The sequence below is a fragment of the uncultured Serinicoccus sp. genome (assembly GCF_947487915.1).
Classification (GTDB): domain Bacteria; phylum Actinomycetota; class Actinomycetes; order Actinomycetales; family Dermatophilaceae; genus Ornithinicoccus.
Genome location: NZ_CANKYH010000013.1, coordinates 1 through 56,847, shown reverse-complemented (window position 1 = coordinate 56,847; position 56,847 = coordinate 1). Strand labels below are relative to the sequence as shown.

Sequence of the window (56,847 nt, the reverse complement as noted above, 5' to 3'; positions counted from 1 at the left end):
GGTCGCGGTCGCGCTCGTCGGGCGCGTGCACCCGCACCTGCACCCCGTCCGCGGAGACCTCCGGCTGCCCCTCCTGCATCGGCACGACGACGAGGTCCAGGGACCGGCGCCTCGCCTCGACGACCGCGGCCTCCTCGGCGGCCCGTCCCTCCGGCGTGGTCGTCCACGCGAGCACTACGGTCATGGCGCTTCCCGTCCTGTTGCTTGTCAGGTGACGTTGCGTCAGTGATAGTAGTCGCTGACCACGGCGAAGGAGCACGATGAGCGAGGACGCGGCACGCGCGGGCCGACCACGAGGGGCGATGGTCGTGTATGCCGTCGTCGCGGTCCTGGTCATCGGGTGGGCGTTCGCCCTCTCGGCCCGGTCGGCGCAGCATGGCTCGGACCTGCGCTCCACGCTGACCCTCATCGCCCCGGCGGGGGCCGGCGGGGGGTGGGACACCTTCACCCGGGAGCAGCAGGCCGCGATGCGGGCCAACGGGATCGTCAACAACGCCACCGTCCTCAACATCCCCGGCGCCGGCGGGACCATCGGGCTCGGGAAGTTCTCCACGCTGGAGGGCGAGGCCACCAACCTGCTCACCACCGGCACCGTCATGAGCGGCGCCATCGCGCTCAACGACTCCCCCGTCGCCATGACCGACGTGCGGCCGCTGGCCCGGGTGAGCGAGGAGTACGACATCATCGTCGTCCCCGCGGACTCGCCCTACCAGGACATCGAGGACCTCATCGCCGACTGGGAGCAGGACCCGGGGGCCTTCCCCTTCACCGGCGGGTCCGCGGGTGGGCTGGACCACCTCATCGTCGCGGACTTGGCCATCCGGGCCGGGATCGACCCCACGCAGATCACCTACATCCCCCAGTCCGGTGGGGGTGAGGCCATCCAGGTGATCTCCTCGGGCGACGCCCGGGCTGCGGTGTCGGGCTACAACGAGTTCGCCGACCAGATCGAGGCGGGCCGGATGCGCGGCCTCGCGATCGTCTCCCCCGAGCGGGTCGAGGGCATCGACCTGCCCACCCTCATCGAGCAGGGCTACGACGTCTCGATGACCAACTGGCGCGGCTTCCTCGCCCCGGCCGGCATCACCGACGAGGAGTTCGCCGAGCTGGAGGCGATCGTCACCGAGACGGCCCAGAGCGAGGAGTGGCAGGAGGCCATGGAGCGCAACCGGTGGTCCGACGTCTTCCTCACCGGGCCCGACCTCATCGACTTCATCGAGGAGGACACGCGCCAGAACGAGGCGCTGGTCGAGGAGCTGGGGCTGTGACCGACGCGGGTTTCTGGCACGGACGATCGGGGCTCGTCGTGCCGGCCCTCCTGGCCGCCTTCACGACCTACCTGCTCGTCGGGGTGCAGACGATGGACGTGCCCGAGGGGACCGACTTCCCCGGGCCGCGCTTCTTCCCCCTCATCCTCATCGTCCTGGGCTACCTCCTCTCGGCACTGCTCGTGCTGCACTACCTGCGCCACCCGGAGCCGGTCGACACGGGGGACCAGGACGGCGGGCAGTGGCGCACCTTCAGCGACTGGCGGGCGGTCGCCTGGTGCGTCGGCGGCTTCCTCGTCTTCGCCCTGACCATCGAGCTGCTGGGCTGGATCCTGGCGGCCGCCGTCCTCTTCTGGTGCGTGGCCCGCGGGATCGGCTCGACGCGCCCGCTCTTCGACGCCTCCCTGGCCCTGTTCGTCGCCTCGGTGGTCTACCTGGCCTTCGCCCAGGGGCTGGGCCTCAACCTGCCGGCCGGCATCCTCGGGGGGTTCTGACATGGAGTCCCTGTCGCTGCTCATGGAGGGCTTCGCCGGTGCCCTCACCCCGATGAACCTGCTCTGGGTCGTCGTCGGATGTCTGCTCGGGACCGCCGTCGGTGTCATGCCCGGGCTCGGCAGCTCCATGGCCGTCGCCCTGCTGCTGCCGATGACCTTCGCCCTGGAGCCGACCGCGGCCTTCATCATGTTCGCCGGCGTCTACTTCGGCGGCTTGTTCGGCGACTCCACCATGGCCATCCTCATGAACACCCCGGGCCAGGCCTCGGCCATCGCCTCGACCTTCGAGGGCCACCGCATGGCCAAGGACGGGAGAGCCCCGCAGGCCCTCGCGACGGCTGCCCTCGGAGCCTTCCTCGGCGGGTTCAGCGCCGCCGTCGTGGTCGTCTTCCTCGCCCCCTCGCTCGCCGACTTCGCGGCGACCTTCGGGTTCGCTGAGTACTTCGCCCTGGCGGTCTTCGCCTTCGTGGCGACCTCCTCCATCGTCGGCGACTCCGTGGTCAAGGGGGTGTCCGCCCTCGTGGTGGGTCTCGGGATCGCGACGATCGGCATGGACCCGATCTCGGCCACCGAGCGCGGCACCCTCGGGGTGCCCGAGCTCTTCGACGGCGTCTCCCTGGTGACCGTCACGGTCGCCGTGCTGGCGCTCGGCGAGGTGTTCCACATCGCCTCCCGGGTCCGCCGGGACCCCAAGACGGTGGCGATGAAGGCCGGCGGCCGGGCCTGGCTCTCGCGCGCGGAGTTCCGCGAGGCGGGGCCGGCGTGGGCCCGGGGCACGGCGATCGGCCTGCCCTTCGGCATCATCCCGGTGGGTGGCTCGGAGGTGCCCACCTTCATGGCCTACGACCTGGAGCGCCGGATCGACCGCAAGCGGCCCCGGCCGATGTTCGGCAAGGGCGCGATCCGCGGCCTGGCCGCTCCCGAGGCGGCGGGCAACGCCACCACGGGCACCGCCATGGGGGCGCTGCTGGCCCTGGGGCTGCCGGTCTCGGCCACGGCGGCCATCATGCTCGCCGCCTTCCAGCAGTACGGCCTGCAGCCCGGTCCGCTGCTCTTCGACCGGGCCCCGGACCTCGTGTGGTCGTTGCTGGCGAGCTTCTTCGTGGCGCTCGTCGTGCTGCTCATCATCAACCTGCCGTTCGCGCAGCTCTGGGCCAAGCTGCTGCTCATCCCCGCGCCCTACCTCTACGGCGGCATCACCGTGTTCTGCGGCCTCGGGGTGTATGCCCTCTCCGCCGCGCAGTTCGACCTCTACCTGCTGCTGCTCATCGGGGTCGTCGGCTTCGTCATGCGCCGCTACGACGTGCCGCTGGCGCCGCTCATGATCGGCATCGTGCTCGGCCCGCTCGCCGAGAGCTCGCTGCGCGAGGCGCTGCTGTCCTCCGACGGCGACTACACGGTGCTGGTCAGCAGCTGGATCACCTGGCTGCTCTACGGCATCCTCGCGCTCGTCCTCGTCGTCACCGTGCGGGCGAAACTCCGCGCACGTCGGGGCGCCGACGTCTGAGCGGGTCTACTCTGAGCACCACCACCGCCGAGGAGGCACCATGACCGAGGACCTGCCGATCCTGACCCTCCTGCCGCCGATCATCGCGATCGCGCTGGTCATCGCGACCAAGAAGGTCCTGCTCAGCCTGGGCGCCGGCGTCCTGGCCAGCGCCCTGCTCGTCGCGAACTTCAACCCGCTGGAGACCCTGCGCCTCGTGGGCACCGGCTTCGCCGGCATCTTCTGGGAGGAGGGCGCGGTCAACACCTACTACGTCTACATCCTGCTCTTCACGCTGGCGCTGGGCGTCATCGCCTCGCTCATCCTCATGTCCGGCGGCAGCCAGGCGTTCTCCGACTGGGCGATCCAGCGGATCCGCACCCGGCGGGGAGCCCAGGGCCTGGCGGCCGGCCTGGGCATCGCCATCTTCATCGACGACTACTTCAACGCCCTGGCCGTCGGGCAGGTGGCGCGCCCGGTCACCGACCGGCACCACGTCGCCCGCGCCAAGCTGGCCTACCTCATCGACTCCACCTCGGCCCCGGTCGCGGTGCTCGTGCCCTTCTCCAGCTGGGGCGCGAGCATCATCGGCATCATGGCCCCCCTCGTCGCGGCGTCGGCGCTCACGGTGAGCGACGTCGGCGCCTTCGTCGGGGCGGCCGGCATGAACTACTACGCCATCACGGCGGTGCTGCTGGTCTGGGTCGTCGTGATCTTCGGCATCGACTTCGGCCCGATGCGCGGCCAGGAGCGCCGGGCCATCACCGAGGGCGAGACCTACGACGCCAGCGAGGAGATCCCCGGGGAGATCGCCGAGGACCTGCCCGTCCACTCCCCCGGTCACAAGCGGGCCCTGGTCATCCCGTTCCTGCTGCTCGTCGTCGGGGTCCTGGGCGGGATCGTCTGGACCGGCTACCGCGGCACCGTCACCGCCGAGGACTACGAGGCGGGGAGCGGTGTCGGCGTCCTCGACATCATGGCCTCGACCGACGTCACCCAGGCCCTCATCTACGGCGCGGTGCTGGGGCTGGCCTCGGCGTTCTACTACTACGTCCGCTACACCACCTCCAACCCCAAGTTCTCCCCGAGCACGCTGGGGCGCGGGGTCGTCAGCGGCCTCCAGTCGATGCTCCCGGCGGTCTACATCCTGCTGCTGGCGTGGGTCCTCGGGGGCCTCATCAGCGAGCTGGGCACCGGGGAGTACCTCGGTGGCCTCGTCGAGAGCGCGAACATGTCACCGCAGTGGCTGGTGCCCGTCATGTTCGTGCTGGCCGGTGCCATGGCCTTCTCGACCGGCACCTCCTGGGGCTCCTTCGGCATCCTGCTGCCGATCGCCGGCGACATCATGAACAACGTCAGCGGGGGCGACGAGCTGCTGCTCGCCGCCTTCGGCGCGGTGCTCGCCGGGGCAGTGTGGGGCGACCACTGCTCGCCCATCAGCGACACGACGATCCTGTCCAGCACCGGCGCCAGCTGCAACGTCATCACCCACGTCACCACCCAGCTGCCGTACGCCATCTCGGGTGCCGTCATCGCGCTGCTCGGATACGTCGCCTTCGCCGCGACGGGCAGCGGCTGGCTCGGCTTCGGCGTCCTCCTGGTGGGCGTCGTCGCCTTCGCCCTGCTCGGCAAGACGGTGCTGCAGCGGCTCGAGGACGAGATCCCCGAGGAGGAGCAGGCCAGCCGGGCCGGCACCTGAGCCGCCCGGGGCGACCCGCTCAGTCGATCTGCAGCTCGCCCATCGCGTCCCAGCCCTCGCCGTCGACCTGACGCGAGAGGATCCGCGGGGTGGCGGTGAGGTGCGGGCGCATCGCTTCGATGCCCTCGGTGAAGTGCGGGCTCTCGACGTGGGCGGCGGCCCCGTCGTCGGTGAAGCCTTCCACGAGGACGAACTCGTGCGGGTCCTCCAGGCTGCGGGACCACTCGAAGAAGAGGTTGCCCTCCTCGGATCGCACGGCGGCGGTGTAGTCGGAGACGATCTGGGGCCACTGGGACGCGGACTCGGCCTTGACGGGGAACTTCACGACGATGAGGTACATCCGCCCAGGCTCACCCTCCGGCCCGGCGAGGTCAAGTCGGCGAAAACCCGTTGCCGTCGGGCGCCCGGGGCGTCATGCTCGCGGTGAGGCGCACGACACCGGTCGCGCTCCCGTGCGAGGAAGGAAGGACGACCATGGCCCGCTCGAGCACCGCCACGACCCGCCCCTCCCTTCGCACCAGGAGTGCCAGTGCAGCCTTCCTCCCCCACGGGTGACCTCGACCCGTTCTTCACCTTCGACTACACCCCGCTCGAGAGTCTCGAGCACCTCACCGACGACCAGCGGCTGACGACCTACTGGGACGTCGAGGCCGGCTACCGCGGCCCGGCCCCCGTCCCGGCGTGGGTGGTCCAGGACTCCGGAGCCGTCGACACCGAGCTCGGCGTCCTCAAGACCGGCAAGGAGGCCGACGTCTTCCTGCTCGAGCGCGCCACCACCGAGGTCGACAGCAGCGAGGCCGACAGCACGCACGTGGCGTGCCTCCTCGCCGCCAAGAGGTACCGCAACACCGACCACCGCACCTTCCACCGCAGCACGGTGTATGCCGAGGGCCGCGGTGTACGCCGGTCGCGCGACCAGCGCGCCCTCGCCCGGGGCAGCCGCTACGGCCGACAGATCGCGGCAGTGCGCTGGGCGGAGGCCGAGTGGCAGGCGATGTGTCGGGCCTGGGAGCACGGCATACCCGTCCCCTATCCCGTCTCCCTGGCCGGGACCGAGCTGCTCATGGAGTTCGTGGGTGAGCCGACGGGCCTCGCCGCCCCCCGGCTGGCCCAGGCGCAGGCCGACCGGTCGCTCCTGCGGCACCTGTGGGAGCAGGTCCGCACGGTCGTGCTGCAGCTGGCCGAGCAGGGATGGGCCCACGGCGACCTGTCGGCCTACAACCTCCTCGTGCACCACGAGGCGGTGACCGTCATCGACCTGCCCCAGGTCGTCGATGTCGTGGCGAACCCCCAGGGCCCGGCGCTCCTGCACCGCGACTGCCGCAACGTCGCCACGTGGTTCACCGGCCACGGGGTCGACGCCGACGGCGAGGCGCTCTTCGCCGAGGCCCTCTCGCTCGCGCTCTGACGCACCGGACGTGCGGTCGGACCGCTGGCCGTGTACTACTGAGCTGTGTCCTCGCGGCGGTGCCGCACCATCGTCCAGGAGTTGATGCCCCCGGTGCGCTGGTAGTCGAGCTCGTCGAGGGCCACCGACGCCAGCGCCAGGCCCCGACCACCTTCGGCCAGGTCGTCCTCCGGCATCGCCCACCGGCCGTCGGCCAGCTGGTCCTCCGCGAGCGCGTACTCCTGACCGTCGTCGGACAGGACCGCGGCCAGACGGTCCGGCAGCACCGCGAGGGTGAAGGTCCACGCGACGGTGCCCTGCGGACGTCCGTGCTCCACGACGTTGCCGGCGATCTCGATGACCGCGGTCTCGAAGAGCATGAGGTCGGTCGACGCCACACCCTGGTGCTCCTCGGCGACCTGCTGGAGCAGGTCGTGCAGCTGGTCCAGGCTCTCCGGCACGGACAGCCCTTCCAGGGTGTAGTCACCACTCACGGCTGGCGTCCTCGACCGTGGGGAAGGGACGCAGCACGCGGTTCAGGCTGGTGAGCGTCAGCACGGTCATGACCTGCTCGGAGACGGCGGCCAGCCGCAGGTCACCCCCGGCCTGACGAGCCGTCTTCAGACCACCGACCAGGGCACCCAGGCCCGAGGAGTCCACGAAGGTGGTCTCCCCCAGGTCGACGACGATCTGCGGCGACCCCTCGGCGACGGCCCGGGCGAGCACCTCGCGCAGCTGGGGGGCGGCGGTCATGTTCAGCCTGGGCGGGCCGGTCACCACGGCGCGGCGGCCCTCGGTCCGGACCTCGATGATGCTCACGTGATCTGCTCCTTGCTGTCGGCGGAAAGGTCCAGGCTGTCCTCGTCGACGCGGTCGACGGGACGATAGAGGGCGGCCTCGAAGATGACGCTGAGGATGAGCAGGTCGTAGGCCACCCAGAGGACGTTGACCCCGGTGCCGATCTCGCTGCTCGCCGCACCGGTCCACAGGCGCACCAGACCGGCGATGACCGCCACGGCCAGCACGGTGCAGGCGAGCAGCTGGGGCCAGACGAGCCGGAGGGGGAAGCGGCTGAGCCCCTGCTGCCGGGTCTTGGGGGTCACGACGAAGCCGAGCGGGCGCCTGCCGAACACATTGGCCGCGGCCGTGACGCAGGCACGGATCCACAACGGGAAGAGCGCCAGGCTGTACTGGTGGCCGCGCCAGGTCTTCACGCCGTAGCCGACCACCATGAACAGGATCTGGTTGGCCAGGAAGTAGGGCACGAAGCGCAGGAGGAAGTCCAGCCCGAAGGCCTGGACGGGGAGGACGCCGAAGCACAGGTAGAAGACCGGTGCCGCCATGAAGACGACGGCGGCGAAGCCGGACAGGTAGCTCCACATGGTGGCGAAGTACATGAGCCGCTGACCGGCGGACAGCCCCTTCTGCACCAGCGGGTTCTCCCGCAGCAGCACCTGCAGGGTGCCCTGGGCCCAGCGCAGCCGCTGCTGGAGCATGGTGCCGAGATCCTCCGGCGCGAGGCCGGTGGCGAGGATCTCGTGGTGGTAGACCGAGCGCCACCCCTGGGTGTGCAGCCGCATGCACGTCGCCATGTCCTCGGTCACCGAGACGGTGGCCATCGGCATCATCGGCTGGGCCTCGTCGGCGCGGTCCACGTCGACGGCCCGCAGGAGCTGGCGCACCGACTCGATCGCGGCCAGCGGTGACAGCTCGCGCTCGCTCAGCAGGGTCAGGGCCTCGTCGTCGACGAGCAGCACCCCCGTCTCCTCGTCCACGTCGATCGCGGGGGGCAGCTCGGCCAGGTCGGCCCTGATCTGCTCCAGGTCGCTCTCGACCAGTCCGCGGGCCGCCCGGTCCGCGGCGCTCTGGAAGCTGTAGGTGACGTCGCCCACCGGTTCACCGCGCCGCAGCGCCACCGACGCCTGCTGAGCCGCCGCCCGCAGCTCTTCCACCGCCCCGACCGCGGCCGGACCATGCTGGCGCGCCGAGCGCGCGGCTCTGGCGAGGATCCGGCGCGAGGCGCCGAGGGCGTCGCGCACGCCCTCCTCGACCTCACGGACATACCCCACGATGCCGAGCTGCATCAGGGCCTCGCGGCGCAGGACGGCGTTGGAGCCGCAGAAGAACGCGGCGTTCCAGCCGTCCTTGCCCTGCTGGATCGGGCCGTAGAACAGCGGGGCCTGGCTGCCCAAGGGGTCGGAGTCGGTGACGTTGGTGAACCACTGCGGGGTCTGCACCAGCGCGACCTCGGGGTCGCGGAACCAGCCGAGGGTGCGGTCCAGGATCTCCGGCGCCGGGATCTGGTCGGCGTCCAGGATGAGGAGGAACTCGCCCTCGGTGAGGAAGAGCGCGTTGTTGAGGTTGCCGGCCTTCGCGTGCCGCGGCCGGTCGGCCCAGTCCTCGGTCCGGGTGAGGTAGCCCACGCCGAGGCGTTCGGCCGCCCGGCGCATGTCGGGGCGGTCGCCGTCGTCGAGGATCCAGGTCTGGTGCGGGTGCCGGATGCGCACGGCCGCCCGGGCGGTGGCCACCACCATCTCCACGGGCTCGTTGTAGGTGGTGATGAGCACGTCGACGGTGGCGTCCTCGGGTGGCTCGGGGGCGTCGCCGCGCCGCTTCATCCGCCACACGGTGAGACCGAACAGGTAGGAGTCGATGAGGGCGTAGGTCTCCGCCAGGACGAGCGGCACCGCGATCCACCAGTTCTCCCACCGGACGGAGTAGAGCCAGCGCCAGCCGACGTAGGACGTGCCGAGCACCAGCGTCAGCACCACCAGCACGCGCACGAGGAGCTGGCGGCCCATCAGGCCTCCCTCCGGACGACGAGGGCGGTGACGTCGTCGGTCACCACGTGGTGGGCCGCCCGCGCCAGGATCTCGTCGACGAGCTCCTGCGCGGTGGCGCACATGCCGGACAGCTGGCGCCCGGAGTCGACGGCGTCCCAGGGCTCGTCGAACAGGTCGAGGATGCCGTCGCTGACCACCGCCAGGGTCTCCCCCGGGGCCAGCACGTCCTGGTGGGTCTGCCAGGTGTCGTCGTCGAGGGTCCCGATCGGCAGGTCCTCGGAGCTGAGCAGGCGCGCGGTGGACGCGGTCGCGTCGATGATGACTGCCAGCCCGTGGCCGGCGTCGACGTAGTCCAGCGCGCCGGTCTCGGGTGTCAGCCGCGCCGCGAACATCGTCACGAAGCTGCCGGTCTCGTCAAGATCCTCGGCCATGCTGGCGGCGAGCCGCCCGAAGGACTCGGTGAGCGGGTTGAACCGTGAGGTGCCGCGGAGCACCGCGCGGACCCCTGCCGCGAGGATGGCGGCGGTCAGGCCCTTGCCCATGACGTCGGCCAGGACGACCTGGAACCCGTCGGGCAGCTGCTGCCAGTCGTAGAAGTCCCCGCTCACCGAGCGCGCCGCGGCTGCGCCCCCGGCGACGTCGTAGCCCTCGAGCCCGAGAGGGCGCCGGGGCACGAGACGGCGCTGGACCTGCTCGGCCTCGAGCCGGTCGTCGGAGCGCACGAGCTCCTCCTCCACCCAGGTCGCCAGGTCGCCCAGCAGCCGCTGCTCCGTCACGCTGAAACCGCGCGGCTCGCCGCTGGCCAGGCACAACGAGCCGATCGCCTGACCCCCCGGCGCGCGCAGCGGGTGCCCGGCGTAGAAGCGGACGTGCGGGTCCCCTGCCACGAGTGCGGTCTGTCGGAACCTCGCGTCCAGCCTGGCGTCGGGCACGACGAGGGTGTCCGACTGCTGGATGGTATGCGCGCAGAACGAGTCCTCGAGGGGCACCGAGCCGCACTCCATCCCCAGCGCCGCGATGGTGTGCTGGGCGTGCGCGTCGAGCAGGTTGACCGCCACCACCGGCACGTCGAAGAGCTGCTGCGCCAGCCGCACCACCCGGTCGAAGCGACCCTCGGGTGGGGCGTCGAGGACCTCGAGGCGTTCCAGCGCCTCGACCCGGCCCTCATCGGTCACCAGTGTCGAACCCTCCGCATCCACGCGCTGACCTGTCCTTTCCGCGTTCCCGACGACGCGCCTTCACCCTAGCCGGTAACCACCGCCGGCAGCGCGACGAACCCGGATGGGCCCGCGGACCGTCGACGGATCCACCACCCGACCCTGCTGGACGATCTCGACCTCCCCCGCCGCCACGAGCCGGCGCGCGGCCCGGCGCGAGGGCTCCATGAGGTCCCGCCAGTCCTGCCCGTCGTGCGCCCGGGCCACCAGGCGTGCCGCCTCCGAGGGGCAGATGCTCGCCCCGCCGGCCCGCCGGCCCAGCAGGGTCCGGATCGCGGCCTCGAGCTCGTGGTCCACCTCGCCCACCCCCCGGCGACGGCAGGCCGCCGAGCAGTAGCGCACCTGGTCCCAGTCCCGCTCCCACTTCTTGCGCCAGGTGATCGTCCGGCCGCAGGCCAGGCAGGTCTTGTCCGCGTGGCGGGCCTCGCGGCTCATCGCAGCCCGCTGCGGGAGAAGCCCTGGACGAACCAGCGCTGAGCCAGGAGGAAGACCAGCACCATCGGTGCGACGGTGATGAGGGCGAAGGCCATCGTCGCCCCGTAGTCCGGGCCGAACTGGCCCTGCAGGAAGAGCAGCCCCACCGGCAGGGTGTAGAGCGCGTTCTCCCGCAGGGCGATGAGCGGCCAGGCGAAGTCGTTCCACACCTGCAGCATGCTCATGAAGAACAGCACCGCGATGAGCGGCCGCGAGAGCGGCAGCACGATGCGCCAGAAGATCTGCAGGTGCGTCGCGCCGTCGATGCGGGCCGCCTCGATGAGCTCGCGCGGGATGGTGAGGATGAACTGCCGGGCCAGGAAGACCCCGAAGGCGGAGGCCGCCGTGGGCAGGATCACCGCCCAGTAGCTCCCGTAGAGGCCGAGGTCGGTGACGAGCCGGAACAGCCCGACCATGATGACCTGCACCGGCAGCATCAGCGTGGACAGCGCGACCAGCAGCAGGACCCCCGAGCCCGGGAAGCGCAGGTGGGCGAAGGCATACCCGGCGAGCAGGTTGACCAGCACGATGATGACCGAGGTCACCAGGGCGATCGCCACCGAGTTGCCGAACCAGGTGAGCACCGGGAAGGAGTCGAAGACGCGCCGGAAGTTGTCCAGGGTGGCCTGCTCGGGCCACAGCCGCAGCCCTCCCCCGGACAGCGAGGACCGGGTGGAGAAGGCGACGACGACCATCCAGTAGAGCGGGAACAGGATGACCGCCGCGGCGACCAGGGCTCCCAGCAGACGCAGCCCCGCGGCACTCCGGCGGCGGGTGACATGAGTGCTCACTCGGTCTCCTCCCGTCGACGCTGCGCGCGCCACCGCAGGACGGTCACCACCAGGGTGACGGCGAGCAGCACCACGCCGATGGCCGCGGCATACCCCTGGTCGCGGGTGACGAACCCGGTGTCGTAGGCGTAGGTGACCAGCACGGTCGTGGCCCGCTCCGGGCCTCCGCCGGTCATGACGAAGACGATGTCGAAGACCTGGAAGGAGTAGATGATGTTGAGGATGACCAGGAAGAACGACTGGTTGCTCAGCTGCGGGACGGTGACGTGTCGCAGCCGCTGCCAGGCGTTGGCGCCGTCCAGCCGCGCCGCCTCGTAGAGCTCGGTCGCCACCCCCTGCAGCCCCGCCAGGTAGATGAGCATGTTGAAGCCCACCCGCCACCACATCGTCATGATGACGACGGAGGCGAACGCGGCCGGACCGTGCGTCTGCCAGTCGACCTGCGGCAGCCCCAGGGCGCGGGCCACCTCGGTGAGGAAGCCGCTGTTCTCGTCGAAGATGAGGACGCCCATGAGCGCGGTCGCCACCCCGGAGATCGCCATGGGCAGGATGAGCACCGACCGCAGGGCGCCGCGCGCCGGGAGCGCGGAGTCCAGCAGCAGGGCCAGCCCGAGGCCGATCGCCATCGCGGCCGGGGTCACCAGCACCGTGTACAGCGCCGTGTTGAGGGTGGCCCGCCAGAAGACGGGGTCCTGCGCGAGGCGCCGGTAGTTGTCCAGGCCGACGAAGGTGCCCTCGCCGAAGCCGTTGGTCTCCTGCAGGCTGATGACCATCGCGCCACCCAGCGGCAGCAGCACGAAGACCCCGAGCAGCAGCAGCGTGGGCGCGGCGAAGGCGTACCCTGCCCACGCCTCGCGGACGCGCGCCGTCACTGCGTCGCAGCCTCGATGCCGTCGGAGAGCGTGGCGAGGGTCGTCTCCACGTCGGCGTCGCCGAGGAAGCTCGCCTCCAGGCCGTCCTGGAGCACCGTGATGATCGAGGACATGTCGGGCGAGGCGACCTGCCCCGAGTCCTGCGGCAGCACCGCGCTGGACTGCTGCAGGAAGACCTGCGACAGCTCGGGCCGCACCTCGAACTCGATGCCCTCCTCCACCAGGTCGGCCCGGGTGGGCAGCAGGGAGGAGCCGGCGCAGAACTCGCGCATCTGCTCGGCCTCGGTGACGAACTCCAGGAACCGGGCGACCAGCTCGGGCTGCTCGGTCTGGGCGGTGGCCACCAGGGCGTTGCCGCCGAAGTCGCCGGCGGAACGCTCGTTGCGCGGCGGGAAGGTGGCCGCCCACTCCCGCTCGTAGGTCGCCTCCGCGTCGGGGATGAGGAAGGCGCCGGCGAAGACCATCGGGACGGTCCCGGCGAACCAGCTGTCCGCGGCATACGTCGAGGAGCTGATGGAGTTGTTGCGCGGCACCAGGTTGTCCCGGAAGAAGCTCGTGGTGAACTCCACGGCCGCCGCCCCGGCGTCGGAGTTGATCGCCGGCGTCACCAGGTCCTCCTCGAGGAAGCGTCCGTCGGCCTCGAAGAGCCAGCTGAGCCAGCGGGTCACCCCGTTGCCCTGCCAGTTGTAGGCGAAGGGCGACTGGTCCGAGGGCAGGGACTCCTGGAGCCGCCGCGCGACGTCGGCGAACTCCTCCCAGGTCCAGGCCTCCTCCAGCGTCTGCGGCACCGCGTCGATACCGGCGTCGGCGAGCGCCTGCACGTCGTAGAGGATGACCGAGGTGTCGGTGTGGTGGGGCACGCCGTAGGGCGAGCCGCCGTTCTGCACCGCGGCCCAGGCCTGGGGGGTGAACCGGTCGGCGAACCCGTCGCTCAGGTGCGGGGTGAGGTCCAGGAGCTGGTCGCGCCCCGCATAGCTGCCGAAGGTGTAGTAGGGCACCCGGAACACGTCCGGCGGGTTCCCCGCCTGAAGCTGGGCGTCGATGTTGGTGAACATCTGCTCGTAGGGCACGGCGTTGAGCTCGACGCTGGCCCCGTCGTTGGCGGCCTCGAAGGCGGTGATGGCCGACCGCAGGGCCGCCAGCTCGGCGTCGGTCCCCCAGGTGGTGAAGGTGAGCGACCCCTCGGTGGAGGCCGAGCCGGACCCCGTCGAGAAGCCGGCGCAACCCCCGAGGGCGGCGGGGGTCGCTGCCGCTCCCAGGGCAGCGAGGAAGGAACGTCGAGACAGTCGCATGGTGACTCCGTGGATGAGGAGGGACGATGACGGGTCGCCGTGCGGGGAGCGGCTGCGGCGAGCCTAACCCCGAGGTATGCGCCCCGTCCTGTTCGGCCGTCCTCCCCAGGAGGCCGGTGAGCGCGGCCGCCGTATCGGGGGCCTCCCCCCCCCCCGGGAATTCTGAACCGGGGGTCCGTCGCTGGAGCGGGTATGACTGTTCCGACACTGAAGCTTCATGACGGCACGACCATCCCCCAGCTCGGTTTCGGGGTCTTCCAGATCCCGCCGAAGGACACCAAGCAGGCGGTGCTGCAGGCGTTCGAGTTCGGCTACCGCCACATCGACACCGCGCAGATGTACCAGAACGAGGCGGGTGTCGGAGAAGCGATCGCCGAGTCCGGGCTGTCGCGGGACGAGATCTACGTCACCACCAAGCTCAACAACGGCTTCCACCGTCCCGAGGACGCCCGGCGCTCGCTAGAGGAGTCGCTGGACCGCCTCGGCCTGGACCAGGTCGACCTGTTCCTCATCCACTGGCCGCTGCCCACGCGCTACGACGGCGACTACGTCTCCACCTGGGAGACCCTGCTCGAGCTGCAGCGGGCCGGCAAGACCCGCTCGGCCGGCGTCTCCAACTTCGAGCCCGACCACCTCGAGCGCATCGTCGAGGCCACCGGCAGCGCCCCGGTGGTGAACCAGATCGAGGTGCACCCCTACTTCGCCAACGAGGCGGCCCGGAAGGCCACGCGGGAGCACGGGGGCCTGGTCGAGGCCTGGTCGCCGATCGCCCAGGGCGCCATCCTGGACGACGCCGTCCTGCTCGGGATCGCCGAGGCCCACGGACGCACCCCGGCCCAGGTCGCGCTCCGCTGGCACCTCCAGCGCGGCGACATCATCTTCCCCAAGTCGGTGACGCCGGGCCGGATGCAGCAGAACTTCGCGCTCTTCGACTTCGAGCTGACGGACGAGCAGATGAGCGCCGTCGACGGGCTGGACAAGGGCGAGAACGGCCGCCGCGGCCCGCACCCCGACGAGATGGACGTCATCCCCGACTGACCGTCTCCAGGGTCGCCAGGTCCGCCTCGAGCAGGGCGGCGACCCGGAGCGCCTGCTCCTCCGCGAGCTCCAGGGCCCCGAGCTCGGTCTGCACCGCCCGCGCGACGGTGCGACCCTGCTCGGGGCTCAGCAGTCCCAGCCGCACCGCGTGCGCCGCGGCCCCGACATACGTGTCGAAGACGTGGACCCGCTGCTCGGCCCAGGCCGCACGGGCCGCCGCGTCGAGACCCGTGACGTCGTGCAGCAACGTCCCGACGACGTGGTCGTGCGGCCGGGCGGCCATCTCGGCGCCGACGTCCCCGTCCGCCTGCCCGCTGTCACCGATGAAGACCATGCGGCACTCCGGGAAGAGCAGGTGGTCTCGCTCCATGTTCTGGAGCTTGCGCTCGGCGATGGCGTTCTTGGTGTGCAGGTTGAGCAGTGACCCCCCGAGCACGGTGTGGGTCGGCATGCCGAGCTCGGCGAGGTCGTCGCGGGTGTACTGCTCCACGAGCCCGAGCGGACCGCCCGGGCGGGCGGTGACGAAGGTGAGGTCGCCCACCCGTCCCGGGTCGGCGGTCGCGCCCCTGTCCAGCTCGGTGAGCAGCGCGACCACGCCGGGGTAGACCGTGCCGCGCGCGAAGCGCTCGTCGTGGATGGCGCTCCTGACGGTGTCGTCGATGTCGCACAGCACCCGCAGGTCGGAAGCGGGCTGGTCGGTCGCCTGCGCGGCGATGTGCTCCAGCAGCGCGTCCTGCAGGTCCTCGTCGAGGTGGTCGAAGACCAGGTGCTCCAGGTCGTGGTGGTCCCCGGTGGCGTTGAGGCGGTACTTCAGGTCGTGGAAGGCGGCCCCCGCCAGGGCCGTCATCGTGTCGACGATGGCCTCCTGGTCCTCGCGCGTCACCCTCCCCCGGTGCAACGGTCCGATGAGCCGGGCCAGCAGCTCGGTCGGCACGCTGGCGCTCACCGGCTCCCTCCCGGCGTCGCCACCCTCACGGCCGCCGGCAGGAGCTCGATCCATACCCGCACCATATCCGGGAGCACGTCCCCGTCGACCTGGACCGGGGCCGGCCCGGGCAGCTCGACCTGCAGCCGGCGTCCCTGCAGACGTCGGAGGACCGGGTGGCGACGCGCCGACCGGTAGCCGCTCGCCGCGATCCTCCCCCAGTCGGCACGGCGTCGGGGCCGGACCAGCAGGACGTGCAGCAGCCCGTCGTCCGGACGGGCCTCCGGCACCAGCCGAGCCCCCAGCGGCAGCCGGGCGGCGTTGACCGCCAGCAGGCTCCACACCCCGGCGCGCTCGAGGTCGCCGTCGTCTAGGCGCACCGAGAGCTCCGGCCCGGGCCGACCGAGCCGTCGCAGGCCCGGCAGGACGTAGGCGGACCAGCCCAGCCTGACCTTGGTCGCCGGGTCCAGCGCCGCCAGCACCTCCGCGTCCTGGCCGATCCCGACGACGACGAGGAACGGCAGGGTCCGCACCGGCCCGTGGGCCGGCTCGAGGGTGGCCAGCCCGAGGTCGACGGGCCGACCCTCCCCCCGCACCGCGACACGGGCGGCACGAGCGGGGTTGGCCAGGGGCAGGCCCAGCGTGCGGGCCGCGAGGTTGGCGGTGCCGCACGGCATCACCCCGACCGTCGTGCTCCGCCCGACGGCGCCCACGACCTCGCGGACCGTGCCGTCTCCCCCCGCCACGACGACGCGGGAGCACCCCGCCTCCACAGCCGCCCGGGCCTGCGCCGCCCCGGGCTCCTCCGGCGTGGTGAGCAGCACCAGGGGTGGCCCGGTGCCCGCCTCACGGCAGGCCTCCTCGACCGCTCGCCGCGCCGCGTCGACGCCGCGCGCGACCGGGTTGAGGACCAGCGCGACCGAGCCCACGGCCCGGGGGGCTCTCAGACCAGCCGTGCCGACAGCGAGGTCGCCACGGCGTCGGGCGTCAGGCCGATCCGCTCCAGCACCTGGTCGCGCGAGCCATGGTCCAGGAACTCCTGGGGTATGCCGTAGCCGTGCACCGGCACGTCGACACCGGCGTCGTCGAAGGCCCGCGAGACCGCGCTGGCGATGCCGCCCCCGACGATGTTGTCCTCGATGACCGCGACCCGACCGGCCCCCCGGGCCAGCTCCAGCAGGTCCGGGCTGACCGGCAGCACCCAGCGCGGGTCGACCACCATGACCCGGCGGCCCTCCGCGTGCAGCTTGTCGGCGACCTGCAGGGCGGTGGCGGCCATCGAGCCGACCCCGACGAGCAGCAGCTCGGGCGCCTCGTCGGTCGCGGCCGGCCCCTCGGCCGGCACGTCGCGCAGGACGTCGAGGGTGCCGACCCGGCGGACCGCCTCGATCGGGGGACCCACACTGCCCTTGGGGAAGCGCACCACCGACGGGCCGTCGTCGATGTCCACCGACTCGCGCAGCGCGAGCGCGACCTGCTGACCGTCGCGGGGCGCGGCCACCCGCACCCCGGGGACGATCCCGACGAGGGTGAGGTCCCACATACCGTTGTGGCTGGCGCCGTCCGAGCCGGTGATCCCGGCCCGGTCGAGCACGAAGGTCACCCCCTGCCGGTGCAGCGCGCAGTCCATGAGCAGCTGGTCGAAGGCACGGTTGAGGAAGGTCGCGTAGATGCAGACCACCGGGTGCATCCCCGTGAAGGAGAGCCCGGAGGCCATCGCGACCGCGTGCTGCTCGGCGATGCCGACGTCGAAGACCCGGTCGGGGAAGCGCTCGGCGAAGGGCTGCAGGCCGACCGGGATGAGCATCGCGGCGGTGAGCGCGACGATGTCGTCACGCTCCCGGCCCAACCGCACCAGCTCGTCGCTGAACTCGTCCGTCCAGGAGCGGCCCGAGACCTCCAGCGGCAGCCCCGTCTCCGGGTTGATCTTGCCGACGGCGTGGAAGCGGTCGGCCTCGTCGGCGGTGGCCGGGTCGTAGCCGTGGCCCTTCTCGGTGAGCACGTGCACGAGGACCACGCCGCCGAAGTCGTGCGCCCGGCGCAGTGCGGTCTCCATCGCCTCGACGTCGTGGCCGTCGACCGGGCCGAGGTACTTCAGCCCGAGGTCCTCGAACATCCCCTGCGGGCTGACGATGTCCTTGAGGCCCTTCTTCATGCCGTGCAGCGTGTCGTAGACCTGGCGACCGACCATGGGCGTGCGGGACAGCTGCCGCTTGCCCCAGGACAGGACGTGCTCGTACTCCTGGGTGGCCCGCAGCGAGGCGAGGTAGTCGGCCATCCCGCCCCGGGTCGGCGCGTAGGACCGCTCGTTGTCGTTGATGACGATGATGAGCGGCAGGTCGGGCTGGTCGGCGATGTTGTTGAGCGCCTCCCACACCATGCCACCGGTCAGCGCGCCGTCGCCGATGACGGCCACCGTGTGCCGGTCGGTCTCGCCGCGCAGCTTGCGGCCGGTGGCGATCCCGATGGCCCAGGACAGCGAGGAGCTGGCGTGGCTGTTCTCCACCACGTCGTGGTCGGACTCGGCACGGCTGGGGTAGCCCGACAGGCCCCCCTGCTTGCGCAGCGTCGAGAAGTCGTGCCGCCCGGTGAGCAGCTTGTGGACGTAGGAGATGTGCCCGGTGTCGAACAGCAGCGTGTCGCGCGGGGAGTCGAAGACCCGGTGCAGCGCGAGGGACAGCTCGACCACCCCGAGGTTCGGTCCGAGGTGGCCGCCCGTCTGGGAGACCGAGGAGATGAGGTATGCGCGGATCTCCTCCGCGAGCGACACCACCTGCCCCTGCGTCAGCCTCTTGAGGTCGGACGGTCCGGTGATCGTGCGCATGAGGGCCACGGGACTCCTCCGGGTGTCGGCGGCGGTGCGGTCGGAGGACAAGTCTACGCAGCCGAGGCTGGGACGCCGCTGGGTCGGGCGGCGCAGACGGCTACGCTGCGGGGATGAGCCAGCGTCCCACCCCGGTCGTCATCGGCGTCTACGACGCGGACGGAGGGGTGCTGGGCGAGGCGGCATACCTGTGGGGGCGGGTGCGGGGCACCGCCCACTGCTCCCTGTGCGACATCACCCACTCCCCGGTGCGCCGGAAGAAGGAGTGGGACGCCCTGCTCGCCCGGCTCGACGCCAAAGTCGAGCTGCGGCACCGCAACCGAGCTGACGGCGGCCCATAGCGCGGCTGCCCTGGAGTCCGGGCTGCCGGTGGTGCTGGTCGCCGACCTCGAGCGGCAGGGTTACGACGTGCTCCTCGACGCCGACGACCTGGAGCGCACGGGCGGCGACGTCACGGCCTTCGGCGACCTGCTGCAAGAGCGGCTGGCCCTGCGCTGATGCCCGGGGCACTGCTGCAGGAGCCGGCCCAGCTCTGATCCTCCCGCCAATGCATGTGCAGGAACGGTGTGACGTTTGGGTTGCCAGGGCGACCGATACGTCACACCGTTTCCGCACACGCCATCTCACGATGCGAGGTCGACCGTGCCAAAGATGCTCGCGACCACTCGGCCACCGACCCACAGCGCATCGTCCTCGCGCCGGACGTCGATGCGGGCATCGCGACCCAGCGCGCTCCCCTGGCGCGCGGCATACCTCGTCCACGTCTGGTCCCGCCCGGCCAGCACCATCGCGACCGCCGCATTGAGGCTGCCGGTGGCCGGGTCCTCGCGGCGGCCCGTCTGGTCGGGGAAGAAGGCGCGCACCTCGTAGCCGTCCGTGAGGTCCCCGCCGAACACCCCGAGGTAGGTCTGGTCACCCTCCCCGAACCGGGGCCGCAGGTCGCGCACGGCTGCGGCGTCGGGCAGCTCGGCGACCACCCACCCCGGGCCGTTGTCGCCCCACTGCACGCTCAGCGGCTCGTGCCCGAGGATGCCGGCGACGTGGTCAGCCGTCCCGGCGTCCACCGGACCGGAGCGCAGCAGCGCCGGCGCAGCGAAGGACAGCACCTCGCCGTCGGACCGGAGGGGGACCAGCCCCAGACCGCACTCCTGGACGACGGCGCCGGCGGCGGTCGGTCGCCCGCCGGCGTCGAGCCAGGCCCGGCAGCTGCCCAGCGTGGGGTGCCCGGCGAAGGGCAGCTCGGTCGTCGGGGTGAAGATCCGCACCCGGTAGTCCGCGCCCGGGTCCTCCGGCCGCAGCAGGAACGTCGTCTCCGACAGGTTGGTCCAGGCCGCGAAGCGCTGCATCGTCACGGCGTCCAGGTCGTCGGCGTCGTGGACCACCGCCAGCGGGTTGCCGTCCCCGGTGCGGGTCGAGAAGACGTCGTACTGGCTGAACCGGTGGGGCATCGGGTCAGGTTAGACGACTCACGCGATCGGTGCCCGCAGGCGCAGCGCCTCTAGCAGCAGGCCGGCCGCACGGTGGTTGGCCCGCAGCCGCAGACCCTCCCGGGCCAGCGACTCCAGCACGTCACCGAGGGTGCCGGGCGGCAGCGACGGCCCCAGCTCGGGGCGCACGTCGCGCCACGCGCCGCGCATCGCCGCGAGCTGCGCCTCCAGGTGCCGGGTCGCCACCCAGGCGAGCGCCGCCGGGTGGCGCCGCCACGCGGCATACGCCCGGTAGTCGGCGGGGCACTGGTCGAGCAGCCAGGAGACCGCGGCCTGCTCCCACCCGGGCACCCCGGCCGGGGGCACCCGGTCGGGCCAGCCAGGGGGTCCACTGCTCATACGAACAAGTGTACGACCGACGGCGGACGAGCGACACCGGCCGTTCTGCGCAGAACCCTTCCCGCAGGTCGATCCGGTAGGGCAGAGTGGGACGATGGCATCCCAGCGCACCACCTCCGGGAGGCGGGCCGCAGCCGGGTCTGGCTCGCGCAAGAGCACCGTCCCCCGGCTCGACAAGAAGGTGTATGAGGCCGAGCTGCTGCACCTGCAGGAGCAGCTCGTCGAGATGCAGACGTGGGTCAAGGACACCGGCCACCGGCTGGTCCTCGTCTTCGAGGGGCGCGACGCCGCCGGCAAGGGCGGGGCGATCAAGCGGGTCACCGAGTACCTCTCCCCCCGCCAGGCGCAGATCGTCGCGCTCCCCACGCCGACCGAGCGGGAGAAGACGCAGTGGTACTTCCAGCGGTATGTCGAGCACCTGCCGGCGGCCGGTGAGATCCGGCTGTTCGACCGATCGTGGTACAACCGCGGCGGCGTCGAGCGGGTCATGGGCTACTGCACGCCGGAGGAGCACCGGCGCTGGCTGCAGCAGACCCCGATCTTCGAGCGGATGCTGCTGGAGGACGGGATCATCCTGCGCAAGTACTGGTTCTCCGTCTCCGACGACGAGCAGCAGCGGCGCTTCCGCTCCCGGATGGAGGACCCGATGCGCCGGTGGAAGCTGTCCCCCACCGACCTGGAGTCGCTGACCCGCTGGGAGGACTACAGCAGGGCCAAGGACGAGATGTTCGTCCACACCGACATTCCCGAGGCCCGGTGGAACGTCGTGCCCTCCGACGACAAGCGGTCGGCGCGGATCAACATGATCGCCCACCTGCTGGGGTCCATCTCCTACGAGAAGGTGGAGCAGCCCGAGCTGGAGCTGCCCGAGCGCCCGGCGTCGACCGGCTACCGACGCACTGACCGCTCGCTGCAGCATCCGGTCCCCGACCATGCCGCCGAGGTCGCCGAGGCGGCGGGCAAGCCGGTGCGACGCCCGAGCACCGACGGCGCCAGCTGAGCGCTGCCCGGGGGCCGGTCACCCCGGCACCGGGCCACCCTGGACTGCGAGCACCCCGCCGGCCGGGCCGACGGGGTGCTCAGGGGTGGTGCGCTGCGCGCCCGGTCTGCCTCAGGCGGCCGCGAGCGAGCGCAGGACGTACTGGAGGATGCCGCCGCCGCGGTAGTAGTCCGCCTCGCCGGGGGTGTCGATGCGCACCACGGCGTCGAAGGTGACCGGGTCGCCCTCGTCCTTGGTCGCGGTGACCTGGACCGTCTTGGGGGTGGACCCGTCGTTGAGCGCCGTGACCCCGCTGATGTCGAAGGTCTCGGTGCCGTCCAGCCCCAGGCTCTCCGCGGTCTCGCCCTGGGGGAACTGCAGCGGCAGCACACCCATACCGATGAGGTTGGAGCGGTGGATGCGCTCGTAGGACTCGGCGATGACCGCCTTGACCCCGAGCAGACGGGTGCCCTTGGCCGCCCAGTCGCGCGAGGACCCCGAGCCGTACTCCTTGCCGGCGAGCACCACCAGCGGCGTGCCCTGCTCGGCGTAGGCCTGGGCCGCGTCGTAGATCGTCGTCTGCTCGCCGCCGTCGGTGAAGTCCCGGGTGAAGCCGCCCTCGACGCCGTCCAGCAGCTGGTTGCGCAGCCGGATGTTGGCGAACGTGCCGCGAATCATCACCTCGTGGTTGCCGCGCCGGGAGCCGTAGGAGTTGAAGTCCTTGCGGTCGATCCCGTGCTCGGAGAGGTACCTGCCCGCCGGGCTGTCGGCCTTGATGGACCCGGCCGGGCTGATGTGGTCGGTGGTGACCGAGTCGCCGAGCAGCGCCAGGACCCGGGCACCGGAGATGTCCTCGACGGGCTCGGGCTCGGCGCCCATGCCCTCGAAGTACGGGGGCTTGCGCACGTAGGTCGAGTCGTCGGCCCACTCGAAGGTGTCACCGTCGGGGGTGTCCAGCGACTGCCAGCGCTCGTCGCCGGCGAACACGTCGCTGTAGTCCTCGGTGAACATGTCGCGGCTGATGGACTCGGCGATGGTCCGCTCCACGTCCTCCGGCGCCGGCCAGATGTCCTCGAGGAAGACGTCCTTGCCGTCGGCGTCCTGGCCGAGCGGCTCGGTGGCGAAGTCGAAGTCCATCGTCCCGGCCAGGGCGTAGGCGATGACCAGCGGCGGGGACGCGAGGTAGTTCATCTTCACGTCCGGGTTGATCCGGCCCTCGAAGTTGCGGTTGCCCGAGAGCACCGAGGTGACCGCGAGGTCGTTGTCGTTGATCGCCTGGCTGATCTCCTCCACCAGCGGACCCGAGTTGCCGATGCACGTGGTGCAGCCGTAGCCCACCAGGTGGAAGCCGAGCTGCTCGAGGTAGGGCCACATGCCCGCCTTCTCGAAGTAGCCGGTCACCACCTTGGAGCCGGGCGCCATCGACGTCTTGACCCACGGCGGCACGGTCAGACCCACGTCCACGGCGTTCTTGGCGAGCATCGCGGCCGCCATCATCACCGAGGGGTTGGAGGTGTTGGTGCAGGAGGTGATCGAGGCGATGGCCACGATGCCGTGGTCGATCTCGAAGCCCTCGCCGTCGATCTCCACGTGCACCGGCTTGGAGGCCCGCTTCGAGCCGTTCTTCGGGCGTGCCGAGTGGAACGGCCTACCTGCCTCCGTGGCCTCGTCGCTCGCGTCGTGCGAGGGCGAGTCCGAGGCGGGGAAGGTCCCGTCGAGCTCGTCGTCCACGGGCGACATGGGGCTGCCGGTGTCATCGGCGTAGTTGGCCAGGTCCGCGCAGAACTGCTCCTTGGCCTGGGTCACCGCGATCCGGTCCTGGGGCCGCTTGGGTCCGGCGATGGAGGGGACCACGGTGGACAGGTCGAGCTCGAGGTACTCGCTGTAGCGGGCCTCGGCGTTGCCGGTGGGCTCCAACCACATGCCCTGCTCCTTGGCGTAGGCCTCCACCAGGGCGACCTGCTCCTCCGAGCGACCGGTCAGCCGCAGGTACTCCAGGGTGACCTCGTCGATCGGGAAGATCGCGCAGGTGGAACCGAACTCCGGGCTCATGTTGCCGATGGTGGCGCGGTTCGCCAGCGGCACCGCGCTCACCCCGTCACCGTAGAACTCGACGAACTTGCCGACCACCCCGTGCTCGCGCAGCATCTCGGTGATGGTGAGCACGACGTCGGTGGCGGTCGCGCCCGGGGGCACGGCTCCGGTGAGCTTGAAGCCGAGGACCCGGGGGATGAGCATCGAGACCGGCTGGCCGAGCATGGCGGCCTCCGCCTCGATGCCGCCGACGCCCCAGCCCAGCACGCCGAGCCCGTTGACCATGGTCGTGTGCGAGTCGGTCCCGACGCAGGTGTCGGGGTAGGCCTGCAGCGCCCCGTCGGTGCCGGACTCCCGGGTCATGACGGTCCGGGCGAGGTGCTCGATGTTGACCTGGTGGACGATGCCGGTGCCCGGGGGGACGACCTTGAAGTCCTCGAACGCCGTCTGCCCCCAGCGCAGGAACTGGTAGCGCTCCTCGTTGCGCTCGTACTCGATCTCCACGTTGCGCTCGAAGGCGTCGGGGCGGCCGAAGACGTCGATGATGACCGAGTGGTCGATGACGAGCTCGGCCGGGGCGAGCGGGTTGATCTTGGTCGGGTCGCCGCCGAGGTCGCCCATGGCCTCCCGCATGGTGGCCAGGTCGACGATGCACGGCACACCGGTGAAGTCCTGCATGATGACGCGCGCCGGGGTGAACTGGATCTCGGTGTCCGGCTCGGCGTCGGCGTCCCACCCGGCGAGGGCGTTGATGTGCTCGGCGGTGATGTTGGCGCCGTCCTCGGTGCGCAGGAGGTTCTCCAGGAGCACCTTGAGGGAGTAGGGCAGGGTGTCGGCGCCCTCCAGCCCACCGATCCGGTAGATCTCGTAGCTGGCCTCGCCCACCTCCAGCGTGCCCTTGGCCTCGAAGCTGTTCGGATTGGGGCTCAACGTGATCGCTCCTTCGCTGGCTGGCTATTTATCTTGACATCAAGATATCTCACCGTGGGTGGGGGACGCAACGAGGCGCGCCGCACCCGGTGCTCCCATCCTGCCCCACCACCCGCCGCTACGTCAGGTGGGGCGGGCGGGCTCAGGACAGCCCGTGCCGGCTCAGCGGTCCGACGAGCTCGCGCTCCTCGTAGGCCAGGTGCGACAGCAGGGTGTCCGTGAGCAGGTCGAGGGACCTCTGCACGCCTTCGAGGACCTCCGCGCCGGCGTGTCCGCTGCCGTCCTCGGCCACCAGCCGCACCAGCGCCCGGTCGAACTGCTCGAGCACGTCGTGGATGACCACGTGCTCCTCCTCCAGCCGGTCGAGCACCGCACCCAGTCCGGGCTCGACCCGGCGCAGGTGCGGGAAGACGCTGCGGTCCTCGAGGGTGTGGTGCCCGGTGACGATCCGGCAGTAGGACTCGCAGTAGGCGCCCAGCGTCCAGTTGTTCTGCCGCATCGTCATGGTGTTGACCACCGAGCGGGCCGCCCCGACGGTGAGGTGGCCGCGGCGCACCTGGTCCAGGACGTCGCGCACCTGGGCCAGCTCGCCGCGCAGCCCGTCGTGGATGTCCTTGAGGTGCTGGGCCTGCTCCGGGTACGGGCCCGGCGACCCGTCCGGGGCGACCGGACGGCTCGGCTCGTCCCAGGGCATCGCCGGCGAGAGCCGGTGCCCGTCGTCCGGCGTCGGCTCGACGGTATGCCCTCCGCTCCCCCGGGTGGCGTCGGCGCGCCCGGGGGCCGGCGCCTCCTGGGAGGTCGTCGCAGCCTCCGTCGGCACCTCCTGGGACGTCGTCGCAGCCCCCGTCGGCGCCTCCTGGGACGTCGTCGCCCGCCGGGCGCGCTCGGCCTCCACCAGCTCCCGGGTCGCCGGCGCCACCTCGGCGGCGAAGCGGCGCACCACGTCCGCGTCGTCGGTGCCGAGGACGTAGCTGCTCATCCCCACGGTCAGGGTGAGCTCGGCCAGCTGCTCGGCCCACTGCGCGGGGGTGCCGCGGAGGAACCCGCCGCCGGTGCCGAAGCGGCCGTTGATGTTGTAGATCCGCCGCACCGACCCGGGCGGACGCCCGGCCGCCAGCGCCGCCTCGTCCACCACCTCCGCGAGCGCGGGGAGGTCGGGCGGGTCGGCATACCCCATGCTGGGGACCCAGGCGTCGGCGACCCGGCCGGTGAGCCTCAGCATGCGCGGCTTGTAGGCCCCCAGCCAGATCGGGATGTCGTGGGCGGGGGCGGGGCCGGCGTGCAGCCCCTGCGCCCGGTAGTGCTCGCCGCGGAACCGCAGGGTGCCACCGGCCCAGAAGGCCCGGATGAGCTCCACCGCCTCGGCGAGCGCGTCGACCGCCTCCCCCGGCGAGCGGCGCGGGCCGCCCGCGGCCACGATGCCGTCCCAGAAGGCGCCGGCGCCCAGACCCAGCTCGACCCGCCCGTCGGTGAGCAGGTCCAGCGAGGCTGCGGCCTTGGCCAGCAGGACGGGCGGTCGCAGCGGCAGGCTGGCGACGTTGGGCGCCAGCCGGATGGTCGTCGTGCGGGCGCCGAGGACCGACAGCAGGGTCCACGTGTCGAGGAAGCCGTCCTGGTAGGGATGGTCTTGGACGGAGACCAGGTCCAGGCCCTCCACCTCGGCGACCTGCACGAGCCCGAGGAGCTCCGGTATGCGGTCGGCCGCGGGGGTCGGGAAGATCCCGAACTCCAGCTGCTGGTCCAGGTCGGGCACGAGGTCCTCCGTCAGCTCGGGGCCGGCGCCGGGCGCAGCAGCGCCAGGCACTCGACGTGGTGGGTCATGGGGAAGGCGTCGAGCACCCGGAGCGCGACCAGCTCCAGGCCCTCCTCGCGCGCGGTCGCCAGGTCGCGGGCGAGCGCGGCGGGGTCGCACGCGACGTAGACCACGGCCCGCGGCCGCAGGGCCGCCAGCGCCCGCACCACCTCGGCGCCCGCACCGCTGCGGGGCGGGTCGAGGACGACGACGTCCGCCGAGCCGTCCGCCGCGACGAGCCCGGCCAGCGCCTCCTCGGTCGGGCCCGCATGGGCCTGCGCCCACGGGTAGGGATCCAGGTGCCGCACGGCGGCGTCCGCCGCGACGGCGTCGGCCTCGACGGCCAGCACCTCGCCCGAGTCCCCCACGGCCTCGGCGAGCGGCACGGCGAAGAGCCCCACCCCGGCGTACAGGTCCAGCGCCCGCTCCCCCGGCTGCGGGTCGAGCCAGTCCAGCACCTGCTCGGTGAACTCCGACGCGGCGCCGGGGTGCACCTGCCAGAAGCCGCGCGCGGAGAGGCGGAACTCGTGCCCCCGCACTTTCTCGACCACCTCGGGCACCGGGCCGAGCGGTTCTGGGGTCCGGTGCGACCCGCGGCGGGAGGCGGGGCGGCGGCCCCGACGGCGGGGCGGGTCACCCGGCACGACCAGCGGCACGACCAGCGGGTCGCCGGCGCCGGGCGAGACCACGTCGAGCGCGCTCACCCGCGGGGCCGCCCGCCCGTGCCGGGTCGGCACGCGGGCCGCGTCCACGAGCGCCTGCGGGTCCTCGAACACCCCCGTCCCCACCACGCCCGGTGCGGCGATGAGGCAGTCGTCGACCGGCACCACCCGGTGCGAGCGGTGCGCCCTGAGCCCGGCGGCCACCCCGTCCCCGTCCCGGCGGGGGGCGAGGGCCACCTCCACCCGCGTGCGCCAGCGCAGGCCCGCGTCGTCGCCGGGCAGGGGCTCGCAGACCAGGCCCTCTGGTCCGGTGACCCGGGCCAGCTCCTCCTCCGTGCACCCCCCGACCCGGGTGAGCTGCTCGTGCACGACCGCCGCCTTGAGGCGACGCTGGGCAGCCAGGTCGGCGTGCTGCCAGTCGCACCCGCCGCAGCGGCCGGGCCCGGCGAAGGGGCAGGGCGGCGGCACGCGGTCAGGGGAGGCCTCGTGGACCTCGACGGCGTCGGCGCGCAGGAAGCGCCCTCCGCCCCCGCTGCCGGTGACGACGGCGCTCACCCGCTCCCCCGGCAGCGTGTGCCGGACGAAGACGACCTGCCCGTGGGGGGTGTCACCCACCCGGGCGACGCAGTGCCCTCCGTGTGCGACAGGGCCGACGTGCAGGTCGAGGACGTCCCCCACGGCGGGGGCCGGCCCCGCGTCGGGGACGGGCACCCTAGTGCCCCTGGCCCGGGTCGATCGCCGCGGTGCCGCTCGCCTCGTCCTGCGGCTGCGCAGCGGTGCGGCCGGTCGCCAGGATCCACCCCATGACCACCACGGCCAGCAGGTAGGCCGGCCAGCTGAGCACGATCTTGCTGATGCCCAGCCACGCCACCTCGCCGGCGAGGTAGAGCGGGAGCATCACGGCCACCCGCACCGCGAACAGCGCCACGAGGACCCAGGTGAGCCGGGCGCACACGGCCACCAGCCCGGGGTCGCGTCGCCAGGCGCCCGGACGCTCGGCGAACTGCGGATCGCCGACCGCCACGAGGAAGCCGACGAGCGGCCAGCGCAGCACGATGCTCAGCAGAGCCCCGACGCCGTAGAGGGCGCTGGCGAGGATGCCGGGCAGGAAGGCGTCCTGCGCCTCGCCGGAGCGGAGCGCGAAGAAGGCGGCGATGGCGGTCGCGAAGATCGCCGAGCCGAGGAAGCGCCACGACCCGCCGACGAAGAAGCCGCGGATCAGCGTGAGCACGACCAGCAGGGCCGCCGCGGCGACCACGGCCGGCCGAACGGCACCGGTGATGAGCCAGGTTGTGACGAAGGCGACCGTCGGCAGCGCGGTCTCCAGCGAGCCGTACCAGCCGCCGAGCGCCTCACCGATCCGGCGGCGGATCACCTGCTCGACGGTCTCCTCGGGGCTGGCGCCCGCCCCGACCTCCGGCGCCGGACGGCGCTCGGGGTCCTGGGGCGCGGTGGGAGAGGTCATCAGGTGAAGTCGGGGTTGCGGGGGGCCTGCGGGGCGTCCGTGGGCGCCGGCTCCGGCGCCCGGTGACGGGGCGGCTCGGCGGCATCGGTGGCCGCTGCGCCGCCCAGGCCCACGCCGGCGACCGAGGTCGCGTCGGTGGAGCCCCCGGCGGTCGGGGCCTTGTGCAGGGCGTCGGCCGCCGCGGCCCGGCGGGCCTGCGCCTGCTGCTCCCGGCGGGCCTCGGCCTCCTTGGCCACCGCCTCCGCGAAGCCCTTCGGGGGGGTGAGCGTCAGGACCTCACGGGGCGGGCGGGGCTCGTCACCGCGGTCGACGACGATCCGGCGCACGAAGGCGAGGATGCCGCGGGCCTGGTTGTCGTCGGAGGCCGCCGGGCCCCCGACGACGACGCGCAGGAACCACCGGGGCCCGTCGATCCCGAGGAAGCGGGCGGGCTGGTAGGCCACGCGCCCGTCCGGGGCGCGCCCGGGCATCCGGGCCCGCAGCTCCTTGCCCATGCGCCCCTCGACGGTCTCGGCCGCACCCCCGGAGTCGACCAGACCCCGGGCGATCTCGGCGCGCAGCTCGTCCCAGATGCCCTCGGTCCGCGGCGCGGCGAAGACCTGGACCTGCGCCTGCGAGGCGCCGAAGCCCAGGGTGGCGCCGATGACCCGGCCCGAGCCCTGCTCGATGTCCAGACGCATCTGCATGCCCTTGACGGACGGGATGCGCAGAGCCCCCAGGTCGATGCGGCCGTCCAGCTCGCGCCACTCGGAGATGTCGTAGGGGCCGTCCTCGTGCCGGACCCAGTCGCGGTCCACCCCGGGCTCACCCTCGGCCGGCTCGGGCCGCACGACGGCCTCGTCGCCGTCCTGGAGGTCGAGCAGCTCCTCGTCGCTGAGGCGGTTGGTCTTGCGTCGGCCAAAGAGTGCCACTGGTGGCTCACTCCTTCTGGGTCGGCCCGGCCGCGGCCGGGAGGGTGGTGGAGGTGCCCGTGTGCCCGTGCCCGCCGGCTCCACGCGGGGAGTCCGCCAGGTCGTCGACCACCGTGAAGACGGGCCGGACGACCTGCTGGACCACGAGCTGGGCGACGCGGTCGCCCCGGCGCAGGTGCACCGGCTCCTGGGGGTCGGTGTTGAGCAGGTTGACGAGGATCTCCCCGCGGTAGCCGGAGTCCACCGTCCCCGGGGCGTTGACGATGGTCAGGCCGTGCCGCGCGGCCAGCCCGGAGCGGGGGTGCACGAACGCGGCATACCCCTCCGGGACCGCGACGGCGACCCCCGTGCCCACCAGGACCCGCTCGCCCGGCCCGACCTGCACGTCCTCCCGCAGGTGCAGGTCGACCCCGGCGTCGCCGGGCCGGGCCTGGACCGGGACGGGGAGGTCCGGGTCCAGGCGGCGCAGGGCGACGGCGACGGTCTGGGGCTCGGGCTGCATCGTCACCGAGGGTAGTCCCCGGCCCGGTCCCGCACCGACCGTGGCGGCCGCACGGGACTCAGGCCGCGCACTCGGTGCAGACGGGCAGCCCTCCGACCTCCTTGGCCAGCTGGCTGCGGTGGTGCACCAGGAAGCACCGGGAGCAGGTGAACTCGTCCTGCTGCCGGGGCAGCACGTGCACCGACAGCTCCTCGTTGGACAGGTCCGCCCCCGGGAGCTCGAAGCCCTCGGCCTGCTCGGTCTCGTCGACGTCGACGCTGCCCGAGGACTTGTCGTTGCGCCGGGCCTTCAGCTCCTCGAGCGAGTCCTCGTTGAGCTCGTCGTCGTTCTTGCGTGGGGCGTCGTAATCAGTCGCCATCTCGCCTCTTTCACCTCTGAAGTCTCTCTCGTCGTGCGTGAACGCCGAGGCCTGCGATTTTGTGCCCGAGGCGGCCCAGCGCTCGCACGTGTCGCGCGGATTCTGCCCTATCGGCGCACGCGCCCGTGCACGGGTATGCCGTCAGTGCGGGTCCGCGCTGGTCAGGCGGACGATCTCGGCCCGCAGCAGCGGCTGCAGCACCGGGTTCGCGGCGACGACGAGGTCGGTGGATGCCGGGCTGCCCGGCTCGGCGCCCGAGGCGACCCCGCCCGCCTCGCCCAGGATGACGAGGCCGGCGGCGACGTCCCACGGATGGGTGCCGCGCTCGAAGTAGCCGTCCACGCGTCCGGCCGCCACGTGGCACAGGTCGAGCGCGGCGGCGCCCATGCGGCGGAGGTCCCGCACCCGGGGCAGCAGGTCGGCGACCACGGCCGACTGCCGCCGACGGACCTGCCGGTCGTAGGAGAAGCCGGTCGCCAGCAGGGCGCCGTCCAGCGTCGGCTGCCCGGCGACCGCGAGCGACCGGGTCCGGCCGCGCGAGGTGAGCCGGGCGCCGCCGCCGAGGTGGGCGTGGAAGACCTCGTCGGTGCGCGGGTTGACGACCGCCCCGGCGACCGGCGCCCAGGCACCGGGGGTGGTGGGGTCGCCCACGACCACGGCGACGGACACGGCATACGCCGGCAGGTCGTAGAGGTAGTTGACGGTGCCGTCGATGGGGTCGACGACCCAGCTCAACCCGGACGTGCCCTCGGTCAGCCCGTCCTCCTCGCCGAGGATGCCGTCGTCGGGGCGGGCCTGAGCCAACCGCTCGCGCAGCAGCGCCTCGGCGCGGGTGTCCATCTCGGTGACGACGTCGAGATCGGTGCTCTTGGTGTGCGCGACGCCGAGCCCGTCCGGGCGTTCGTCCCGGATGAGCGCGCCGACCTCGCCGACCAGGGCCACCGCGAGGTCCTCCAGGGCGGCCCGGGCGTCCGCGCCGACCGCGTCCGTGTCCGGCACCGCGGCACCGCCCTCCTCGGTGCCCGGCCCGCCCGGCATCAGTCGCTCCCGCAGGCGGCGGGCTTGGCCATCCTGAGGTTGGGGCAGCAACCCGGGCGGCAGATCGCCGGGCGCACCTCACCACCGGGCCACGTGGGGGTCGCGGCGTCCTCGCCACGCGCCTGCGCCGCCCGTTCCAGGGCGAGGTCGACCAGCCCCATGACGAACTCGGTGTCCGTGCCGACCGTGGGCACCCGCAGCAGGTCCATCCCCAGCTCCTCGGCGGTCTCGGCCGCCTCGGTGTCGAGGTCGAAGACGACCTCCATGTGGTCGGAGACGAAACCGATCGGCGCCAGGACGACGCCCTCGACGCCGCGCTCCTTGAGGACCCGGAGGTGGTCGTTGACGTCCGGCTCGAGCCAGGGCTGGCTGGGCGGTCCGGAGCGGGAGCAGTAGGTGAGGTCGTGCTCGACCTCGGTGCCGAGCGTCGCGGCGGTCTCCGCGGCGATGGCGGCGGACAGCTCGAGGTGCTGGCGGGAGTAGAGGTTGCCCTCGTCGTCCCCCGGGCCGGAGGTGTCGTCCATCGAGTTGGGCAGCGAGTGCGTCACGAAGACGAGGTGCGGCGCCACGCCGGTGGCCTCGTAACGCTGCCGGGCGGCCTCGCCGACGATGCGGGCGTTGGCCCCGGAGAAACCGGGGTGGTTCCAGTACTGCCGGATCTTGTCGACCTGCACCTCCTTGCCCTCCTCGCGCAGCTCGATCTGGGCGGCCGCGATGTCCTCGCGGTACTGCCGGCACGAGGAGTAGCACGAGTAGGCGCTCGTCGTCACCGACAGCAGCCGCGTCATGCCCTCGGCGTGGGCCTCCCGGAAGGCGTCGGCCAGGAACGGCTGTGAGTTGCGGTTGCCGAAGAGCACGGGGATCGTCAGCTCCCGTCGGGCCAGCTCGGCGCGGATCGCCTCGATGAGGGCGCGGTTCTGGTCGTTGATGGGGCTGCGGCCGCCGAAGTGCAGGTAGTGCTCGGCCACCTCCTCCAGTCGCTCGTCGGGGATCCCGCGGCCGCCGGTGACCCGGCGCAGGAAGGGCATGACCTCCTCGGGGGCCTCGGGTCCGCCGAAGGAGGTGAGCACGATGGCCTGGTAGGGGAAGAGGTCGTGCTCCTCGGTCTCCTCCAACGTCTCCTCGAGCTCGGCCACGACCTCGTCGGTGGCGGCGCGGTCCACGCTGCCGTCGGGAGCAGCGGCGCCGGGTGCCGACGCGACGGCGGGGTCGGTGGGGTCGGTGGGGTCGGCGAGCGGGTTGCTCATGCGGCTTCTCCTCGGGAGGGGATGGGGGTCGGGGCGTGCAGGTCGAAGACGATCGCGGCCACGCGGATGCCGAGCACCAGCAGCAGCGTGGCCCAGATGACGAGGTAGGACAGCCCGCCGAGCTCGGCCGCCACCACGACCACCGCGGCACCGAGCAGGGCGGGTACGGCATACAGGTCGCGGCGCAGGACCTCGGGCACCTGGCCGACGAGGACGTCGCGGATCATGCCGCCGCCGACCGCGGTGATGCCACCGACGAAGACCGCCGCCAGCGGGGGCGCGCCGAGCATGACGGCCTTGAGCGCGCCGGCGACGGCGAAGGTCGCCAGGCCGATCGCGTCGAGGTACTTCACCGACTGGCTGATGCGGTGCAGCCGCAGCTTGGGGCGGTGGCGGGAGAGGTCGACGAAGACGCCGTGGAAGGCGAAGACCACCAGGCCGGCCGCGAGGACGGTGACGACGTACCAGGGGTTGCTGATGCCGTCCGGGGGCACGTCGCCGAGGAACACGTCGCGGATGATGCCCCCGCCCAGACCGCTGACCCAGGCCAGCACGGCGACGCCGAAGAGGTCGAGGCGGGCGCGCACGGCCACCAGCCCGCCGGACAGCGCGAACACGAAGATGCCGACGAGATCGAGGGCGAGACGCACATCGGCGGAGGCGGCGATCATGACCTGCCCAGGGTATCCCGCGCGGCGTGCCCTCCCTCGTGCGGTCCTGGCTGGGTGGCAGAGTGGTCGACCATGCAGCAGCTCCAGTTCGTCGAGCTCGACGAGGGTGGTCGTCTGGTCCTCACGGACGACGACGGGACGCAGTATGCCGTCCGGGTCGACGACCGCCTGCGCGCCGCCCTGCGGCCGCGCCCACGGCAGGCGGAGGGCGGCGGCCGGGCCGGCCGCTCGGTGACCCCGCGCGACGTGCAGGCCATGATCCGCGCCGGTCAGCCGGCCGAGGACGTCGCCGGGTCCACCGGGTGGGAGCTGGAGCGGGTGCGCCGCTTCGAGGGGCCTGTGGTGGCTGAGCGCGAGCACGTCGTGGGCCTGGCCCAGCGCGCCCCGGTGCGGGCCAGCGGCCGCACCGACGGGTCGCACACCCTGGAGCGCCGGGTGCGCGAGCGGCTGCAGAGCCGCGGCGTGGACCTGACGGCCGTCAGCTGGGACGCCGCCCGGGGCGAGGCGCACGAGCCGTGGACGGTCATCGTCGCCTTCATGGCGGGCGGTCGCGAGCGACGGGGCGCCTGGCACTACGACGTCCGCTCGCGCTGGGTCGAGGCGCTGGACGACGAGGCCCGCTGGCTGAGCGAGGACGAGCAGTCCCTGCCCGGCGGGCTGGCCGGCCACCCTCTGCTCGGGGGCCACCACGGCGAGGACGAGGCGGCCGCCGACCTCATGGCCACCATGCGTGAGCGCCGCCAGCGGCGGGCCAAGGGCCGCCGGGGCGCGTCCCGGCGCACCCCGGAGGACCCGAGCCACGTGCCCGGTCAGCAGGAGATGCCGGACGAGGTGCTGCCGCTGGAGGACCTCCCCTACGACCCGGACACCATGGGCGACCCCCCGGCCGCCCACCCCCGCGGGTCGGCGCCCGAGGCGGCGGCGCCCGTCGGGCCGGACGAGGACGAGCTGTTCGCGGGCGGTGCCGAAGGTGGCGAGCCCGTCGACGACGCACCCGAGGGTCGGGCACCCGACGGTGAGGCACCCGACGGTGGGGGGCCGGACGAGGCACCCCTGGACGTCGGCGGGGATGTGCCGACCGAGGACACGCACGAGGCTGCGGCCGCTGCCGCACCGACCGAGCCCGAGGTCGTGCCCGAACCCGTGTCGCCGGAGGAGGCGCAGCGGGCGGTGGGCCGCTCTCCCGGTCGCCGGCGCCGGCGGCTGCGGCTGCCCTCCCTGAGCGCCGAGCAGCAGGAAAAGCAGCACGAGCCGGAGGGCAGCTTCGCCCGGACCCGCCACGACCCGCGCGAGGTCACCTTCGACGAGTTCTTCGGGATGGAGGACGACGAGGACGACCCCGGCGGGGGCATCTACACCCAGCCGGAGGTCCCGGCGGACGAGGGCGGCGTCCCCGAGGACACCGCCGAGGGCACCCCCGAGGACCTCACCCCCGAGGACACCGCCGACGAGGACACCGCCGACGAGGACACCCCCGAGGACCTCACCGACGAGGACGCCGCAGACGAGGCCCCTCGGGACGAGCTGGACGAGGCCCTGGAGGACGGGTCGGCCGACGCCGACGCCGACGCCCCTGATGCCCACGCCCCTGAGGCCGAGGTGTCGGCGGACGAGGTGCCGGAGGACTCCGTCGACCCCGAGACCACGACCGACGACGAGCCCGCCGAGCCCACAGCCGCCGAGGACGAGGACACAGCCTCCGAAGCCGGCGACCAGCCCACCGGGTCGGATGGCTCGGAGGCCGGGTCCGGCGAGGAGGCGAGCCCGACGAAGAGCGCGGGCCGCAAGGGCCGCACCAGCGTGCCGAGCTGGGACGACATCATGTTCGGTTCCCGCCCGCCCCGCGGCTGACCAGTCCCCCACGCCTGACCGGGGAAGTTGCGCCCCGGCAGCACGTCCACGGTCAGGCTGCCCCGGCGTCCACCTCCTGACCGGGGAAGTTGCGCCCCGGCAGCACGTCCACGGTTAGGACCGCGGCGGGGCGGCCTCGTTCACCGGTAGTGGGCACAGGTCGAGGTCGAAGGGCAGCAGCTCCGGGGACAGCGAGGCCGAACGGGCCGCCGCGGAGTTCATCCGGCGCATGTAGTGGCGTCGGCAGAGCACCTCGTACTCGACGACGCTGGCCACCGTCCCGTCCTGCTCACCGCCGTCAGCACCCCCGCCGTCAGCACCCCCGCCGTCAGCACCAGCGCCGTCCTCAGCATCGCCGTCCTCTCCCCCGCCGACGTCGCCCACGACCACCTGCTCGCCCTCGACCACCATGTGGCCGTCGACGACGCGGGCGTTGACCGTCGCGGGCTTGCCGCACCAGCACAGGGCGCGGACCTGCAGCTGCTCGGTGCGGTCGGCCAGCTCGATGAGCCGCCGGGAGCCGGGGAAGAGCTCGGTGCGGAAGTCCGCGGTGATGCCGAAGGCATACACGTCGATGCCCATCTCGTCGACCAGCCTCGCCAGCTGCTCGATCTGCACGGGACGGTAGAACTGAGCCTCGTCGCAGACGAGGTAGTCGACGGCCCGTCCGTTGGTGCGCTGCTGCACGACGAGGTCCCAGAAGTCCAGGTCGTCGTTGACCTCCAGAGCGTCCTTGGTCAGCCCGAGCCGCGAGGAGAGCACCGCGGCCCCCGACCGGTCGTGCTGGGTGAAGAGCAGCCCGCCGCGGCCCCGCTGGTGGTGCGTGTGGTCCATCTGCAGCGCCAGGGTCGACTTGCCGCAGTCCATCGTTCCGGTGAAGAAGACGAGCTCGGCCACCCCGGCAGTCTACGGAACGACCGGGGCGCCCCGGCCGGTGCCCGCAGGGGGACGCCCTGGTGGTGCCGAGCAGCGGAGGTATGCCCGTGGCCCGCGCGGGGGCGGTGTGCTCAGGTCGTGGCGACGAGCAGCGGGATGGCGGTCTCTGCCGGGGTGATGGAGCCGTGGTGGCCGCGCAGCCGCAGGACCTCGGGACGCAGCGCGCGGGAGTCCAGCATCGTGGCCGGTCCGAGCATGGCCACGACCACCTCGCCGATGCGAGAGTCGTAGCCCTCGCGGACCGGCCCGAACCAGCCTGCCCCGATCGCCTCCTCACGCGTGAGGACCAGGGCCGACTCCCCCAGCTCCTCCCGCCAGGCGGCCACGACGTCGTCGACCGCACCGGGGCGGCACCAGGCCTGCGGCGCCCGCGGCTCACCGGCCAGCAGCTCCACCCCGGCCCCCAGCTCGGGCTCCAGCGCCAGGTCCCGACGGTGCTCGTGCGGCGCCTCGACCATGCCGTGGTCGGCGGTGACGACGACGACGGTGTCCGCTGGGAGCCTCCTCAGCAGGTCCGCGACCCAGGCGTCGAAGATCTCGACCGACTCGCCCCACTCCAGGGAGTCCGGGCCGTGGACGTGGCCGGCCTTGTCGATCTCGTCCCAATAGGCATACACCAGGGCCCTGCCACGCCGCCCCGCCTGCGCCACCGCGTGCAGGACGCCCTCCGTGCGACCGGCGTGGTCCTCGGCCCCGATGAAGGCGCCGCCGCGCAGCGCCGCCCGCGTGAGCCCGGAGCCGGCGTAGGCGGGCTGGGAGACCGTGCTCATCGACACGTCCCGGCGCCCGGCGTGCTGCAGCAGGGTGGGCCACGGCTGGTACTCGTGCGGGTCGGGCCCGTCCTTCCACGCCAGGTGGTTGAAGAGGCGGCCGCGGTGGTTGGTCTGCCACCCGACGATGCCGTGCCCGCCCGCCGCCCGACCGGTGCCGAGCGAGGTCAGGCTGGTGGCCGTCGTCGACGGGAATCCGCAGGCGAACCCCTCCGGCCCGGCGAGGTCGGGGGTCGGCAGACCGCTCAGGGTGCGGGCGTGCCCGCTGCCGCGCCGCAGCTGGTGGGCGCCGAGCCCGTCGGCGAGCACGACGACGACGCGGCGGGTCTCGGGCAGCGTCCAGCCGGCCGGGTCCACCCCGTCGGGCAGGTCGGGCACCCCCAGGGCGCGCAGCGCGGCCGGCAGCACGGAGGCCAGACCGGTGCCCGGTGCTGGTGGCTGGTAGGCCGCGGCCGCCGTCGCGACCAGGTCGGCAGCGGGGCCCTCGGCCCTGCTCATCGACCCAGGCGTCCGGAGAGCTCGCTGGAGAAGATCAGCGCCTGCTCGAGGCGCTCGACGCCGTGCGCCTCCGCGGCGATGCGCAGCGACAGGTCGTCGCTGGAGACGGTGCCCTCGTAGCCGTGGTCCCCCTCGCACTGCGGGTCCTCGCAGACCGCGGGCAGGAGGTCGACGCGGGCGACGGCACCCCAGCCCAGGGTGAGGGTGATGCCGCGGCCGGCGAGGCTGCCGTCGTAGTGCTCCGGGTCGGGCAGGGTGTGCGTGAGCATGACGCCGCGCACCGAGCGCAGCGGCACGGTCTCGCTGGTGGCGGTGGCCATCCGCTGCCCCTCCGGGCCCTCGTGGTCGTCGGCGTGCGCGATGACCAGGCGGCGCTCGGTCAGCACCAGGACGGTGAGGTGGTTGCGGACGGCCATCTCGTCGAAGGTGGTCTCGTCGTGCACGAGGTGGGTGACGACGTGGTCCTTGCCGACGGCGGTGACGACCACGTCGTGCACCACGGCGGGGAGGTACCCCGCCGCGTCGATGTCGGCGACGAGCGACTCGGGCAGCGGCGACCTCACACGACGGACCATGGCCCCATCGTCTCAGACGTCGGCGAGCAGCGTCCGCCGCTCCGCGTCGGCCCGGGTCGGCGCGGGTGCGACGCGGATGCTGGCGCCGAGCACCTCGATGCCGTCCTGGTGGGCCATGACCGGGTTGAGCCGCACGTGGGCGAGCTCGGGGTGGTCGTCGGCGAGCACCGAGACGCGGGCGACGAGGTCGTGCAGGGCGCGCTGGTCGACCGGCATGGCGCCGCGGTAGCCGTCGAGCAGCGGGGCCGCCTTGATGGAGGTGGTGAGCTCGGCGATGTCGACGTCGGTCAGCGGCGGGAAGCGGTGCGCCTCGTCGCCCAGCAGGTCGATCGGCAGCCCGGCCACCCCGAAGCCGACGACCGGCCCGAAGAGCGGGTCCTCGACCGAGTTCACCTCGACCGGCACGCCGTCCGGCGCCATCCGCTGCAGCGCGATCCCGTCCGCACCGAGCGGGTCCGTGAGCGCCTCGAGGTCACGGTAGGCTGCGCCGACGGCCTTGGGGTGGCGCAGCCCCGTGCGCACCCAGCCCCGCCCGGGCTGGTGCTGCAGCAGCGGCGAGGTCGCCTTGAGCACGACGCTGCCGCGCAGCTTCTGGTATGCCTTGACCGCCTCCGCGTCGGAGTGCACCTGGACGACCGGCCAGACCTCGATGCCGTAGGCGCCGAGCACCTCCTCCACCTGCTCCCGGGAGAGCTCGGTCCCCCGGGGCTCCCGGGCCAGCGCGGCCTCGAGCACGGCGGACGCGCGGGCGCGGTCCAGCCCGTCCAGCCGCACCCGCTCCCCCTGGTCGCGGCGCCGCCACTGCGCGTAGCGCACCGCCGCCGCCAGGGCGCGCACCGCGTCCTCGGGCATCGGGTAGGTCGGGACGCCGGCGCCGGGGGTGACGCCACGCATACCGAGGAAGGTCGCGACGCAGGGTTTCTCGTGCCCCGCGACCGCCGCGGCCACGGCGTCGACGACCTCGGGGTCGATGTCGGCGACCGGGGGGATGAAGCAGGCGACGATCGCGTCGACGTCCTCCTGGGCGAGCGCGTGCTCGACCACCTCCCGGAACTCCTCGGTCAGCGCCTCGGCGGAGACCGTCACCGGGCCGTGCACGACGCGCAGCCCCCGGGCGGAGACGGCGTCGGCGGCCAGCGACCCCAGCGCGTTGTTGTTGGTGACGACCGCCACCCGGTCCCCGCGCGGCAGCGGTTGGGAGGCGAGCAGCTGCGCGACGTCGAAGAGCTGGTGGGCGTTGTCGACCCGGATGACCCCGGACTGGCGCAGCATCTGCCCGAAGGTCTCGGGGCGTTCGTGGGTGAGCCGCACCCGGTGCCCCTGCGGGATGGCGTGCTGCCCGGTGCCCGACTTCACCACGATCACCGGCTTGCTGAGCGCCAGCTTGCGGGCGATCCGGGTGAACTTGCGCGGGTTGCCCATGGTCTCGAGGTAGAGCCCGACGACGGTGGTGTTCTCGTCCTCGGTCCAGTACTGCATGAGGTCGTTGCCCGAGATGTCGACCCGGTTGCCGGCCGACGCGAAGGTCGAGATGCCCAGCCCGCGACGCCGGGCGGAGGCGAGCAGCGCGATGCCGAGACCGCCGGACTGGCTGAACAGCCCGAGGCTGCCGAACTCCGGCAGGTGCTCGGAGGCGGCGATGGAGGCGTTGAGCCGGGTCTGCGGGTCGTTGTTGATGAGCCCGAAGCTGGTCGGCCCCAGCACCCGCATGCCGTAGTGGCGGGCCCGGACCAGCAGCTCGTGCTGCAGGGCCCGGCCCTCGGTGCCGGTCTCGGCGAACCCCTCGGAGGCCACGACCAGGGCCTTGACCCCGGCGTCGGCGCACTCGTCCACGATGCCGAGGACCTCCTCGGCCACCACCGCGACGACGGCGAGGTCGACGCCGCCCTCGATGTCGCGGACCGAGGCCACGGCCGGGTGCCCGTTGATGAGGGTGCCGGGGTCGGCGGCGTTGTTGACGGGGTAGACGCGCCCGGTGAAGCCCCCGGCGACGATGTCGTCGAAGAAGGCGCGGCCGATGGTCGCGGGCCGCCGGCTGACCCCCACCACCGCGACCGACTCGGGGTGCAGCACCGCCCGCATGGAGCGGACCTCCGAGCGGTGCTCCCGGGAGGTGCGGACGGCGCGCGAGGCCTCGGTCGGCTCGATGTCGAAGGACACCGCGATGACCCCGTCGTCGAACTCGTGCGAGACCTCGAAGCCGGCGTCGCGGAAGACACCGATCATCTTGCGGTTCTGCGGCAGGACGTCGGCGACGAACCGGGTCACCCCGCCCTCGCGGCCGATGTCGGCCAGGTGCTCGAGCAGCACCGAACCGATGCCGCGGCCCTGGTGGTGGTCGGAGACGTTGAAGGCGACCTCGGCGACCGGGCCGCCGGGGGTGAGCCGGTCGAACCGGCCGATGCCCACCAGGTCGTCGCGGACATACATGACGAGCGCCACCCGGTCGGCGTAGTCCACGTGGGTGAACCGGTGCACGTCCTTGTCGGAGAGCCTCTTGATCGGGGCGAAGAAGCGCAGGTAGATCGACTGCTCGGACTGCGCCTCGTGGAAGCGGTGGATGGCCTCGGTGTCGTCCGGTCGGATCGGCCGGACGTGGGCCACCCGGCCGTCGGACAGGACGACGTCGGCCTCCCACTCGTGCGGATAGCCCGGGGGCAGCTCCTCGGCCTCGCTCATGGCTCCACTATCCCATCGGCAGCGGCACCGGGCCGGGATCTGTCGGTGGTCCGTGCCACGATCGGGGGATGGAGTTCGGCGAGGTGGTGCGACGGCGGCGGATGGTCCGGGCCTACGACCCCGGGCGCCCGGTGTCGCCGGAGGTGCTCACCCGAGCGCTGGAGCACGCGACCCGGGCCCCCAGCGCCGGCTTCTCGCAGGGCTGGGACTTCGTCGTGCTCTCCTCGGAGGAGGAGCGCGGGCGGTTCTGGTCGGCGGCGACCGACCCGGCGGCCCAGGAGCGGATGGACCCGTGGCTGCGCGGGGTGATGAGCGCCCCGTGCCTCATCGTGTGCCTGTCGGACAAGCGGGCCTACCTCGAGCGCTACGCCGAGGCGGACAAGGGCCGCACGGACCGCGACGAGGCCCGCTGGCCGGTCCCCTACTGGGACGTCGACACGGGGATGGCGGCACTGCTCATGCTGCTCACCGCGGTGGACGAGGGGCTGGGCGGGCTCTTCTTCGGGGTCCCGGCCGAGCGGGTGGAGCAGACGCTGACCGCGCTCGGGGCACCGGCGGACCGCCGCGTCGTGGGGGTGGTGGCGATGGGGTATGCCGCCTCGGACCGCGACCGCCGCTCACCCTCCCTGCGACGCGGGCGGCGGCGGCTGGCGGAGGTGGCGCACCGCGGGCGGTTCGGCACCCCGTGGGAGGAGGTGGTCAGCGGACCCTGAGGAAGGCGTCGACCTCGGCCGCGGTGGGCGCGGTCGCGGGACCCCGCCGGGTGACCTTGACCGCGGCCGCGGCGTTGGCGCGCCGCGCTGCCTCGACCCACGGCAGACCGTCCGCGACCCCGGCGCAGAGCACACCGGTATGCGTGTCGCCGGCGCCGTTGGTGTCCACCGCGGTCTGCGGGAAGCCGGGCACGAGGGTCGAGGTCTGCTCCGCCCGGACGACGCAGCCCCGCGGCCCGTCCCGCACGACCACGACCGCGCCGGGGGCCAGCCGCGCCGCGACGTCCTCGGCCAGCGCCTCGAGGTCGGCCCCCTCCTCGTCCACTCCCGCGACTGCCTCGTCCCCGGCGGGTTCACCCATCGCAGGCCCTCCCCCGAGGCCGCGCGCCTCGGCGGCGTTGGACGTCCACACCGTGGTCCGGGCGAGCACCCGCTCCACGACGTCCGGCTCGAAGGTGGCGAAGGGGGCTCCGGGGTCGAGCACGACCTGCACGCCCCCGGGCAGGTCCTCGAGCCAGCCCAGCAGCGGGTCGCGGGTGGGCGGCAGCAACGTGTAGCCGGACACGCAGACCAGGTCACCGTCCGCGGGACCGCTCGTGGCGAGCGAGTCGCGCGTGATGCGGCGCTCCGCCGCCCGGGTCGTGACGAAGGTCCGCTCGGCGCTCGGCTCGACGAGCACGACGCACTCCCCCGTGTCGAGATCGGCCACCGGTGGCGCGCTGGCCTCGACCCCCTCGGCGGCGAGCACGTCACGCACCAGGTCGCCGTTCGGCCCGGTGCCGACCGCTCCGGCGAGCACGGCCTGCCCGCCCGAGCGCGCGGCGGCGACGACGATCGTGACGGCACCACCGGCATACCTCGTGGCGCTGTCGGCCATGACGTTGCCGCCGCGCGGGGGCAGCGTGCCGACCTCGAGCACGAGGTCGACCATGGCCTGGCCGGTGTGGATGACCCTGCGGGCGGGCGACGTCATGGGACGTACCCTGCCACGCCGGCGCACCGCATACCCTCGCCCCATGAGCACCGCGACCGCCGCCGTCCTGCAGCCGCTGCCGACGATCCGCCCCTGGCTGGAGGACGTCTACCGCCACCTGCACGCCCACCCCGAGCTGTCCATGGCCGAGCACGCGACGGCCGCCCGCGTCGTGCAGGAGGTCTCGGGTATGCCCGGCGCCGACGACCTCGAGGTGCACACCGGGATCGGGGGGACCGGGGTGGTGGTGGTCGCGCGCAACGGCGAGGGTCCGACCGTGCTGCTGCGCGCCGACATGGACGCTCTGCCGGTCGCCGAGGACACCGGGCTGGAGTACGCCTCGACGGTGCGGGTCGCCAACGACGCGGGTGAGCAGGTGCCGGTCATGCACGCCTGCGGTCACGACACCCACGTGGCGACGCTGCTGGCGTCCTTGCGGCTGCTGCTGGAGGGTCGGGAGCACTGGGCCGGGACCGTCGTCGCGGTCTTCCAGCCGGCCGAGGAGCAGTTCAACGGTGCCGAGGCGATGGTCGCCGCCGGCCTGGTGGACCTGCTGCCGCGGCCGGACGTCGCGCTCGGCCAGCACGTGCTGCCCGGGCCCGCCGGGTCGGTGCAGGTGGCGCCGGGGCCGATCATGGCCAGCTGCGACGACTTCCGGATCACCCTGCACGGCAAGGGCGGCCACGGCTCGGCGCCGCACACGGCGATCGACCCCGTCGTCATGGCCGCGTCGCTGGTCATGCGCCTCCAGACCGTGGTCTCGCGTCAGGTGTCGCCGCAGGCGACCGCGGTCGTGAGCGTCGGGCGGATCGCGGCAGGCACCAAGACCAACATCATCCCGGCGCACGCCGTGCTGGAGGGGACGGTCCGGACCTACGACGGCGCGGTGGCGGCGCACTGCCTGGAGGTCATCGAGCGCACCGCCCGCGCCGAGGCGCTGGCCTGGGGAGCCCCGGAGCCGGGCTTCGAGACCTTCGACCACCTGCCGGTCACCGACAACGACCCGGGGGCCACCGAGCGGGTGCGGACCGCCCTCGTCGGCGAGCTGGGCGAGGGGCAGGTGCGCGACTTCACCCCCGAGATGGGCTCGGAGGACTTCGGCGAGCTGCCGGCCGCGTGGGGGGTTCCCGGGTGCTACTGGGGGTTCGGAGCCTTCGACGCGCAGGCGTGGGGCGCCGCCGAGGAGCGCGGGACCGAGCGGGCCGACTTCCCCGACAACCACTCCCCGCACTTCGCCCCGGTGCTGCAGCCGATGCTGGACACCGGCGTGCGGGCGATGGTCGCCGCGGCGATGGAGTGGCTCACGCGCTGAGCGACGCCGGAGGTGTGCCACCGAGCGCCGCGAATGGTTGCGCTCACCCCCACCGAGCGCCGCGAATGGTTGCGCTCACCCCCACCGAGCGCCGCGAATGGTTGCGCTCACCCCCACCGAGCGCCGCGAATGGTTGCTCTGTGCCGCCCGCCCGGGCGACCCGATTCCCGTCACCCGGACAGACACCCCCTCACCTCTGTGGGTGAGGTCTGTCGGCGGCCAGCAGTAGCATCGTGGCGTGGCCATCATCGAGGCGCACGACCTGCGCAAGACCTATCATTCCCGCTCCGGAGACGTGCACGCCCTGGCCGGGCTGTCGCTGACCGTCCCCGAGGGCACCGTCAAGGGTCTGCTCGGTCCCAACGGGGCCGGCAAGACCACCACCGTCAAGGTGCTCAACACCCTCCTCCGACCTGACTCCGGCACGGCTAGCGTCGCCGGGGTCGACGTCCTGCACGACCCCGAGGGGGTGCGCAGGGTGATCGGCGCCAGCGGGCAGTACGCCGCGGTGGACGAGCACCTCACCGGTCGGGAGAACCTCGAGATGGTGGGCCGGCTCTACCACCTCGGCGGGGCACGGGCCCGGGCCCGTGCCGGGGAGCTGCTGGAGGAGTTCGACCTCGCCGGGGCCGGCGACCGGCCGGTCAAGGGCTTCTCCGGCGGCATGCGCCGGCGCATCGACCTGGCCTGCGCCCTGGTCAACAGCCCGCAGATCCTCTTCCTCGACGAGCCCACCACCGGGCTCGACCCGCGCAGCCGGCTCGGCCTGTGGGAGGTCATCAAGGACCTGGTGGCCCAGGGCACCACCGTCCTGCTGACGACCCAGTACCTCGAGGAGGCCGACTACCTCGCCGACGACATCAGCGTCATCGACCACGGCACGGTCATCGCGGAGGGCACCGCCGACGAGCTCAAGGCCCAGATCGGCGGGCACCGCGTGGTGGTCACGCTCGTGGACGCCGCGGACGCAGACACCGCTCGGGCCGTCCTCGCCCGGCACGGGACCGAGGAGGTCCAGCAGGACACCGGCGGTCGCACCCTGTCGGTCCCGGTCTCCGAGGGTCCGGGCGCCCTGCAGCACGTCCTGGCCGACCTCGACGGCGAGGGCGTCCGGCTGCACGACGCCGGGATGCGGCGCCCCACCCTGGACGACGTCTTCCTCCGGCTGACCGGCCGGGAGCAGGCCGACGACACCACGAGCGAGCTCGAGGAGAGCGCATGAGCACCGACACCGCGGCCCCGCCGGCCAGGGCCGCCGACGACGACCAGAGGTCCCGGGCCACCAGCCCGCTCGCCTCATGGGCCAGCGACGTCCGCACCGTCACGTGGCGCAACCTCATCAAGTTCCGCCGCAACCCCGAGATCCTGCTCTTCGCGGTCCTGCAGCCCATCATGTTCGTGCTGCTCTTCTCCCAGGTCTACGGCGGCTCGATCCAGATCGACGGAGGCAACTACACCGACTACCTCATGGCCGGCATCTTCGGCCAGACGGTGCTCTTCGGCTCCACCTTCTCCGGCTACCAGATGGCGCAGGACCTCAAGGAGGGGATGATCGACCGCTTCCGGACCCTGCCGATGCACGACTCGGCCGTCCTCTTCGGTCGCACCAACGCCGACCTGGTGCTCAACGGCGTCTCCGTGGTCATCATGATGCTGAGCGGCGCCCTGGTGGGCTGGCGCTTCCACGAGGGCTGGCTCAGCTTCCTCGCCGGCGTCGGGATCCTGCTGCTGTTCAGCTATGCCTTCAGCTGGGTCATGGCGCTGTTGGGCATCGTGGTCCGCACCCCCGAGGTGATCAACAACGCCTCGTTCATGATCCTCTTCCCGCTCACCTTCATCTCCAACGCTTTCGTCCAGACCGACAGGCTGCCCGCGGTGCTGGAGGCGTTCGCCAACTGGAACCCCATCTCGGCCCTGGTCCAGGCGGTGCGCGAGCTCTTCGGCAACACCGGTGTAGCAGCGACCCCGGACACCTTCCCCATGCAGAACCCGATCCTCACCACCGTGGCCATGTCGGTGCTCATGCTGGCCGTCTTCGTGCCCTTGGCGGTCAACCGGTTCCGCCAGGCCTCCTCGCGCTGAGGGGCACGGGGCCGCGGCTCGCGCGGGCCCGTGAGCGATGGTCCTGGCGAGGTGGGTGGGGCCGCGGTGTGCGGCCGCGTGATGGGCGGGGGTCCGGTGGGCTGCGGCCTCGGTGGGCTGCTCAGCTGGTCCGGTCGAGGATGAGCCGCGCCGCTTCCGCCGGGGCGTCCCACTGGGGGAAGTGCCCGCACCGCTCGAACCAGTGCAGCTGCGCGTCCGGGAACGCCGCCACGGCACGCTGCGCCTGCCGGGGCAGCGTCACCAGGTCCCGGCGCCCCCAGCCGATAGTCGCCCGCCCCGGGAGTGTGCCGGCGGGGGCACCCGCCTGCTTCGGTCCCTTGGTCAGCGCATCCATCGCGGCGCCGGTCGACGGGGCGGTGGCCAGCCCGCGCAGGTCCGGAAGCACGGTCTCGGCCGACAGCGCCCAGGGCCGGGCCGAGAACTGCGCCAGCAGGGCCGAGCGGGACACCGGGTTGCCCACCAGGGCGGGGAGCGTCGGTCTGAGCGCTCTGACGAGCCTGATGGAGGGGCGCAGCGTCCCGCTGAAGACGGCGACCTCCCGGTCGGTCCAGAAGCCGCCCGGGTCCAGGGCGACCGTGTCGCCGCCGATACCGCGGCGGGCGAGCTCGAGCACGATCCGCGCCCCCATGGACTGGCCCGCGGTGGACACCGCCCCGAGCCCCTGCTCGTCGATGAAGCCGGCGACCGCATCGGTCAGGGCGGCGATCGAGACCTCCCCGGGCAGGGGCGGGGACTGGCCGAAACCGGGCAGGTCGACGGCGATGACCTCCCGCTCGGCGGCCAACCGGTCGAGGATGGGCGCCCAGGACTGCGAGCCTGCCCCGAGACCGTGGACCAGCAGCAGGGGGCTACCGCTGCCGCGCCGGACGTGATGAAGAGTCATCCGTGGATCCTAGGTGGGGGGCCTGCGACATTCGTGGTGGGAGCAGTCGGACCAGTGGGCCCAGACCCCCGACATCACCGAGTTCGGCAACGGCTTCCGCGATGGATGTGCAGAAACGGTGCGTCATGTCGGTCGTTCTGACGACGGATGTGCCACACCGTTTCCGCACAGGTATGCCTGCGCTCGGCTCTGCTCAGGACGACGTGTGGGCGCGCCAGGCGAGCACGCCGGCGGCGAGGTCCTCGGCCGCCGTGCCCACGGACACGAAGGCGGTGACCTGGTCCGGCGACGTCCGGCCGGGCGAGCGGCCCGAGACGACGTCGGCGAGCGTCGTCGCGACGTCCTGCTCGCTCAGCGTGCCGCGCCGCAGCGGCCCGACCAGCTCGCCTGCGGTCTGCGCCGCCTCGGGCACGTCGACGACGACCCGGGCGGAGGTCATCAGCTCCTCGTCCGCCTCGGTCATCGTCGGCAGGAACGAGCCGACGAGGTCGACGTGGGTCCCGGGCCGGACGTCCCGCCCGAGGACGAGAGGGCTGGTCGCCGAGGTGGCCGTGGTGACGACGTCGGCGGTGCGGACCGCGGCGCGCAGGTCGTCGGCGACGTCAGCGGCATACCCCTGGGTGCGCAGCTGCTCGACGAGGGCGGCCGCGCGGTCGCGGTCGCGGGCCCAGACCCGGGTGATCCCGACGTCGCGGACCGCGGCGTAGCACGGGGGCACGGCCGCGGCGACGTTGCCCGCCCCGACGAGCAGGTGCTCGCCGACCCGCTCGGGGGCCAGGTGGTCGGCGGCGAGGGCGCTGGCGGCAGCCGTGCGCCACCGGGTCAGCTCGGTGCCGTCCAGGACGGCCCCCGGGGAGCCGGTGGCCTGCTCGAGGAGCAGGTAGGTGGCCTGAATCGCCGGCAGCCCGCGCTCCCCGTTGGCCGGATGGTGGGTCGCGACCTTGACGCCCAGCCACCCGTGCAGGCCCCAGGCGGGCTTGAGCAGCAGCGTCGCGGGCGGCTCGCCGCCCAGGGCCTCGAGCATGCGCTCCGGCACGGTCGGCCCCGGGCCGGCGAAGACTTCCCGCAGCGCCTCGACCAGCGCCTCCGGGTCGAGGCCGGCCCGGACCGCGGTGGCGTCGAGGACCTCCATCAGACCGTGGCCCGCTCCCCCGCCAGCCAGACCGAGGACACCCGCTCCCCGAGGCCGGCCAGGTCGTCCCACGCCCCGTCGAGGACGACGACGTCACCGACCTTGCCCGGCTCGAGGGTGCCGTGGTCCTCCCCGACCCCGAGCAGCTCGGCCGCGACCTGGGTGGTGGCGTGCCACGCCCCCAGCTCGCTCATCCCCAGATCGCGCATGATCGCCAGCTCGTCGAGGTTGGTGCCGTGGACGCCCACCCCGGAGTCGGTGCCCATCGCCACCTTGACCCCGGCGGCGATGGCGCGGCGGACGGACTCGTCGTGCGCCTCGGACACCATGCGGGCCTTGGCGACTACGGCGTCCGGCAACGGGACGCCCGCGTCGGCCTGGGACAGCACGGCGCGCGGTGCCAGCAGGGTGGGCACCAGCCAGGTGCCGCGCTCGAGCATCATCTCGATCGCCTCGTCGTCCAGGTAGATCCCGTGCTCGATGGAACGGATCCCCCCGCGGATGGCCGTCTTGATACCGTCGGTCGCCTGCGCGTGCGCCATGACGTGGAGGCCGGCGGCGGTGGCCTCGGTCACCAGGGCGGCGATCTCGTCGTCACGCAGGTGGCCGTGCAACGGGTTGCTGCGCGGCGAGAGCACGCCGCCGCTGGTGGCGACCTTGATGACGTCGGCGCCCCCACGGACCAGCTCGCGCACCTTGCGGCGCATCTCGACCGGCCCGTCCACGACGCCCGAGGGGCACCCCGGGTGCTCGGGCATGAGGTCCACGTGGGCGCCGCACAGCTGCCACCCGTCGCCGTGACCGCCCGTCTGGCTGATCATCGTCAGCGCGATCTGCATCCGTGGACCCGGCGTGACGCCGCGGCGCACCGCCTCGGCGACCCCGAGGTCGGAGCCGCCGGCGTCGCGCACCCAGGTGATGCCCGTCGCGAGCGTGGTGCGCATGCGCTCCGCCGCCTGGAAGAAGGCCAGGCTGAAGGGGGTCTGCAGGATGCGGCTGATGCTCGGCTGCTCGAACATGAAGTGCACGTGGCAGTCGAAGAGGCCCGGCAGCACGGTCTGCCCGGCGCACTCGACGACCGTGTCCGCCTCGACGCCGAGGCCGGGCCCGACCTCGACGACGCGGCCGTCGACCACGTGGACATCCGCGACGCGGGGCTCGGACAGGGTGCCGTCGACGACCGTGCCGCCGGTGAAGAGAGTGCTCGTCATGCTCCCGAGGCTAACCGGGACATGTCTGCGATGATCGGCGCCATGCTCGCCATCCTCGGGGCCATCGACGCGGAGGTCGCCGACAACCGGCGGCTGCTGGACGACCCGGTCGAGTTGCGGGCGGGGCGCCTGAGCGTCCACCGCGGCCGCCTGCACGGGTCCGAGGTGCTGCTGGCCCGGTGCGGCGTGGGCAAGGTCAACGCCGCCATGGCGACCACCGTCCTGCACTCCGCCGGCGCCACCTCATTGCTGTTCACCGGTGTCGCCGGTGGCGTCGCCCCCGGTCAACGGGTGGGTGACCTCGTCGTCGCGACCGACCTGGTCCAGCACGACGTGGACGTCACGGCGCTCGGCCGGCCACCCGGTCAGCTGCTGGGAGAGCCGGCGTCCTGGGCGGCCGACCCGGCGATGAGCGAGCACCTGGTGGCCGCCGCCGGCGCCTGCGCCGCACGCGACGGCAGGACGCTGCACGAGGGACGTATCGCCTCCGGTGACCAGTTCGTGGCCTCGGCTGCGCGGGCGGCGGCAGTCCACGCCGAGTTCGGCGCGGTCTGCGTGGAGATGGAGGGTGCGGCGGTGGCCCAGGCCGCCACGTCGCTCGGGATTCCGTTCGCTGTCCTGCGGGCGCTCTCCGACACCGCGGACCCCGGCGCCGCGCGGGACTTCCCCGCCTTCCTCGACGGGTCGGCGAGGCTCATGGCCGACGTCGTGGAGTGCTACCTCCGCGGGGCTCGGTCGAAGATCGCGCTGTAGCGTTGAGGGCGAGCTGCCCTCCGAGCTGGGCGTGGAGCACGGTGGAGCCCGCGCCGATGGTGCCGGCGCCGGTGCTGCGGAGGCGACCAGGGCCCACTGGCTCGGCCTCGGCCGACCCAGACCCCCCGCACCTCCCCCATGACCGCCGCGCCTCCTCGGTGATCCCGGGCGCACGGCATACCCTGGGACGACCCTGACACGCCCGTCCGGGCCACCGTGAGCACGAAAGGTCGCCCCACCCCCTCATGGCTCGTCGCAAGCGCCCGCAGAGCGAAGACCTCTTCGACGTCGAGGAGAAGATCCTCGAGGTCGATGTCCAGGAGGAGATGGAGGGCGCCTTCCTGGAGTACGCCTACTCGGTGATCTACTCCCGGGCGCTGCCGGACGCGCGGGACGGTCTGAAGCCGGTGCAGCGGCGCATCCTCTACGCGATGAACGAGCTGGGGCTGCGGCCGGACCGGCCGCACGTGAAGTGCTCGCGGGTCGTCGGTGAGGTGATGGGCAAGTACCACCCGCACGGGGACACCGCGATCTACGACGCGATGGTGCGGATGGCCCAGCCGTTCACGATGCGGCTGCCGCTGGTCGACGGGCACGGCAACTTCGGCTCGCTCGACGACGGCCCCGCGGCCAGCCGCTACACCGAGGCGCGGATGGCGCCGGCGGCGCTGCTCATGACCGGCGGTCTGGACGAGAGCACCGTCGACTACGTCCCCAACTACGACGACCAGCTGTTCCAGCCCGAGGTGCTGCCCGCGGCATACCCCAACCTGCTGGTCAACGGTGCCACCGGGATCGCGGTCGGCATGGCGACCAACATGCCGCCGCACAACCTCGGCGAGGTCATCGGGGCCGCGCGGCACCTCATCGCGAACCCCGAGGCCGACCTGGAGGCGCTCATGCGCTTCGTCCCCGGGCCGGACCTGCCGCTGGGCGGGCGGATCGTCGGGCTGGATGGCATCCGGGAGGCCTACGAGAGCGGGCGCGGGTCGTTCAAGACGCGTGCGACGGCGCGGATCGAGAACGTCACGCCGCGCAAGAAGGGCATCGTCGTCACCGACCTGCCCTACCTCGTGGGGCCGGAGAAGGTCATCGAGAAGGTCAAGCAGCTGGCCCAGGCCAAGAAGCTGCAGGGCGTCTCGGACATCATCGACCTCACCGACCGGACCAAGGGGCTGCACCTGGTCATCGAGATCAAGACCGGCTTCAACCCCGACGCGGTGCTGGAGCAGCTCTACAAGCTCACCCCCATGGGGGAGTCCTTCGGGATCAACAACGTGGCGCTCGTCGAGGGGCAGCCGCGCACCCTGGGGCTCAAGGACCTGCTGCAGGTGTATGTCGACTTCCGCACCGACGTGGTGCGGCGCCGGACCGCGCACCGGCTGGGCAAGAAGAAGGACCGGCTGCACCTGGTCGAAGGCCTGCTCATCGCGATCCTGGACATCGACGAGGTCATCCAGCTCATCCGGGCGGCCGAGGACGTCGCCACGGCGCGGACCCGGCTCATGCAGGTCTTCGACCTGTCCGAGATCCAGGCCAACCACATCCTGGACCTGCAGCTGCGACGGCTGACGAAGTTCTCCCGGATCGAGCTGGAGAGCGAGCGGGACGAGCTGAAGCGCGCGATCGAGGCCCTGGAGGCGATCCTCGCTGACCAGCAGCTGCTGCTCACGGTCGTCAGTGACGAGCTCGCCGCGGTGGCGGCCGAGCACGGCACGCCGCGCCGGACCGTGCTGCTGGAGAGCGACGGCACCGGCGCCGCCTCCGCGGCGGGAGGGCCGGCGACTGGGGGCAAGGCCGCGGGGATGGACCTCGAGGTCGCCGACGACCCGTGCTGGGTGCTGCTCTCCACCACCGGCCTGCTGGCGCGGGCCGGCGTCTCGGACGAAGAGCCGCTCAGCACCGGCGGGCGCCGGTCCAAGCACGACGTGATCCGGTCGCGGGTGCGGACTACTGCTCGCGGGACCGTAGGCCTGCTCACCAGCGCAGGGCGCGTGGTGACGTTGTCGGTGGTCGAGCTGCCGGCGCTGCCGCCGTCGGCAGAGGCCCCGAACCTCTCCGGAGGTGCCCCGCTGTCGGCCTTCGTGGACCTGCCACCCGGCGAGCAGGTGCTCGGGCTGTGCTCACTGACCGGGGACGGGCCTGGGTTGGCGATCGGAACCAAACAGGGCGTGGTCAAGCGCGTGAACCCCGACTATCCCGGCCACCGGGACGCCTTCGAGGTGATCTCGCTCAAGGACGGCGACAGCGTCGTCGGTGCGGTTGAACTGTCCACCGGGGACGAGGAGCTGGTCTTCGTCACCTCCGACTCCCAGCTGCTGCGCTTCGCCTCCTCGCTGGTCAGGGCGCAAGGCCGCTCCGGCGGCGGCATCGCCGGTATCAAGCTCGGTACCGGCGCGAGCGTCATCGGTTTCGGCGCCGTGGACTCGAGCGTGGAGAACGTCGTCGTCACCGTCGCCGGGTCCGCTGGTGCGGCCCCGGGCGCCCAGACGGGGTCGGTCAAGGTCACTGATCTGTGGGCCTACCCCACCAAGGGGCGCGCGACCGGCGGGGTGCGCTGCCACCGGCTCCTGCGGGGCGAGGACGCGCTCGTGCTGGGCTGGGCCGGCGCCGCTCCCCCGCGCGCGGCATCCGCCAACGGCGTCGCGGTCGAACTGCCGGAGACGAACGACAAGCGCGACGGCTCAGGAGTCCCCGCCGCCGCACCCATCGCCGCCGTCGGCTGAAGCGGTCGGTACATCTCTGTACTGCCGAAGAGCGGTCGTCCCCTGGAGGTCGCTTCAAGCGTCATTTCGCCCCGGTTGGCGCCTTTGGGGTGGTCTCCTCCCTGTCACGCCTCAGCGTTGGTCTCCCACGCTCGTTGACATATCCGGTGGAGGATCCGGCGTTGTATGCGAGGGAAGGAGCCATGCGAAGGCCTCACGGACGACCTCTTCGTCTGTGTCGAGAATTTCGAGGCTGGCGCGGATGAGTCCGTGTAGAGCGATCACCCATGCCCGACCGACCGTAACCACGCCGCCATAGGCGAGGTCCAGGCTAGGGATCAGGTGGCCTCGGTGCAGCACGTTGCGACAGCGCTCCATGCACTCCATCTCCACGGCCCACCACTCTGAGTGCGTGAATCCGCTCTGCAACTGGAACGCATGGCGGTAGAGGTCCAGCAGACCAGCTTCGTCAGCCATCGTCCTGAGGGTCTTGCCTGAGAAAGTGCTGCCCAAGTCGACCGAGACGTAATCGAGAAGGTCATCGTTGTGGCTCAAACGAGACATCTCGTCGATGGCGTCGGAGGCTCCGTTGAGTAGCCACTCCGGGGGGATCTCTCGGGCGATGAGGGAGTTCAGCTTCGCCTTGCCAGCGCCGTAGGCCTTGTACTTGCGATAGATCTCCTCGTCCTGGGTCGACATCCACGCAAGGACAATGCGACTTTCCACGAGAGTTCTTCCGATGTGCGACCCGTGCTCGGTGCACCAAAGGTCAGGTGTGCCGAGGCCCGTAATCACCTCTCGCGCAGCACGCGACACGATTCCCGTATGCACCTCCTGGGCATCCGGATCGTAGATCCGCTGAGCACCTGTCTCGATTGCCTCGACATAGCTGGTGAACAGGTCCATGGCTCGTTGCCTGAAGTCCCCGGGCTGCAAACCGATGGTTTCGGGCTGATCGTCCGTCCAATCGCGGTCTTGCTCAGGCTCCATCACATCGGCGAGGTCAAGAGGGGAGGTATCGCCCGCGTCTCTAGTTCCAGGCTTACCGGTTGACCGAGACGGTGGATCGCAGGCGGAAGGGTCGCCCTCCGGGCCCCCACGGACTCGACCGGTTGCACCCCGCAGTTCGCGCGCCCGTACGCATTGGGTGAACAGCGAGTTGACCTGCCAAAAGGCGCGCGCCCAATCAGCCCGCGGTTGCGCGTACTCGGGGTGGGCTATCGAGTCTGCGGCCCTGCGTGCTCCCCATGCGGCACGAATGTTCGTGTCCGCCAAGGACCGCGTGGCCTCATCGACGGGGTAGTTGCGTAGCAACTCGATGAAGCCTCGGTCAGCGGACAACGTCCCGCCCTGAATGGCCGCCCAGAAGCGCAGGCACTTGACGATCGCCTCGCGATGCCCGTCGGTGATCGCTTCCCGCACGGCAGTCGCGAGGAGTGCGGCGTCGTCGCTGGTGGGTCTGCCGTGGGTATTGTCGAAAAGCCATTTAGCTGGCCGCTGTGGGTAGACACCCAGCGCCCTGGCGACGGTGTGAGTGCGCAACCCGTGCTCGTCGGCGCGTTGTACGACCACATCTTGGGCCGAGGGTTCTCGCTCAACCAGCCTGTCCAAGCCCGTGAGGCTTCCATCGAGGCAGTCAGTCAGTTGTGCGTCGCGCTCGATTAGGTCACGTAGGTCGTCGAGCACGTCCTTCTGAAAACGCACAAACTGCACTGCCACTCTTGAACTGCCCTTCTCCGCGAGGAAGAGGGCCGGCCACAGGAGGTCCGGCAGGTCGTCACGGATCCAGTTGCCGATCTGCAGGATCCCGCTGGCTGCCAAGGGAGTGGAGTAGGTTCGGCCCCGGCGTACGTGTCCTTGTAGCGGACCAGTGGGCTCCGTCGGGCGCGGCAACTTCATGCGGTGAGCGTACTTGCGACGACCGACGCCGGGTCGCGATGCTTGTATCGCCGCGCGCAGCCGTCAGCAAGGCCAGGCCTGTGCGCACAGTCAGGGCCGACCGGCGTTAGAACCCTGCGCCTGACCAAAGGCACCATAATCTCTGCGCATGGCACGAGAGTCAGCAGAGCTTCGTGGCCGCGCCAAGGTGCGGCCGTTTCGGGTAGGTCAGCTGGTCGACCTTGCCGACTCGGCAGCCGTCCGTGCGGCTATCGCCAACCTGAGCCACGTCTGGGGCGGCTACTACACCCCGATCCTCGACGTGAACCAGCCGTTCGACGCGATCGAGTTCCAAGCACGCGTCTTTGACCTCGACTCCCTATACCTCGAACACGACGAAGACGACGAGGGCAGCGGCAGCAGCAGTGAGTTGTTCGATGAGCTCCTGCGCAGCGGGTGGCTCTGGCGCAGCCTCGGCAAGTACGGGCCGTTCACCAGCGAAGCTGAAGATGGCTTCCGGACCGGAGTTCTTCCGACGAGCGCGGTCGCGATCGAACAGCCGCCCCTGTACGTCCCGACCTGGAGCGACACCGATCCCATGGCGGACTTCTACGCCGCGCTGTTCGGAGCCCTACAAGCTGGCGAGGATCCGTGGGCACCCACCGGCTCACAAATGGTCGGGATCGGTGCACTCTTGTCCAGGCCGGGCCTGACGGTGGACGACGTCGGTATCATCCAGGCATCTAGAGTCGGGCTGAGCCCTGAGCCGCACTTTGACGTGGCTTGGATGAACGGGGTGTTCGTCGTTCGACCCGACAACCCTCGAGACCTGGTGGCCTTCTGGAACATGCGGTCCTTCGGCCGACCCGTGGTCCCCGTGCCGGCTGAAGGCGGCGAGGAGCTGTTGCCGTTCCTTACTCGCGGCAGCGTTCCAGGCGGCACGTCGGTGCACGGAGGTCCTGAACGACGCACGGAGAGGTACCTGGGTGTGTGGCAGCTGCCGAACGCCTCACCCGCTACCCGAGCGGCGATCGATGCCATGGCGGGAAGGCTCGGCATGGTCGTGCGTGAGCACCGGCCCGAGGAGCCTCGTCACTACCGATTCCCCGGCATCGATAGTCGCTTCAAGTCCTCGGTTCGTGCCGAGTTCGCACCGACCGCGGCGCACGCCATGGTTCGTGTGCCGAGCGTTCCTGTCACAGCAGAAGCGCACCACGTGATGCCCGGAACGGTGGCCGTCGAGGTCGATGTGAATACCGTCGTCGGCCTGGATCCTCGATCTGTAGCGTGCTTGCCACCTTTGCGACGGTTCGGTCGCCTGCAGGAGCGGGTCGCATTCAGCCATACTCACGATGTTCGCGTCAACGCCGACGGCGAAGGTGTGGTCCTGGGCGTGTCGGCGCGAAACGACGAGGTGCCTGTCGCATTTGTGTTTCAGCTGGACGCGATCGCAACCCTCCTCGACGACGAGAGCGTCAAGGTCGCCCAATCGGAGGACGGGCGTTTTCAGACACGGGCCGCACAGATGCTAGGCGGCCCCGCAGGCGACCTCCTAACCCAACCGGGAATTAGAGCGCTCATCGAGAAGGCCGGCCGTTCGACAACTGGGTTGCCACTGCAACAACTGCGGGCAGAAATTTTGAACAACCGCGGAGCTTGGCCGGACAAGTTGACCGCGTTCAGAACCAGTCCCGCCGAATACGCCGACAACCTCGTCAACCGTCTCCTGTACAGCGGTCTATTTGTGCCCATGCTCGACGTCCACTGCAGCCACTGCCGGGTGGACATGCAAGTCTCGCCGCGAGACCTAGATGCCACAATCCAATGTGAATTCTGTGGCGAGACCTTCCGTCTCGCACTGTCGCTCGCGCTATCAAAGTCGCACTGGCGTTTCAGGCTTGCCGGCCATCTCGGTTCCGAAAAGGTCAAGGCCCTGCTCCCAGCCCTGGCGACTTCGTCGGTTCTCAACCACCTCTCCGTCCGGCTTAGCGCAGCCGGCCCACACGCCTTCGGGGTCGAGTTCAAGCTCACCGGCAGCGGGCGCATGGAAGCTGACATCGTCACATGGTTGCCCTACCCGAACTTCACGGCCGCTGTCGCCGAGGTCAAGAACGGCAATTGGATCGACGGGAACGACGTCCAGAACCTCGAGGACCTTCAGAACCGGTTCGACCGGGCAAAGGTCCGTTCCGTCCTGGTGTTCAGCTCCCTCAAAGCGGCTCTAGCACCTGAAGAGCGGGACGTACTGCGGGCACTCGTCGAACGCGCGACCTGGACCAGCACGGCCATGGGGGCCCAACTGCCTCGGCTTCCGCTCGTCCTCATCAGCACCGACCTGTCAGTGCCCTCGAACGACAACAACCACCCCGTGCGCTGGGAGGCACCAGGCAACGCCGGAGTGTTCGCCACCGCAATTGAATCCTGCAAACGAAACCTCGGCCTGGTTGACATCGCCCCGGCACCGGAGGGCAGCGCGACAAAGTTTGTCTGCACGTGGAGTGACTAGCCACCGATGTCCGCTGCGGAGTGATGATGCGCGACCCATCGTTTGTCTTCATCATGGTTGACAGAGACGTACGTACCCCTCCCGCCGCAGACTAAGTACGCTGCGTCTACCGGATTTGCCGCCAAGCGCGTCCGCGTCCAGAGGAGAGGCCGGTCCAGGGTCGACCTACTTGCCGCCCGCCGCACGGTAGAGGCCTACGAAGCCAACGACGCCGCACCCGAGTCCCAGTACGCCGAGGCCGAAGAGCAGTAAGGTCGATTCGAAGGTGATACCGAAGATTGCCCCGAGGCCCATCAGGACAGCAGCAAGACCGATCCAGGTGCTGTAGTGAATCGCCCCGGGTTTCGTGGAGGCTCGGTTAGGTGGTTCGGACCTCGGTGAGGACCGGGTTCTTACGGTAGTGC

General features: G+C 72.0%; 51 protein-coding genes (1 of these 51 only partly in view). 17 read left to right on the top strand and 34 right to left on the bottom strand.

The window, feature by feature from the left end; translation table 11 throughout:
• A protein-coding gene (locus Q0795_RS15795) for a universal stress protein (protein ID WP_298891269.1) crosses the window boundary here: on the bottom strand, positions 1-184 show its 5' portion. It extends 164 nt beyond the left edge of the window; the window shows 184 of its 348 coding nt (coding positions 1-184); it begins with the start codon at positions 182-184; its stop codon lies off the left edge, out of view.
• 76 nt (positions 185-260) lie between these two features.
• Here Q0795_RS15795 and Q0795_RS15790 point away from each other — a divergent pair, with 76 nt between their 5' ends.
• Genes Q0795_RS15790 through Q0795_RS15775 form a run of 4 tightly spaced genes read left to right on the top strand, consistent with a single transcriptional unit; the run spans position 261 to position 4,947 of the window.
• Positions 261-1,268: a tripartite tricarboxylate transporter substrate-binding protein gene (locus Q0795_RS15790; RefSeq protein ID WP_298891268.1), complete on the top strand. Its 1,008-nt coding sequence runs from the start codon at positions 261-263 to the stop codon at positions 1,266-1,268.
• Entirely contained in the window at positions 1,265-1,762 is a 498-nt protein-coding gene (locus tag Q0795_RS15785) for a tripartite tricarboxylate transporter TctB family protein (protein ID WP_298891266.1), read from the top strand. Before Q0795_RS15790 ends, Q0795_RS15785 begins: the two co-directional genes overlap by 4 nt.
• Position 1,763: 1 nt before the next feature.
• Complete coding sequence (locus Q0795_RS15780; RefSeq protein ID WP_298891264.1) at positions 1,764-3,269, top strand: tripartite tricarboxylate transporter permease; 1,506 nt, start codon at positions 1,764-1,766, stop codon at positions 3,267-3,269.
• A 40-nt stretch (positions 3,270-3,309) separates the two neighbouring features.
• Positions 3,310-4,947 (top strand): Na+/H+ antiporter NhaC family protein, encoded by a 1,638-nt coding sequence (locus tag Q0795_RS15775; protein WP_298891263.1) that lies wholly within the window; start codon positions 3,310-3,312, stop codon positions 4,945-4,947.
• 19 nt (positions 4,948-4,966) lie between these two features.
• Here Q0795_RS15775 and Q0795_RS15770 read toward each other — a convergent pair whose 3' ends face one another.
• Entirely contained in the window at positions 4,967-5,287 is a 321-nt protein-coding gene (locus tag Q0795_RS15770; protein ID WP_298891262.1) for a putative quinol monooxygenase, read from the bottom strand.
• Between the two features lie 189 nt (positions 5,288-5,476).
• Between Q0795_RS15770 and Q0795_RS15765 the strand changes: the two genes are divergently transcribed.
• A complete protein-coding gene (locus Q0795_RS15765) occupies positions 5,477-6,355 on the top strand; it encodes an RIO1 family regulatory kinase/ATPase (protein ID WP_298891260.1) in 879 nt (292 codons plus the stop codon).
• Positions 6,356-6,390: 35 nt separating this feature from the next.
• Here the strand turns inward: Q0795_RS15765 and Q0795_RS15760 are convergent, their stop codons facing one another.
• The 8 genes from Q0795_RS15760 to Q0795_RS15725 form a co-directional block, all read right to left on the bottom strand.
• Positions 6,391-6,828, bottom strand: a complete 438-nt coding sequence (locus Q0795_RS15760) for an ATP-binding protein (protein WP_298891258.1) — start codon at positions 6,826-6,828, stop codon at positions 6,391-6,393.
• Positions 6,818-7,144, bottom strand: coding sequence for an STAS domain-containing protein (locus tag Q0795_RS15755; RefSeq protein WP_298891305.1), 327 nt, complete (start codon positions 7,142-7,144; stop codon positions 6,818-6,820). Before Q0795_RS15755 ends, Q0795_RS15760 begins: the two co-directional genes overlap by 11 nt.
• 5 nt (positions 7,145-7,149) lie before the next feature.
• A complete protein-coding gene (locus Q0795_RS15750; protein ID WP_298891256.1) occupies positions 7,150-9,135 on the bottom strand; it encodes a glycosyltransferase family 2 protein in 1,986 nt (661 codons plus the stop codon).
• Positions 9,135-10,292 carry a SpoIIE family protein phosphatase gene (locus Q0795_RS15745; RefSeq protein WP_298891254.1) on the bottom strand — a complete coding sequence of 386 codons (1,158 nt, stop codon included), beginning with the start codon at positions 10,290-10,292 and terminating at the stop codon, positions 9,135-9,137. The genes Q0795_RS15750 and Q0795_RS15745 overlap by 1 nt, the downstream gene beginning before the upstream one ends.
• 63 nt (positions 10,293-10,355) lie before the next feature.
• Positions 10,356-10,769, bottom strand: coding sequence for a DUF2256 and DUF3253 domain-containing protein (locus Q0795_RS15740; RefSeq protein WP_298891252.1), 414 nt, complete (start codon positions 10,767-10,769; stop codon positions 10,356-10,358).
• Entirely contained in the window at positions 10,766-11,599 is an 834-nt protein-coding gene (locus Q0795_RS15735) for a carbohydrate ABC transporter permease (protein WP_298891250.1), read from the bottom strand. The genes Q0795_RS15740 and Q0795_RS15735 overlap by 4 nt, the downstream gene beginning before the upstream one ends.
• The gene (locus Q0795_RS15730; protein WP_298891247.1) at positions 11,596-12,471 is read right to left on the bottom strand and encodes a carbohydrate ABC transporter permease; all 876 of its coding nucleotides are present in this window, start codon (positions 12,469-12,471) and stop codon (positions 11,596-11,598) included. Before Q0795_RS15730 ends, Q0795_RS15735 begins: the two co-directional genes overlap by 4 nt.
• Entirely contained in the window at positions 12,468-13,763 is a 1,296-nt protein-coding gene (locus tag Q0795_RS15725; protein ID WP_298891245.1) for a sugar ABC transporter substrate-binding protein, read from the bottom strand. The genes Q0795_RS15730 and Q0795_RS15725 overlap by 4 nt, the downstream gene beginning before the upstream one ends.
• A gap of 192 nt (positions 13,764-13,955) precedes the next feature.
• On the opposite strand from Q0795_RS15725, the gene Q0795_RS15720 reads away from it, so the two are divergent.
• A complete protein-coding gene (locus Q0795_RS15720) occupies positions 13,956-14,801 on the top strand; it encodes an aldo/keto reductase (protein WP_298891243.1) in 846 nt (281 codons plus the stop codon).
• Here Q0795_RS15720 and Q0795_RS15715 read toward each other — a convergent pair.
• From Q0795_RS15715 to dxs, 3 genes are read right to left on the bottom strand one after another with little or no spacing between them, the layout of a single operon-like run.
• A complete protein-coding gene (locus tag Q0795_RS15715; RefSeq protein WP_298891241.1) occupies positions 14,788-15,801 on the bottom strand; it encodes a phosphatase domain-containing protein in 1,014 nt (337 codons plus the stop codon). The genes Q0795_RS15720 and Q0795_RS15715 overlap by 14 nt on opposite strands.
• Complete coding sequence (locus Q0795_RS15710) at positions 15,744-16,655, bottom strand: diacylglycerol kinase family protein (protein WP_298891240.1); 912 nt, start codon at positions 16,653-16,655, stop codon at positions 15,744-15,746. The genes Q0795_RS15715 and Q0795_RS15710 overlap by 58 nt, the downstream gene beginning before the upstream one ends.
• A gap of 14 nt (positions 16,656-16,669) precedes the next feature.
• Positions 16,670-18,559 (bottom strand): 1-deoxy-D-xylulose-5-phosphate synthase, encoded by a 1,890-nt coding sequence (gene dxs / locus Q0795_RS15705; protein WP_298891238.1) that lies wholly within the window; start codon positions 18,557-18,559, stop codon positions 16,670-16,672.
• Positions 18,560-18,663: 104 nt separating this feature from the next.
• Here dxs and Q0795_RS15700 point away from each other — a divergent pair, with 104 nt between their 5' ends.
• Positions 18,664-18,891: a hypothetical protein gene (locus Q0795_RS15700; RefSeq protein WP_298891236.1), complete on the top strand. Its 228-nt coding sequence runs from the start codon at positions 18,664-18,666 to the stop codon at positions 18,889-18,891.
• Between the two features lie 31 nt (positions 18,892-18,922).
• Positions 18,923-19,048, top strand: a complete 126-nt coding sequence (locus Q0795_RS15695; protein WP_298891233.1) for a hypothetical protein — start codon at positions 18,923-18,925, stop codon at positions 19,046-19,048.
• Positions 19,049-19,173: 125 nt separating this feature from the next.
• Here Q0795_RS15695 and Q0795_RS15690 read toward each other — a convergent pair whose 3' ends face one another.
• Positions 19,174-19,998: a PhzF family phenazine biosynthesis protein gene (locus Q0795_RS15690; RefSeq protein WP_298891231.1), complete on the bottom strand. Its 825-nt coding sequence runs from the start codon at positions 19,996-19,998 to the stop codon at positions 19,174-19,176.
• An 18-nt stretch (positions 19,999-20,016) separates the two neighbouring features.
• Positions 20,017-20,376: a hypothetical protein gene (locus tag Q0795_RS15685; RefSeq protein WP_298891229.1), complete on the bottom strand. Its 360-nt coding sequence runs from the start codon at positions 20,374-20,376 to the stop codon at positions 20,017-20,019.
• 94 nt (positions 20,377-20,470) lie between these two features.
• Here Q0795_RS15685 and ppk2 point away from each other — a divergent pair, with 94 nt between their 5' ends.
• Positions 20,471-21,376, top strand: coding sequence for a polyphosphate kinase 2 (gene ppk2, locus Q0795_RS15680; protein WP_298891227.1), 906 nt, complete (start codon positions 20,471-20,473; stop codon positions 21,374-21,376).
• A 111-nt stretch (positions 21,377-21,487) separates the two neighbouring features.
• Here ppk2 and Q0795_RS15675 read toward each other — a convergent pair whose 3' ends face one another.
• The 10 genes from Q0795_RS15675 to Q0795_RS15630 form a co-directional block, all read right to left on the bottom strand.
• The gene (locus Q0795_RS15675; RefSeq protein WP_298891225.1) at positions 21,488-24,319 is read right to left on the bottom strand and encodes an aconitate hydratase; all 2,832 of its coding nucleotides are present in this window, start codon (positions 24,317-24,319) and stop codon (positions 21,488-21,490) included.
• Between the two features lie 142 nt (positions 24,320-24,461).
• Positions 24,462-26,123 carry an LLM class flavin-dependent oxidoreductase gene (locus Q0795_RS15670; protein WP_298891223.1) on the bottom strand — a complete coding sequence of 554 codons (1,662 nt, stop codon included), beginning with the start codon at positions 26,121-26,123 and terminating at the stop codon, positions 24,462-24,464.
• Complete coding sequence (locus Q0795_RS15665) at positions 26,084-27,484, bottom strand: class I SAM-dependent RNA methyltransferase (protein ID WP_298891221.1); 1,401 nt, start codon at positions 27,482-27,484, stop codon at positions 26,084-26,086. Before Q0795_RS15665 ends, Q0795_RS15670 begins: the two co-directional genes overlap by 40 nt.
• A gap of 1 nt (position 27,485) precedes the next feature.
• Positions 27,486-28,238: a DUF3159 domain-containing protein gene (locus Q0795_RS15660; RefSeq protein WP_298891219.1), complete on the bottom strand. Its 753-nt coding sequence runs from the start codon at positions 28,236-28,238 to the stop codon at positions 27,486-27,488.
• Complete coding sequence (locus tag Q0795_RS15655) at positions 28,238-29,149, bottom strand: DUF3710 domain-containing protein (protein ID WP_298891217.1); 912 nt, start codon at positions 29,147-29,149, stop codon at positions 28,238-28,240. The genes Q0795_RS15660 and Q0795_RS15655 overlap by 1 nt, the downstream gene beginning before the upstream one ends.
• 7 nt (positions 29,150-29,156) lie before the next feature.
• A complete protein-coding gene (dut, locus tag Q0795_RS15650) occupies positions 29,157-29,651 on the bottom strand; it encodes a dUTP diphosphatase (protein WP_298891215.1) in 495 nt (164 codons plus the stop codon).
• A 58-nt stretch (positions 29,652-29,709) separates the two neighbouring features.
• Positions 29,710-30,009, bottom strand: a complete 300-nt coding sequence (locus Q0795_RS15645; RefSeq protein ID WP_058891338.1) for a DUF4193 domain-containing protein — start codon at positions 30,007-30,009, stop codon at positions 29,710-29,712.
• Between the two features lie 141 nt (positions 30,010-30,150).
• Positions 30,151-31,047, bottom strand: a complete 897-nt coding sequence (locus Q0795_RS15640) for an inositol monophosphatase family protein (RefSeq protein WP_298891214.1) — start codon at positions 31,045-31,047, stop codon at positions 30,151-30,153.
• Entirely contained in the window at positions 31,047-32,294 is a 1,248-nt protein-coding gene (locus tag Q0795_RS15635) for a ferrochelatase (RefSeq protein WP_298891212.1), read from the bottom strand. The genes Q0795_RS15640 and Q0795_RS15635 overlap by 1 nt, the downstream gene beginning before the upstream one ends.
• Positions 32,291-32,965: a trimeric intracellular cation channel family protein gene (locus Q0795_RS15630; protein ID WP_298891210.1), complete on the bottom strand. Its 675-nt coding sequence runs from the start codon at positions 32,963-32,965 to the stop codon at positions 32,291-32,293. The genes Q0795_RS15635 and Q0795_RS15630 overlap by 4 nt, the downstream gene beginning before the upstream one ends.
• A 72-nt stretch (positions 32,966-33,037) precedes the next feature.
• Here Q0795_RS15630 and sepH point away from each other — a divergent pair, with 72 nt between their 5' ends.
• Complete coding sequence (sepH, locus tag Q0795_RS15625; RefSeq protein WP_298891208.1) at positions 33,038-34,816, top strand: septation protein SepH; 1,779 nt, start codon at positions 33,038-33,040, stop codon at positions 34,814-34,816.
• Between the two features lie 114 nt (positions 34,817-34,930).
• On the opposite strand, the gene Q0795_RS15620 is transcribed toward sepH, so the two are convergent.
• The 4 genes from Q0795_RS15620 to Q0795_RS15605 form a co-directional block, all read right to left on the bottom strand.
• The gene (locus Q0795_RS15620) at positions 34,931-35,713 is read right to left on the bottom strand and encodes a thymidine kinase (RefSeq protein ID WP_298891206.1); all 783 of its coding nucleotides are present in this window, start codon (positions 35,711-35,713) and stop codon (positions 34,931-34,933) included.
• 110 nt (positions 35,714-35,823) lie between these two features.
• Entirely contained in the window at positions 35,824-37,020 is a 1,197-nt protein-coding gene (locus tag Q0795_RS15615; protein WP_298891205.1) for an alkaline phosphatase family protein, read from the bottom strand.
• Positions 37,017-37,595, bottom strand: coding sequence for a DUF5998 family protein (locus Q0795_RS15610; protein WP_298891203.1), 579 nt, complete (start codon positions 37,593-37,595; stop codon positions 37,017-37,019). The genes Q0795_RS15615 and Q0795_RS15610 overlap by 4 nt, the downstream gene beginning before the upstream one ends.
• A 12-nt stretch (positions 37,596-37,607) precedes the next feature.
• Entirely contained in the window at positions 37,608-40,274 is a 2,667-nt protein-coding gene (locus tag Q0795_RS15605; RefSeq protein ID WP_298891201.1) for a GNAT family N-acetyltransferase, read from the bottom strand.
• Positions 40,275-40,342: 68 nt separating this feature from the next.
• Here Q0795_RS15605 and Q0795_RS15600 point away from each other — a divergent pair, with 68 nt between their 5' ends.
• The gene (locus Q0795_RS15600) at positions 40,343-40,987 is read left to right on the top strand and encodes a nitroreductase family protein (RefSeq protein ID WP_298891199.1); all 645 of its coding nucleotides are present in this window, start codon (positions 40,343-40,345) and stop codon (positions 40,985-40,987) included.
• Here the strand turns inward: Q0795_RS15600 and Q0795_RS15595 are convergent.
• Positions 40,974-41,960: a PfkB family carbohydrate kinase gene (locus Q0795_RS15595; protein ID WP_298891197.1), complete on the bottom strand. Its 987-nt coding sequence runs from the start codon at positions 41,958-41,960 to the stop codon at positions 40,974-40,976. The two genes, Q0795_RS15600 and Q0795_RS15595, sit on opposite strands and share 14 nt — an antisense overlap.
• Before the next feature lie 43 nt (positions 41,961-42,003).
• Here Q0795_RS15595 and Q0795_RS15590 point away from each other — a divergent pair, with 43 nt between their 5' ends.
• The 3 genes from Q0795_RS15590 to Q0795_RS15580 all read left to right on the top strand — a co-directional run bounded on the left by Q0795_RS15590 (position 42,004) and on the right by Q0795_RS15580 (position 45,354).
• Entirely contained in the window at positions 42,004-43,272 is a 1,269-nt protein-coding gene (locus Q0795_RS15590) for an amidohydrolase (protein WP_298891195.1), read from the top strand.
• Positions 43,273-43,510: 238 nt separating this feature from the next.
• A complete protein-coding gene (locus Q0795_RS15585) occupies positions 43,511-44,494 on the top strand; it encodes an ATP-binding cassette domain-containing protein (protein WP_298891193.1) in 984 nt (327 codons plus the stop codon).
• Positions 44,491-45,354: an ABC transporter permease gene (locus tag Q0795_RS15580; protein WP_298891191.1), complete on the top strand. Its 864-nt coding sequence runs from the start codon at positions 44,491-44,493 to the stop codon at positions 45,352-45,354. Before Q0795_RS15585 ends, Q0795_RS15580 begins: the two co-directional genes overlap by 4 nt.
• Before the next feature lie 121 nt (positions 45,355-45,475).
• On the opposite strand, the gene Q0795_RS15575 is transcribed toward Q0795_RS15580, so the two are convergent.
• The 3 genes from Q0795_RS15575 to Q0795_RS15565 form a co-directional block, all read right to left on the bottom strand.
• A complete protein-coding gene (locus Q0795_RS15575) occupies positions 45,476-46,258 on the bottom strand; it encodes an alpha/beta fold hydrolase (protein ID WP_298891189.1) in 783 nt (260 codons plus the stop codon).
• A gap of 193 nt (positions 46,259-46,451) precedes the next feature.
• Entirely contained in the window at positions 46,452-47,390 is a 939-nt protein-coding gene (locus Q0795_RS15570; protein ID WP_298891187.1) for an ornithine cyclodeaminase family protein, read from the bottom strand.
• Positions 47,390-48,601: an amidohydrolase family protein gene (locus tag Q0795_RS15565; protein ID WP_298891186.1), complete on the bottom strand. Its 1,212-nt coding sequence runs from the start codon at positions 48,599-48,601 to the stop codon at positions 47,390-47,392. Before Q0795_RS15565 ends, Q0795_RS15570 begins: the two co-directional genes overlap by 1 nt.
• Before the next feature lie 21 nt (positions 48,602-48,622).
• Here Q0795_RS15565 and Q0795_RS15560 point away from each other — a divergent pair, with 21 nt between their 5' ends.
• Positions 48,623-49,354 carry a 5'-methylthioadenosine/adenosylhomocysteine nucleosidase gene (locus Q0795_RS15560; RefSeq protein ID WP_298891184.1) on the top strand — a complete coding sequence of 244 codons (732 nt, stop codon included), beginning with the start codon at positions 48,623-48,625 and terminating at the stop codon, positions 49,352-49,354.
• A 245-nt stretch (positions 49,355-49,599) separates the two neighbouring features.
• A complete protein-coding gene (locus Q0795_RS15555; RefSeq protein WP_298891181.1) occupies positions 49,600-52,080 on the top strand; it encodes a DNA topoisomerase IV subunit A in 2,481 nt (826 codons plus the stop codon).
• Between the two features lie 111 nt (positions 52,081-52,191).
• Here the strand turns inward: Q0795_RS15555 and Q0795_RS15550 are convergent, their stop codons facing one another.
• A complete protein-coding gene (locus Q0795_RS15550) occupies positions 52,192-53,958 on the bottom strand; it encodes a DUF5677 domain-containing protein (protein WP_298891179.1) in 1,767 nt (588 codons plus the stop codon).
• Positions 53,959-54,106: 148 nt separating this feature from the next.
• Between Q0795_RS15550 and Q0795_RS15545 the strand changes: the two genes are divergently transcribed.
• The gene (locus tag Q0795_RS15545) at positions 54,107-56,443 is read left to right on the top strand and encodes a hypothetical protein (protein WP_298891177.1); all 2,337 of its coding nucleotides are present in this window, start codon (positions 54,107-54,109) and stop codon (positions 56,441-56,443) included.
• The last annotated feature ends 404 nt before the right edge of the window (positions 56,444-56,847 follow it).

Coding starts and splice junctions, on each gene's coding strand:
- Q0795_RS15790 (WP_298891268.1), top strand. CDS start 261: ATGAGCGAGGACGCGGCACGCGCGGGCCGACCACGAGGGGCGATGGTC.
- Q0795_RS15780 (WP_298891264.1), top strand. CDS start 1,764: ATGGAGTCCCTGTCGCTGCTCATGGAGGGCTTCGCCGGTGCCCTCACC.
- Q0795_RS15775 (WP_298891263.1), top strand. CDS start 3,310: ATGACCGAGGACCTGCCGATCCTGACCCTCCTGCCGCCGATCATCGCG.
- Q0795_RS15770 (WP_298891262.1), bottom strand. CDS start 5,287: ATGTACCTCATCGTCGTGAAGTTCCCCGTCAAGGCCGAGTCCGCGTCC.
- Q0795_RS15750 (WP_298891256.1), bottom strand. CDS start 9,135: ATGGGCCGCCAGCTCCTCGTGCGCGTGCTGGTGGTGCTGACGCTGGTG.
- Q0795_RS15740 (WP_298891252.1), bottom strand. CDS start 10,769: ATGAGCCGCGAGGCCCGCCACGCGGACAAGACCTGCCTGGCCTGCGGC.
- Q0795_RS15725 (WP_298891245.1), bottom strand. CDS start 13,763: ATGCGACTGTCTCGACGTTCCTTCCTCGCTGCCCTGGGAGCGGCAGCG.
- Q0795_RS15720 (WP_298891243.1), top strand. CDS start 13,956: ATGACTGTTCCGACACTGAAGCTTCATGACGGCACGACCATCCCCCAG.
- Q0795_RS15715 (WP_298891241.1), bottom strand. CDS start 15,801: ATGGATCGAGCTCCTGCCGGCGGCCGTGAGGGTGGCGACGCCGGGAGG.
- Q0795_RS15700 (WP_298891236.1), top strand. CDS start 18,664: ATGAGCCAGCGTCCCACCCCGGTCGTCATCGGCGTCTACGACGCGGAC.
- Q0795_RS15690 (WP_298891231.1), bottom strand. CDS start 19,998: ATGCCCCACCGGTTCAGCCAGTACGACGTCTTCTCGACCCGCACCGGG.
- Q0795_RS15685 (WP_298891229.1), bottom strand. CDS start 20,376: ATGAGCAGTGGACCCCCTGGCTGGCCCGACCGGGTGCCCCCGGCCGGG.
- ppk2 (WP_298891227.1), top strand. CDS start 20,471: ATGGCATCCCAGCGCACCACCTCCGGGAGGCGGGCCGCAGCCGGGTCT.
- Q0795_RS15660 (WP_298891219.1), bottom strand. CDS start 28,238: ATGACCTCTCCCACCGCGCCCCAGGACCCCGAGCGCCGTCCGGCGCCG.
- dut (WP_298891215.1), bottom strand. CDS start 29,651: ATGCAGCCCGAGCCCCAGACCGTCGCCGTCGCCCTGCGCCGCCTGGAC.
- Q0795_RS15645 (WP_058891338.1), bottom strand. CDS start 30,009: ATGGCGACTGATTACGACGCCCCACGCAAGAACGACGACGAGCTCAAC.
- Q0795_RS15640 (WP_298891214.1), bottom strand. CDS start 31,047: ATGCCGGGCGGGCCGGGCACCGAGGAGGGCGGTGCCGCGGTGCCGGAC.
- Q0795_RS15635 (WP_298891212.1), bottom strand. CDS start 32,294: ATGAGCAACCCGCTCGCCGACCCCACCGACCCCACCGACCCCGCCGTC.
- Q0795_RS15630 (WP_298891210.1), bottom strand. CDS start 32,965: ATGATCGCCGCCTCCGCCGATGTGCGTCTCGCCCTCGATCTCGTCGGC.
- sepH (WP_298891208.1), top strand. CDS start 33,038: ATGCAGCAGCTCCAGTTCGTCGAGCTCGACGAGGGTGGTCGTCTGGTC.
- Q0795_RS15615 (WP_298891205.1), bottom strand. CDS start 37,020: ATGAGCAGGGCCGAGGGCCCCGCTGCCGACCTGGTCGCGACGGCGGCC.
- Q0795_RS15610 (WP_298891203.1), bottom strand. CDS start 37,595: ATGGTCCGTCGTGTGAGGTCGCCGCTGCCCGAGTCGCTCGTCGCCGAC.
- Q0795_RS15605 (WP_298891201.1), bottom strand. CDS start 40,274: ATGAGCGAGGCCGAGGAGCTGCCCCCGGGCTATCCGCACGAGTGGGAG.
- Q0795_RS15600 (WP_298891199.1), top strand. CDS start 40,343: ATGGAGTTCGGCGAGGTGGTGCGACGGCGGCGGATGGTCCGGGCCTAC.
- Q0795_RS15595 (WP_298891197.1), bottom strand. CDS start 41,960: ATGACGTCGCCCGCCCGCAGGGTCATCCACACCGGCCAGGCCATGGTC.
- Q0795_RS15590 (WP_298891195.1), top strand. CDS start 42,004: ATGAGCACCGCGACCGCCGCCGTCCTGCAGCCGCTGCCGACGATCCGC.
- Q0795_RS15580 (WP_298891191.1), top strand. CDS start 44,491: ATGAGCACCGACACCGCGGCCCCGCCGGCCAGGGCCGCCGACGACGAC.
- Q0795_RS15575 (WP_298891189.1), bottom strand. CDS start 46,258: ATGACTCTTCATCACGTCCGGCGCGGCAGCGGTAGCCCCCTGCTGCTG.
- Q0795_RS15570 (WP_298891187.1), bottom strand. CDS start 47,390: ATGGAGGTCCTCGACGCCACCGCGGTCCGGGCCGGCCTCGACCCGGAG.
- Q0795_RS15565 (WP_298891186.1), bottom strand. CDS start 48,601: ATGACGAGCACTCTCTTCACCGGCGGCACGGTCGTCGACGGCACCCTG.
- Q0795_RS15560 (WP_298891184.1), top strand. CDS start 48,623: ATGTCTGCGATGATCGGCGCCATGCTCGCCATCCTCGGGGCCATCGAC.
- Q0795_RS15555 (WP_298891181.1), top strand. CDS start 49,600: ATGGCTCGTCGCAAGCGCCCGCAGAGCGAAGACCTCTTCGACGTCGAG.
- Q0795_RS15550 (WP_298891179.1), bottom strand. CDS start 53,958: ATGAAGTTGCCGCGCCCGACGGAGCCCACTGGTCCGCTACAAGGACAC.
- Q0795_RS15545 (WP_298891177.1), top strand. CDS start 54,107: ATGGCACGAGAGTCAGCAGAGCTTCGTGGCCGCGCCAAGGTGCGGCCG.